Raw genomic sequence first — 55938 nt, 5'->3', positions numbered from 1 at the left:
GGCCGAACTCGCGCAGGTCAGGGGATGAAATTGGCGTACACACCGGGAGCAACGGGCGCCACGATCCCGTCCGGGGCCCACGGCGCACCCTGACCGGGCAGGACGGTGACGCTCCCCGTCACCGACACCACGACGGTCCCGCTGCCGGTGGCATTCGAGCGGACGAGCGCCATCCCCGGTCGTCCCGGAACCGGCGACGCCTGACCCTGCACCGTCGAGAACGGCGGGATGCCGATGACCGTGGGATTCCCCCTGTGAGTACTTATTAACGTCCCGCGGTTAACAAGTACTCACGGCTGGGTGGCGGCGAGACGCACGAAGGCCGCCGCGTCGAGGGTCTCACCGCGGGCGGACGGTGCGATGCCGGCCTCGCGCAGTCGCCGCTCCGCCTCCGCGGGCGAACCGGCCCAACCGCTGAGCGCGGCTCGTAAAGTCTTGCGGCGCTGAGCGAACGCCGCATCGATGACGGCGAACACACGGCGGCGGTGTGCGTCGTCGACGGGCCACGGCGGTTCGGCGTACCGGTCGATGCGCACGAGACCCGACTCGACCTTCGGCACGGGCCAGAACACCGCGCGCCCGACGGCGCCCGCGCGTCGCACGGCGCCGAAGAAATTGGCCTTCACGCTCGGCACACCGTAGATCTTGCTGCCCGGGGACGCCGCCAACCGGTCGGCCACCTCGGCCTGCACCATCACCAGAGCGGTTCGGAGACTGGGAATTTCGGAGAACAGGTGCAGCAGCACCGGCACCGCAACGTTGTACGGCAGATTCGCGACGAGAGCCGTGGGCTCACCGGGGATCTCGGACGGCTTGACCCGCATCGCGTCCGCGCCGACCACGGTCAGCCGGTCCGCGAGTTCCGGAGCCCGGTCGGCGACGGTGACCGGGAGTCGCGCCGCGAGGTTGGGGTCGATCTCGACGGCGATCACCTTGTCGACGACATCGAGCAGCGCCAACGTGAGCGAGCCGAGCCCGGGGCCGACCTCGAGGACCGTGTCCTCGCGTCCCACGCCCGCGGTGGCGACGATGCGGCGCACCGTGTTGGCGTCGTGCACGAAGTTCTGCCCCAGCTGCTTGGTGGGGCGCACGCCGAACTCCTCGGCTAACGCACGCACCTCGGCGGGGCCGAGCAGTGCGGCCTGACCTCGAGCGACGGGGGGTACTTCGGCTTCGGACACCAGCCGAACTTTAACGCACGCCGAGCCTGCCCGAGCACGACGGCCACGCTCCCCAGCCCTGTGTCTTCTGCGTCTGCGACGCGACGGCGATCTGCTCCTCGCGGGTGGCGAGGTCGGCGCGCGGCGCGTACTTGAGGCCGCCTTGGCGCTCCCACGTGTTCTGGTCGAACTGGACGCCGCCGAAGAATCCGTTGCCGGTGTTGATGGCCCAGTTGCCGGTGGCCTCGCACTGCGCGAGCGCGTCCCAGACCGAACCGTTCTCGACTGGCGGCACCTCGGTGCCCGGCTTCGCGCCGACGCGGATCACCTTCGGCTGCGCCGGCGTCGTGACCGTCGCGGACACCTGGTTGCGTCCGACTTCCCTGCCGTTGACGGTGTTGACCGCGAACGTGACGTCCTGGAGGCCGGGCACTCCCGGGTTCTCGAGCACGGTGCGACTCTGGTTCATCGTCGGGTCCTCGATGCGCTGCTCCTCCGGAGCCAGCGGCAACGTCTCGACCTTCGTCTCGGTGCGGTCACGGGTGACGGTCACGGCCATGCCGTCGGTCAGCGGAGTGTCCGCGGCCGGGACGACGGTGTCGGCCTGCTCGAGGGGCGCGCCGTGTGCGGCGAGGAACTCCCCGACCGTCGGTGCGGCCATGCGCACGTCGGTGACCGGCAGCGCGCCGTCGGCGAGCGTGACGACGAGCGGATTGAGCACATCGAGCGCTGCACCGTCGAGCGGAAGTCGCTGCGAACGGGACGCGGAGACGTGCACGTCCTCGCCGAGTTCGAACTGCTTCAGCGCGTCCTCGACGGTGAGCGCGGTGGTCCACACCGTCTTGGGCTGACCGTCCACCGTCAGGGACACTTCACGCGCGCGGCGCAGCACCACGGTGTCCCCGTCGGACAGGCTCGCGTCGCGTTCCGGTGCCACGACGTCGCGGTCGCTGATCGAGTACCCGGCGTCGGACAGGGCGGCGTCGACGTTCGTGGTCATGGTGCTCAGCGAGATCTTCTCGCCGTCCACGTCGAGGGTGACGGTCTTGTGCCGGACCACGGCCATCACTCCGCCTGCGATCAGTGTGGCGAGAAGCAGGGCCACCACGGTGTAAAGCAGCGGCGAGCGAGCCGAGTTGATCTTCGCGAAGGGCGACATCGTGTTCCTTTACTTCAGACCGTCAGCGGAGTCCGAGCTTGCTGGTGCAGGAGGGCCATGCGCCCCAGCCCTGTGCCGCCTGGACCTTCTCGGCGACGGAGATCTGCTGTTCGCGGGATGCGAGGTCGGCGCGGGCGGCGTACTGGCTTCCGCCGAACGCCTCCCAGGTGCTCTGGGTGAACTGCAGTCCGCCGAAGAATCCGTTGCCGGTGTTGATGGCCCAGTTGCCGGTGGCCTCGCAGTGCGCGATCGAGTCCCAGGTGGAGGCGTTGGAGATGGCGAGTTCCTTCACACCGACCTTGACCAGTGCCGGCGCGGGCTCGCGGAGCACCTGAGAGCTGAGCTCCTGGCGTCCGGCCTCGACACCGTTGACGGTCTTCACGGATGCGGTGACGGTGCGCTCGCCGGGAACCCCGGGGTTCTCGACAACGGTCTTGCCCTTGTCGAGCGCGGGATCCTCGACGCGGTTCTCGGGCGGCGCGATGGGCAGCGTCTCGGTGCGGGTCTCGGTGCGGTCGCGGGTCACGTGGATCTCGGCGCCTTCGACGACGGGGGCGTCGGCGGGCGGAACGACGGTGTCGGCCTGCTCGAGCGGGGCGCCGTTCGCCGCGAGGAGCTCACCCACGGTGGGGGCTGCCAGTCGGACGTCCGTGAGCGGTGCGCCGCCGTCGGCGACCTTGACGAGCTTGGCGTTGACGACCTCGAGCGCGGTGCCTTCCAGCGGCAGGCGCTCGGAGCGGGACGCCGAGACGTGGACGTCGTCGGCGAGTTCGAACTGCTTCAGTGCGTCGTCGACGGTGAGGGCGGTGGTCCACACGGTCTTCGGCTGCCCGTCGACCGTGAGGTCGATCTCGCGGGCACGTCGCAGCACCACGGTGTCGCCGTCGGAGAGCGACGCGTCGGCCGCGGGGGCGACCGCGTCACGCTCGCTGACGGTGTATCCGGCGTCGTCGAGCGCGCCGCCGACGTCGGAGGCCATCGTGCCGAGCGAGATGGTCTCGCCGTCGACGTCGAGCGTGACGGTCTTGTGCCGCGCCACTGCCAGCGCACCGCCCACGACGAGCGTCGCGAGCAGTGCCGCGACGACTACGTAGAGAAGGGGCGATTTGGCGTTGTTGATTCTGGCTAAAGGCGACACATGAAATCCCAAGGCTGGCGAAGGTTTGATCACGGTACGGTAACGAATCGGCGATGGTCTGGCAACTTTGCCGCTACGACCTGCGTGCGAGATCACGAAAAGGTTGAGATCGGGGACAGTTTTCACTTCACTGCGAAGGATTACTTCTGGTCCGGACCACGCGCGAAACGCAGTATCTTGCGACATGCACCAAGAAGCCCGGAAGCGACCGGGCACTACTGACTGAGAAAGCTGGGGTTCCGTGCGCAGCAGATCCGATCGACTTCTGAGACTCGTCAGACGTCCGAGAGTGCCCGCGGTGATCGCCGCGCTGACGCTGCTCGTCACACTCGTCGCGCCCGGCCTCGCCGGCGCACAAGAGCCCGCACCGGGCAACAACTACACGATCGCCACCGACATCACGTTCGCCCCGTTCGAGTTCCAGGACGAGAGCGGCAAGCTCGTCGGAATCGACATGGACCTTCTCGCCGCCATCGCCGAGGACCAGGGGTTCACCTACCAGGTCAACCCCGTCGGATTCGACGCCGCACTCCAGGCGGTCACCGGCGGTCAAGCCAACGGCATGATCGCCGGCATGTCGATCACCGACGCCCGCAAGGCGACGTTCGACTTCTCCGATCCGTACTTCGAGTCGGGCGTGCAGATGGGCGTGCTCGAGAGCAACGACTCGATCACCTCGTACGAGGACCTGCGCGGCAAGTCCGTCGCGGTCAAGAACGGCACCGAGGGCGCCACGTACGCGGAGTCGATCAAGGACCAGTACGGATTCACCACCAAGTACTTCGCCGACTCGTCGAGCATGTTCGACGAGGTCCGCACGGGTAACTCGGCGGCAGTGTTCGAGGACTACCCCGTCCTCGCCTACGGCATCAAGCAGGGCAACGGGTTCAAGACCGTCACCGACAAGGTCCCCGGCGCCAGCTACGGGTTCGCCGTCGCGAAGGGCCAGAACGCGCAGCTCCTGCAAGAGTTCAACACCGGGCTCGCCAACCTGAAGGCCAGCGGCCAGTACGACGAGATTCTCGACACCTACCTCAACTCGGACGCATCCGACGACGACAACTCGATCCTGGGCCTGATCAAGAGCACCTACCCGCTGCTGCTCGAGGGCCTGTGGCTCACGATCGTCCTGACCGTGGTCTCGATCGCCATCGCGCTCGTCCTCGGCGCGATCTTCGGGTTGTTCCGGGTGTCGACCAACATCGTCCTGCGCGGCATCGGCACCACCTACGTCGACGTGTTCCGCGGCACCCCGCTGCTGGTGCAGGCGTTCTTCATCTACTTCGGCATCCCGGCGGCGCTGGACTTCCAGATGTCGGCGTTCACGGCGGGCATCATCACGCTGAGCCTCAACGCAGGCGCGTACATGGCCGAGATCGTGCGCGGCGGCATCCTGTCCGTCGACAAGGGCCAGATGGAAGCGTCGCGGAGCCTCGGCATCAGCTACCTGAAGTCGATGCAGAAGGTCGTGATGCCGCAGGCCGTGCGGACGATGATCCCCTCGTACATCAACCAGTTCGTGATCACGCTGAAGGACACGTCGATCCTGTCCGTGATCGGGCTCGCCGAGCTCACTCAGACCGGGCGGATCATCATCGCCCGCAACTTCCAGTCCTTCAACATGTGGCTGATCATCGGCGTGATGTATTTCATCATCATCATGGCGTTGACGAAGCTGTCGAACCGGCTCGAGAAGAGGATCAACAAGTGACCGAGACACCGGTGACAGAGAACAAGGCCGAGACCGCCGACCCGAAGATCCGGGTGAAGGGCCTGAAGAAGTCGTTCGGCGACAACGAGGTCCTCAAGGGCCTCGACGTCGACATCGCGAGCGGTGAAGTGGTCTGCGTGATCGGGCCGTCGGGCTCCGGCAAGAGCACGTTCCTGCGCTGCCTCAACCGGCTCGAGGACATCACGGACGGCAAGGTCGTGGTCGACGGGTTCGACGTGAGCGACAAGAAGATCGACATCGACCGGGTGCGTCAGCACATCGGTATGGTCTTCCAGCACTTCAACCTGTTCCCGCACATGACCGCGATCGAGAACGTGATGCTCGCGCCCGTGCAGACCAAGCGGGCCTCCAAGGACGAGGCGCGGGCGACGGCGGTCCGGCTGCTCGAGCAGGTCGGGTTGGCGGAGAAGGCGGACGCGAAACCGGCGAACCTGTCCGGTGGGCAGAAGCAGCGCGTCGCGATCGCGCGGGCCCTGGCGATGAACCCGGACATCATGCTGTTCGACGAGGCGACCAGCGCTCTGGACCCCGAGATGGTGGGTGAGGTACTGCAGGTTCTGCGCGACCTCGCGAAGGGTGGCATGACGATGGTCGTGGTCACGCACGAGATGGGCTTCGCCCGCGAGGTGTCCGACCGGGTGATCTTCATGGCCGACGGTTATGTGGTGGAGGAGGGAACTCCGGAGCAGATCTTCGGCGACCCGCAGCAGTCCCGCACCCAGGACTTCCTGAACAAGGTCCTCTGACACGTGAGTGGCGAAGCGTGCCGGGGGACGCTTCGCCACTCACATGGGGTCAGACGGTGGCGCGTTCCTTCGAGGCCCACGGCACCTTGTGGCCGAGCAGTCCGTCGACGCCGAACCGGCCCGATCCGACGACGGCGAGCAGCAGCGAGCCGACGCCGAGCGCCAGCACCAGCTCGTAGCCGCCCTCGCTGGCGAAGATTCCCTTGTCGACGTGCACGAGGAAGAAGGCGCCGACCATGTCGAGGAAGAGCAGGATGCCGAAGATCGGGACGGCCGCCCCGACGATGAGTGCGATTCCGCCGATCAGCTCGATCCACGTCGCGAGGAACGCCGAGATGCCGGGAAGCGGAACTCCCATGGCCTCGAAGCCGGCGGTCGTGGCGTCGAGTCCGTTGGTGAAGGCCTTCTGCCAGCCGTGGGCGAGGAAGATGATGCCGATGCCCACGCGGGCGACGAGGATTCCCAGGCTTCGAACTGCGGGGTTGTTCATGGATGTGCCTTTCATCGTGGTGTCCCCGCGCGACCGGGACGACCGTTAGTTGAACAAGCAACGATCCTAAATTGTCTAACTTGAAACTTCAACATAGGGCCTTCGGCCCCGTGCGCGCTCGACGAGTCCAGGGACTCGCTAACCACTCACGGGCCGGAGGCCGTACACGCGCTCGGCGGTCGCGGTGGACGCCTTCGCCAAGTCGTCCGGATCCTCGCCACGGATCTCGGCGAGCGCCCGGACCGTGTACGGGAGGCAGTACGGCTCGTTGGGAGCGCCCCGGAACGGGTGCGGGGTGAGGAACGGCGCATCCGTCTCGACAATCAGCTGATCCGACGGCACCAGCGGGGCCGCTTCCCGCAAGGCCTTCGCGTTCTTGAAGCTGACGGTGCCGGAGAAGCTGAGGACGTAACCGGCGTCGACGCACTCGCGCGCCATCTCGGCGTCCGAGGAGAAGCAGTGGAAGATCACCGTCTCCGGCGCACCCTCCTCGCGCAGCACCTGCAGCAGCGCCTGGTCGGCCTCCCGGTTGTGGATCATCAGCGTCTTGCCGAGCCGCTTCGCGAGGTCGATGTGCCAGCGGAAGCCCTCGGTCTGTTCGGGGACCGTGGCGCAGCCGTCGAGTTTCCCGGGCCAGTAGAAGTCGAGTCCCGTCTCCCCCACCGCGACCACCCGGGGATCGCCGGCCAGTCGCTCGATCTCCGCCCGGGTCGCGTCGTCGAGCACGTTCGCCCGGGTCGGGTGGATGGCCACCGCCGCGTAGACGCGGGGATCCCAGTGCGCCGCGTCGACGGCGAACTGCGCGGCCGCCAGGTCGTCGGCCACCGTGACCACCCGCTCCACCCCGACCGCGGCGGCCCGGTCGACGATCGCCGTGACGCTCGCTGCGTCCGAGGCACCACACGCGTCGAGGTGGGTGTGCGAGTCGACGAGCGGGAACAGCGGCGCAGGGGCTTCCGGGGCGGGACGGTCTTTGCTCATGCGGACATTGTCGACGCCGCCGCCGCACGTGTCACATGCGGTACTTTCTCCCGGACGGGGAGGGAGCCGTGTCCATGACTTCGAGCTCGATGAACGGCCGCGTGATCGCAGTGACCGGTGGTGCGAGGGGAATCGGGCGGGAGATCGCCCGACAGCTGGCGCTGGCCGGCGCCCGGGTCGCGATCGGCGACGTCGACGGCGCCGCCGCCCGAAGGACGGCGGACGAACTCGGCCGGGCGGGCGGGACGGTGGAGGGTCTCGAACTGGACGTCACCGACACCGCGTCGTTCGCGGCATTCCTCACGGCCGTCGAGGATCACTGGGGCCCGATCGACGTACTCGTCAACAACGCGGGCGTGATGTGGGTCGGGAGGTTCGACGAGGAACCCGAGTCCGCGACGGATCGGCAGCTCGCCGTGAACCTGCACGGCGTCATCCGCGGGGTGAGACTGGCGGCGCCGGCCATGCGTGCGCGCGGCCGCGGCCAGATCGTCACGGTGGCGTCGCTGGCGTCGAAGGTCGCACCACCCGGCGAGTCGACGTATGCCGCGACGAAACACGGCGTGCTCGGCTACCTGACCGGTGTCCGCGAGGAGCTCCGCGGGTCGGGCGTGCAGATCTCGGTGATCATGCCCGGTGTCGTCGACACCGAACTCGCGGCCGGCACCGCGACGGGCGCAGCAAAACTGCTGACACCGGCCGACGTCGCGAAGACCGTCGTCGCGGTGATCCACCGCCCCCGGTTCGAGGTCACCATCCCCCGGTACGTCGGTCCGCTGGCGCGCCTCGTCACCGTCTTTCCGCAGTTCGCCCGCGACTTCGCGATCCGCCGGATGGTCCCCGACCAGGTCAGGTCCACGAACAAGTCGGCCCGCGCGGCGTACGAGTCACGCACCGTCATCGACGAGGACGGCGCCGGACCGGCCTAGAACCCGAATCTGCGCGTCACGAAACGGCGGCGCGCAGATAGAGTGGTCGCACCATGAATGCTGCTGATTCCACCGCCTCGCGGCCACCTTTCTATCTGACGACGGCGATCGCGTACCCGAACGGCGTTCCGCACATCGGCCACGCCTACGAGTACATCTCCTCCGACGCCCTCGCACGCTTCAAGCGTCTGGACGGGTTCGACGTCTACTTCATGACGGGAACCGACGAGCACGGCCTGAAGATGCAGCAGACGGCGGCCAAGGAAGGCATCGACGTCCGTGAGCTCGCCGCGCGGAACTCGGACGTGTTCGAGGCCATGGACAAGACGTTGAACATCTCCTTCGACCGGTTCATCCGCACCACGGATGCCGATCACGAAGAAGCCAGCAAGGCGATCTGGCGGAGGATGCTCGACAACGGCGACATCTACCTCGACACGTACTCGGGCTGGTACTCGGTCCGCGACGAGGCGTTCTACACCGAGGCCGAGACCACCCTGCAGGACGACGGTTCACGCCTGTCCACCGAGACGGGCACCCCGGTCGAGTGGACGGAGGAGTCCACGTACTTCTTCAAGCTGTCCGAGTACCAGGACAAGCTGCTCCGGCTGTACGAGGAGAACCCCGACTTCATCGCGCCCGCGACGCGGCGCAACGAGATCGTCAGCTTCGTCAAGGGCGGACTGAAGGACCTGTCGATCTCCCGCACGACGTTCGACTGGGGCGTTCCGGTCCCCGACCATCCCGAGCACGTGATGTACGTGTGGGTGGACGCGCTCACCAACTACCTGACCGGCGCCGGGTACCCCGATACCGACTCCGAGCAGTTCGGCAAGTTCTGGCCGGCGAACCTGCACATCATCGGCAAGGACATCACCCGGTTCCACACCGTCTACTGGCCGGCGTTCCTGATGTCGGCGGGAATCGAACTGCCGAAGCGCGTCTTCGTGCACGGATTCCTCTACAACAAGGGCGAGAAGATGTCGAAGTCGGTCGGCAACGTCGTCGACCCCGTCGCCATGGTGGAGCAGTACGGCCTCGACGCCGTGCGCTTCTTCCTGCTCCGCGAGATCTCCTACGGCCAGGACGGCAGCTACAGCCACGAGGCCATCGTCACCCGGATCAACGCCGACCTGGCGAACGAGCTCGGCAACCTCGCGCAGCGGTCGCTGTCGATGGTCGCGAAGAACTGCGACGCCCAGGTCCCGACCCCCGGCGAGCTGACCGAGGACGACGCGGCGATGCTCGCGCAGGCGGATGCGCTGCTCGAGCGGGTTCGCGCCGAATACGACGTCCAGGCACTGCATCTCGCGCTGGAGGCGATCTGGTCGGTTCTCGGCGAGACCAACCGGTACTTCTCCAAGCAGGAGCCCTGGGTTCTGCGGAAGACGGATCCGGAGCGGATGGCGACGGTGCTGTACGTGACGCTCGAGGTGGTGCGGATCGTCGGCATCCTCGTGCAGCCGGTGATGCCGGACGCCGCAGAGAAGATCCTCGACCTCCTGGGCCAGAAGGCCGATGCGCGGCAGTTCAGCGACCTGTCGACGCGCATCGTGGCGGGCACCCCGTTGCCGGCGCCGTCGGGCGTGTTCCCGCGTTACGTGGAGGACTGATCCGTGCGGGGTTACGTAGAGTTCGCGAGACCTGGCCGTTTGATGTTGTTCAGTGTTCTTTAGTGCCGTGATTGTTATTTAGTGCCGTGATTGTTGAAGGGTTGGGTGGCGGCGAGCGGCGTGAGGTATCGGGCCGCGTTGGTGTGGTTCCACGCGGGGGCGTTGCCGGTCCAGGCTCGGCAGTTGCCGTCGGGCACGATTCTGGCGGGTTCCGGGCGGTCGGCACCGCGTCGGTGGGTTTCTGTGGGTGCGGTGGTGGTGTATTGCCGGTGTCGTCCTCTGACCGGTAGCCGATCTGGAACGGCGGGTGAAGCGTGTGGTGACCGGATGCGGACAGCGTGGTCTGGGGGTGTATGTCGAGGACGTTCACCGCGATCGCTTCCGGCGTGAACGCACCAGAGACTTCGCGTGCTGCTGGCTGATCCGTGGGTGTCGACGATCGCCCGTCGCGGATCGGGACCGCCTCGCCAGGTCCGGTCCGGGTTCGGGTTCGTGTCGGCACCTTGTCGTACCCTGCTCATGTTGACCGACGACGGGGGGGCTTGGTGATGTGGTGCGCGATATGACCAAAGTGTCGACCGCACCTGGGCGGCGTGGTGCACGCCGCGGTCCCGCTGCTGCGGCGGTCCTGGTGTGACGCCGACCGCTGCGCTCGTCAATCCGGTTGCCCCCGTCACTGCCCCGACGGTGGACGAGACTGTCGACCAGGCTGCGGAGTCGTGTCGGTCGGTGATCCGTGCTTTCGTGTATGTCCTCGATCCGACCCCGGAGCAAGCGTCGGTGTTGCGTTCGCACTGTGGGGCGCAGCGTTTCGCCTACAACTGGGCCCTGTCGCGGGTGAAGGCGAACGTCGACCAACGGACTGCGGAACGGTCGTACGAGATCCCTGACTCGGAGTTGACGCCGCCGGTGTCCTGGTCGGCATACAGCCTGCGCAAACACTGGAACACCGTCAAGAACGACATTGCCGTCAACACCGACACCGGGCAGGTGTGGTGGCCGGAGAACTCGAAGGAGGCCTACAGTTCCGGGATCGCGAACTGTGCTGCCGCCCTGTCGAACTGGTCCGATGCCCGCTCCGGAAAACGCAAAGGCACAATGGGATTTCCCCGTTTCAAGGGCAAACGGGCGTTGCTGTCGTGCCGGTTCACAACCGGCAGTTTCGGGTTGGTCACCGACGGCGGGGATCGGCGCCACATCCAATTACCCAGGATCGGGGCGGTCCGGTCCGCGGAATCGACCCGCAAGTTGGCACGAAAGGTGGCGGCGGGGACGGCGCGGATTCGGTCGGCGACCCTGTCGTATCGACGCGGCCGGTGGCAGGTGTCGTTCTCCGTCGAAACCACGCTCCCCACCCGGGCACTCCCACCCACCGGTACCGCCGTCGGTAATCGTGGTGTGGTCGGAGTCGATGTGGGGGTCAAACACCTCGCGGTCCTCTCGACCGGGGAGATGATCGAGAATCCGAAACACGCCCGAAAGCAGGCGAAACAACTTCGTCAGCTTGGGCGCCGCGCATCGCGGCGGGTCGGCCCGGATCGCCGCACCGGCCAACAACCCTCCCGCCGGTGGCTGCGCACCCAGGAACAGATCCGGACAGTACACGCCCGTATCGCGGACAGTCGCCGCGATCACCTGCACAAACTCACCACTCGACTGGTGCGGGACTTCGACACCGTCGTCGTCGAAGACCTCAACATCGCGGGAATGACCCGTTCCGGTGGCGCCTACAAACGCGGGCTGAATCGGGCTCTGAATGATGCGGGGCTCGCCGAGATCCGGCGACAACTAATGTACAAGACCGAGCGGACCGGCACTGGACTGCACGTGGCGGACCGTTGGTATCCGTCGAGTAAGACCTGCTCGAACTGTCAGGCAGTGAAAGCCAAACTGCCCCTGAAGGTTCGGGTGTTCACCTGCGATGCGTGCGGATTCCGCGCGGATCGTGATCACAACGCCGCCCTCAACCTCGCTGCACTCGCAGCGGCTGTTGACGATGGTGCGTCTTCGGCGAGTTGCGGACGAGACGTAAAAGACGCCCGACAGAAACCAGCCATAAGACCCGCCGCCCGGCGGGCAGACGGTATCGCTGCGGGAACACCACACAGAGGTGAACGTGGCCGGGGTAACCCGGACACTCATGCCGAGTGCACTACAACGACACTCAGCATGAACGGTCCGTTGTTGTCGGACCCCGCATGCACACTCTCCCCATGACGCCGAATAGAACATACATTCGATCTCCTCACGGTGGATTCGGGAACGGAGCGCGCGTGTTCGACGACGAAGTGAGCCCCCAGGCCGCCACGGCAGTCCACACCCTGATGGGTGAGTTGTCGGCCGCGTACGAGCGTGGATGGCAGCCCGCCGACGTCGTGCATCTGGCGCGGAGATCGAAGGAGCCGTCCGACGCGGCGTTGGCGGCGGCGCTGGTGCTGCACGAGGCGGAGCGCACGCGCGCCGCGCACCGGGCGCCGCGGGACTGGGTGGAGCAACTCCGCACCATCGGCGAGCAGTACCCGGGCGCCTCGCACCTGGCGGGGCGGGTTCCGGTCGACGGTCCCGACGTTCGGGCGCTGGCGGCCGGACTGTTGTTCGAAGACCCGTACCACTCCGTCTACCAGCTCACCGACCTGTCGCTGACGTGGACGAACCTGCCCGGCTGGACGGTGCTCGCTCCCCCGCCGTCGACGTGGCCAGTCGTGCGGGTCGCCGACCCGGCCGCGGCGGTGCCGGGTGAGACCGAGGCCGACGCGAAGGTGCTCAACAGGATCCGCGGGCTGCTCGCGAAGGCCGAGGCCACCGATTTCGCGGAGGAGGCGGAGATCTTCACCGCGAAGGCGCAGGAGTTGATGACGCGCTACGCGATCAACGCCGCTCTCCTCCACACCCAGAACGGGGTGGGCAATACGGCGGTACACAGTCGCCGCATCCACCTGGAGAATCCGTACGTCAAGGAGAAGGTGCACCTCCTCACCGAGATCGGTGACTCCAACCGGGTACGCACCGTGTGGTTCAGCTCCCTCGCCATCGCAACCGTGGTCGGAACCCCCCTCGACCTCCAACAGGTCGACATGCTGTTCACCTCGCTGCTCGTGCAGGCGACGCGCGCAATGCAATTCGCGGACGCCGACAGTCGCAGTGGTTCACGCACCACGTCGTTCCGGAAGGGTTTCCTCGCGGGCTTCGCCAGCCGCATCGGGCAGCGGTTGCGCGATGCCGACAGCCGGGCCACGGCCGAGGCCGCCGACGAAGCGTCGATCCCGGTCGACGATCTGCTGCCGATTCTGGCCACCAAATCCGAGGCCGTCGACGCCGAGTTCGACCGCCTGTTTCCGCGTACCAAAAAGGCGCGCGGCAGGGCCGTCGACGCCAACGGCTGGTACGCCGGACAGGCCGCCGCCGACGACGCGTCGCTGGCTCCCGGGGAGCGTGCCCTCCGGCGGTAGCGCTCGCAGGCCGACTAGTCCTTCCGGGAGGCCAGCACCGTTTCGTAGAGCTCCCGCTTCGACACGCCGGTGGTGGCGACGAGCGCGCACGCATCCTTGAGCCGGGTGCCGTCCGCGACGAGTCGCTCCACCTCGTCGACGAGGTCGGCGGGATCGGACGCGACGAGGGTGGCTCCCTCCACCACCACCGTGATCTCGCCGCGGACGCCCTCGGCGGCCCACTCGGCAAGTTCGGCGAGGGTGCCGCGGCGGACCTCCTCGTACGTCTTGGTCAGTTCCCGGCAGACGGCGGCGCGGCGGGTTCCGCCGAGCACCTCGACCGCGTCCGCCAGGCAGTCGGCGAGCCGGTGCGGTGCCTCGAAGAACACGCACGCGCGCTGCTCGGCGACCAGGGCCTGCAACCACGTCTTGCGCTGGCCCTGCTTCCGGGGCGGGAAGCCGTCGAAGCAGAACCGTTCGACAGGCAGCCCGGACAGCGCGAGCGCCGTCGTCACCGCCGACGGTCCGGGCAGGCACGTCACCGCCAGGTCCTCGGCCACGCACGCCGACACCAGCCGGTACCCCGGGTCGCTGACGGAGGGCATGCCGGCGTCGGTGACGAGGAGAACGGTCTTGCCGGATGCGACGTCGGCGACGAGTGCGGGCAGCCGGGCCGTCTCGACCTGGTCGTAGAAGCTGACGACCTTGCCGGTGATCGTCACGTCGAGAGCGGAGGCGAGCGCTTTGGTGCGGCGGGTGTCCTCGGCGGCGACGACGTCGGCCGTCCCGAGCGCCGTACGCAGCCTCGGCGAGGCGTCACCCACGTCCCCCATCGGTGTTGCGGCGAGCACTAGGCGACCAGTCATGACCCACAGCCTACGATTGCGGCGTGACGATGCTGACGGACGAGCGACCGACGCCCTCCGCACGACAGCCGTCCATGGTCGGACCGGCGCCGCTCGTGCCGCCCCCCGACTTCGGTCCCGTCGACCGCGCCCGCGGCTGGGTGGTCACTCTGTTCGTCACGGCGATCGCGGCGATCACCCGGTTCACGATGCTCGGTTACCCGACGGACGCGGGCACTCCCGTGTTCGACGAGAAGCATTACGCGCCGCAGGGCTGGCAGGTGCTCACCGGCGGCTGGCTCGAGGACAACCCCGGCTACGGACTGGTGGTGCATCCGCCGATCGGCAAACAGCTGATCGCGATGGGCGAGGCGATCTTCGGCTACAACGGCTGGGGTTGGCGTTTCGCCTCCGCGGTGGCCGGCACGATCATGGTCCTGCTGGTGATCCGCATCGTCCGCCGGCTCACCCGATCCACTCTGATCGGCGGCCTCGCCGGGATCCTGCTGGTTGCGGACGGCGTCACGTTCGTCTCGTCCCGGCTCGGCATGCTCGACATCTTCCTTGCGGTGTTCGCGGTTGCCGCTCTGGGCTGCCTGGTGGTGGACCGCGACCAGGTCCGCGAGCGGATGGCCCGCGTGTACGACGAGGGCCGGATCGGCGACAGCGACTGGGGTCCGCGACTCGGGGTGCGCTGGTGGCGGTTCGGCGCGGGGATCATGCTGGGTCTGGCGTGCGGCACCAAATGGTCGGGCATCTACTTCATCGTGTTCTTCGGACTTCTGAGCGTCGCATTCGACGTGTCGGCCCGGCGCGCCTACGGGGTGCGGCGACCGTGGTTCGGTGCCGGCGTCCGCGACGTGGGCCCGGCGCTGTACGCGCTGGTCGTCGTGCCGCTGTTCGTGTACCTCGCCAGCTACTGGGCGTGGTTCGCCAGCGAAGCGGGTGTGGACCGGCATGCCGTGGGCAACGAGATCGGGACGGGCGGCACCTGGTCGTTCGTGCCGGGCGCGCTCCGGTCGCTGTGGTACTACAGCGGCAACGTCCTGCAGTTCCACGAAGGCCTCACCAATTCGGCGGGCAATCATCACCCGTGGGAGTCGAAGCCGTGGACGTGGCCGATGGGTCTGCGCCCGATGCTGTACTACTTCGCCGAAGGTGATCACGTCACCGGCTGCGGCGCGTCGAGTTGCGTCAAGGCCGTCATGCTCATCGGGACGCCCGCGATGTGGTGGCTGGCACTGCCGATGCTCGCGTGGGCGCTGTGGCAGACCGTGGTGCGGAAGGACTGGCGGTACGCCACCGTCCTCACCGCCTACGGCGCCGCGTTCCTGCCGTGGCTGACCACCCTGGACCGCCAGATGTACTACTTCTATGCGGTGGCGCTGGCGCCGTTCATGGTGATGGGTCTCGCGCTGGTCCTGGGCGACATCCTGGGAAGCGCGAAGGCGTCGCTCGAACGGCGCACCACGGGCCTGCTCGCCGTCTGCCTCTATGTGGGGCTCGTGGTTGCCAACTTCATCTGGTTGTGGCCGATCCTCACGGCCGTCCCGATCACCCCGGACACGTGGCAGCACCAACTGTGGCTCCCCAGCTGGCGCTGACCCCGGAATTATCCCAGCTGGCGCCGACCCCGGAATGAGTCGAGCCGCCCGGGTCCCGTGGGACACCGAGCGGCTCGCAGACTGTTTCTCTAGCGGGACGAGATCCGGTCGCGACGACGTTTGGCCGCCACTCTCCGCATCTCTCTCCGCATTTCCCGGCCGTCGACGATCATCTGGTCGCGGGACAGATCCTTGTAGAGCGAGAAACACAACCCGATCATCACGAGGACGAACGGCGCCGCGGCGATGATCGTCATCGTCTGCAGTCCGTCCAGCGCGGTGTCGCCGCCGGTCCACAGAATGAGCGCGGCGACGCCACCGGTGAGCACACCCCAGAACACGACCACCCAGCGCTGCGGTTCCAGCGAACCGCGCTGCGACAGGGTGCCCATCACCATCGATGCGGCGTCGGCGCCGGAGACGAAGAAGATACCGACGAGGATCATCACCAGGACGGTCGTGATGCCGGTGAGCGGCAGGTGGTCGAGCATGCCGAACAGCTGACCCTCCTGGGTGTCCTGTCCGGCGAGGTCGATTCCGTCACGCTGCTCGCTGATCCCGGCACCACCGAAGATCGCGAACCACACGAGGCTCACGGCGCTCGGCACCACGATCACGCCGACCACGAACTGGCGGATGGTCCGGCCGCGGCTGATGCGTGCCAGGAACATGCCGACGAACGGGGTCCAGGAGATCCACCACGCCCAGTAGAAGATGGTCCACGAGGACAACCATTCGCCTGTCGCCGGATCGGACGACGCTCCCGTGCGGGCCGACATCTGCGCAAGCTGCGCGGCGTAGGCGCCGATCGTCGTGGGCAGCAGGTTGAGGATCAGGACCGTCGGTCCCACGACGAACACGAACAGGGCCAAGATGACGGCGAGCACCATGTTGGTGTTGGAGAGCCACTGGATGCCCTTGGCGACACCCGACACGGCGGACGCCACGAACGCGAGGGTCAGCAGGGCGACGATGGCGACCAGCAGGAACGTGCTGACCTCCGACATCCACCCGACGACCTGGAAACCGGACCCGATCTGCAGTGCGCCGAGGCCCAGCGAAGCGGCGGTGCCGAACAGCGTCGCGAAGATCGCGAGGACGTCGATGAACTTCCCGATCGGCCCCTCCGCGCGGCGGCCGAGCAGCGGGATGAAGGCGGAGCTGAACAGCTGCTTGCGACCCTTGCGATACGAGCCGTACGCGATCGACAGTCCGACAACCGCGTACATCGCCCAGGGGTGCAGGCTCCAGTGGAACATGGTGGTGGCCATCGCAGTTCCGATGCCCCCGCTTGAACCCGGAGGGGGTGTCACGTAGTGCGCGAGCGGTTCGGCGACACCGAAGAACATCAGTCCGATGCCCATGCCGGCGCTGAACATCATCGCGATCCAGCTGACCGTCCGGAACTCGGGCTTCTCGCCGTCCTTGCCGAGCGGGATGTGACCGAACTTGCTGAACGCGAGCCACAGTGAGAAGAGGACGAATCCGGACGCCGACAGGACGAACAACCAGCCCATGTCGGTGACCAGCCAGCCGAGTGCCTTGCCGGTCGTGGAGTCGAGATTGTCGGGGGCCACGAGCCCCCAGACGACGATTGCCGAGACCGCGGCGGCAGCGGCGGAGAACACGACGCGGTCGGTGCGAACACCGACCCGTTTGAGCCCTCCGCCGACGCTCGCGTCGGCGGTCTCGGAACCTTGATCAGGCAGATCAGTATTCATTGCCATGAACAACTACGTTGGTCATTTTTGATGGTAAAAGCAAGCTAGCCCATCGCTTCACACCGAATCGAGACCCAGCCTACGGCATCGTTACGCTGCGGTTTTTCCCCATCCCGAGCCTCTTCCGAGAAGCCCGTCGATGCTGAGGCGTCCGGCACCGATCACGGCGAGAAGCAGCGACCCGACGCCGAGTGCGACGACGAGTTCGTACCCGCCGTTCGCGACGAAGACGCCCTTGTCCGCGTGCACCAGAATCAGCGCTCCGAGCATGTCGAGGAACAGCAGAATTCCGGCGATCGGTGTGGCCACCCCCACGATGAGAGCAAATCCACCCGCGAGTTCGATTGTGGCGGCCGCAACAGCCGAAATGTCGGGAAGCGGGACGCCCATGTCGGCGAACGACGCCTGTGTGGCCTTCACTCCGTAGTCGAAGAACTTCTGCCAGCCGTGCGCGACGAAGACGACGCCGAGTCCGATCCGGGCAATCAGTAATGCGAGGTCGCGGAAGAGTGCGGAAGCCATACCGAGTGTCTACCTTTCTGGGGTCACACCTTCTGGATGCGGCGCCGTCCTCATTCGGCGCCGCGGAGAGCGGACTGCACGAAGCCGAGGATCTCCTCGTCGGACACCCCCAGCTTCCGCAGTTCCTGCACATACCGTGTTGCGGCCTTCTCGGCGCCGGCGCGAATGGGGTCACCGCCGCTCGCGATGAACGTGCCCTGCTTGCCCCGGGTTTCGATGACACCCTGCTCGCCGAGTTCCCGGTACGCCTTGGCCACCGTGTTCGGGGCCAGACCCACCTCGACGGCGAGCGCGCGGACCGTGGGAATCTTCGTTCCCGCGATCAGTTGCCCACTGCGCACCTGCTCGATGATCTGCAATCGCAACTGATCGAACGGGGCGGTCGACGAATCCGGATCGATGTCGATGTCCACGGCCGGCGCCACCTCCGTTGTTCCACGCGTTGTATCAGACCGTAGTTGCGCGGTTGCGGCGCCGCAATGCTTACACCGCGGCGACGGCCTCCTCGATCGGTGTCGGGCCGGATGTCAGCATCAGCGTCTTCTTCGCAGTGTTCGGATGGTCGAGGAGCGCCGCGACCACTGCGGCGACGTCGGCGCGCGGGACGGTGCCGCGCTCGAGGGGAGGCGCAGTGAGCGTGACGTGACCCGTCGGGTCGTCGTCGAGCAGACCGCCCGGACGCAGAATCGTCCAGTCGAGGTGGGTGCGGGCGCGCAGGTCTTCCTCGGCGGCCGTCTTCGCGACGAGGTAGGCCGCGAACACCTCGTCAGTGCCCTCGGGGATCGGCTCCCCCGCCCCGAACGAACTGATCTGGACGAATCGCCGCGTTCCCGCCTTCTCGGCGGCGTCCGCGAGGAGAACCGCGGCCCCGCGATCGACGGTGTCCTTGCGGGCGATGCCGCTGCCCGGGCCTGCGCCCGCGGCGAAGACCGCGGCGTCCGCACCGACGAGCGTCTTCGCGACGTCGTCCGCGTTCGCCCTCTCCAGATCGATCACCACCGGTTCGGCGCCGAGCGCCGCCACCTCGTGCTCGTGATCGGGGTTGCGGATCAGCGCGACCGCGCGGTCACCGCGCGCGGTGAGAATCTTGATGAGGTGACGGGCGATCTTCCCGTGCCCACCCGCGATGACGATGCGCCGCGGAGTCGCGTCCCTGTGCTCGGCCATGATCGATCTCCCTCTTTCGTCGACTATTCACGAGTTACTACCCTGGTTCAGCGCTCCCTGCGGGCAGGTTTGTTCCCCGGTGCAGAATGTCGGGTATGGCGAACACCGCGACCATCTACCACAACCAGCGATGCAACACGTCCCGCACCGTCCTCGGACTGATCCGGGACGCGGGCATCGAACCGACCGTCGTGAAGTACCTCGAGACCCCGCCCTCACGGGACGGGTTGCGCAAACTACTCGACGACGCCGGGCTGAAGCCGAGTGAGGCGGTCCGCAAGAAGGAGACCGTCTTCAAGGAACTCGGGCTCGCCGAGGCGTCGGAGGACCAACTGCTGGAGGCGATGGTGGACAACCCCATCCTCATCGAGCGGCCCATCGTCGTGACGGACAAGGGCACCGTCCTCGCCCGCCCGGCCGAGAAGGTCCGCGAGGTCCTCTAGGCGCTGCGCGCTCGTGCGCCTTTCTGGTAGTAGGAGCAACCAAAAAGGCGCACGGGCGCGCAGCGCCTACAGCGGGTCACGGGCCACCGGACAGGACATGCAGCGGGGCCCGCCGCGGCCGGAGCCGAGTTCGGAACCGGCGATCCGCAGTACCTCGATGCCCGACGCCTCGAGCCGGGCGTTGGTCTCGACGTTCCGTTCGTACGCGACGACGACGCCGGGTGCGAGTGCGAGCGTGTTGTTTCCGTCGTCCCATTGCTCGCGTTCGGCGGTGACGTTGTCGAGTCCGGTGTCGATGACGCGCAGCTTGCCGATGCCCATGGCCTCGGCGGCGGCGGTCAGGAACGGATCGGCTCCGCGGATCGACACACCCTTGTCCTCGCGGTGAATGGTGAACGCCGACAGCGTGTCCTGAATGATCGGGTACATCACGACGGCGTCGTGATCGACCATCGTGCACACGGTGTCGAGGTGCATCGACGCCCGGGCCTGCGCGATGGGCACCACCAGCACGGTGTGTGCCAATTCGTCCTCGAAGACGCTGCGCGCCAACGCCTCGGCGCCTGCCGGTGTGGTGCGCTCCCCCACCCCGACGGCGACGACTCCCGGTGCGAGGAGCAGGACGTCGCCGCCTTCGACGGGAGCCGTGTGGGATTCGTAGGCGCGCCGGGCGCCGCGGAAACGCGGGTGATGGGCGTAGATGATGTCGGTGAGGGACGTTTCGCGGACGCGGGCGGGCAGGGCGAGGGACGTGATCGCCACGCGGGGTCCGATCCAGAACGACGAGTCCCGGGTGAACAGCAGGTTGGGCAGCGGGTCGATGACGAAGTCGCCGCCGTGGTGCATGCGCCGGACCAGCGACGCCGTGTTGGCGGCGACGGGGAGTTCGTCGAAGGTCATGCCCGCGGTGAGGATGGTGGACAGGTCGGGGGCCGGGACACCGCGGAGGTGTGCGGCCAGTTCCTGCGCCAGGGTGTGCCCGAGTTTGCGTGGGTCGACGGCCGCGCCGATGCCCTGTATACGGGCGGCGCCGCTGGCGCCGAGCGTCTCGGTGAGCAGGTCGGACAGCAGCAGGACCTCGACGCCGCGGCTGCGCAGGAGGTCCGCGAACGCGTCGTGTTCTTCCTGCGCGCGGTCGACCCAGGGCAGTCCGTCGAAGAGCAGTTGGTCGTTGTTGCGGGGCGTGAGCCGCTTCAGTTCGTCTCCGGGACGGTGCAGGAGGACGGCACGCAGCTGCCCGACTTCGGAGTTGGCCCCCAGCGGTGCAGAACCGGACGCGTTCATGATTAGACGGTAATGCCGGCGGGCCCGGCAGGCACGCTCAAACACTCCGTCGCCGACCGTGTCCCTCGGCGCCGCAGGCGAGTACCGTGAAACGGCGGAGGTATCTCATGGACGAGAACGCGACTCTCTCGCCGGCGCACTCGGATGCGGCGGCGAGTTCGTCTGCGAACACGCCGCCCTTTCCGTCCGTGCCCTCCGCCCTGGCGCCGTTCGCCGGTCTGTGGCGCGGCGAGGGCGAGGGCGCGTACCCGACGATCGACAACTTCGCATACACCGAGGAGATCGAATTCGCCCCCACCGGTAAACCGTTCCTGGCGTACCGGTCTCGGACGAAGGAGGTGGGCAGCGGTCGGCCGTTGCACTCGGAGTCCGGGTTCCTGCGGCTCGTCGCCGAGGACGAGGCGGAACTGCTCGTGGCCCAGCCGACCGGATTCACCGAGATCCACCGTGGTCAGGTCCGGGAGGGGACCATCGAGTTGTCGATGGTGGTGCTGAGCGCGTCCCCGGACGCGAAACCGGTGCACAGCATCCGGCGACAGTTGTCGGTGCGCGGCGGCGACCTCACGTACGACCTGTGGATGGCGCACGACCTGACTCCGCTCACGCATCACCTGCACGGACATCTCCGCCGCGACTGACCTCGAGTATTGTTCAGGTAACCGTGTGAAAGGTTGCCTGTCGTGGAGATGCCCGAGTGGAGAGCCAAGGAACTGACGCCGGGGCAGCTGTCGGAGCGCAGTGGCGTGGCGGTGTCGGCGTTGCACTTCTACGAGCGCGAGGGGCTGATCACCAGCAGGCGGACGTCCGGCAATCAGCGTCGATATCGCAGGGACACGCTGCGGCGGGTCGCGTTCATCCGCATCGCCCAGCGGGTCGGGATTCCGCTGGCCGAGATCCGGGGCGCCCTTGCGACCCTTCCCGAGGGCAGGACGCCGAACCGGAAGGATTGGGAGAAGCTCTCGACGCGGTGGCATGCGGATCTGGATCAGCGGATCGAGCAGCTGATCCGGCTCCGCGACAACCTGACCGGCTGCATCGGCTGCGGGTGCCTCTCGCTCGGGAGCTGCGCGATCGTCAACAGCCACGACCGGCTGGGCACGGCGGGGCCGGGGGCCCGCACGCTGGACGTCGAACTCGACGGCCCGGCGTCCGGGGTGTGAGCGTCAGCTGTCGCCGAGCCACTTCTCGATCGCGTCGCGGTCCTGCCCGACCATGTCGCCGACCAGCTTCCTGACGAGGGACTCGATCTGTCCGCCGACGAGCGGGATCTTGACCTGAACCGATCCGGCGACGTCCAGGACGGTGACGTCGCCGGACGCGCGGAGCACTGACGTGCACTCGATCTTCACCGGGATCCCGGTGGAGCTGCCACTGATCCGGCCGTCGGCGTGGTCGCCGTCGAGGGCACCCCATTCGTCGGCGCGCTCGACCTTCAGTTCGCCCGAGACGACTTTGCGGACCAGCCCGGGGAGGGAGGACGCGCCGATGCTGTCGCGCATCGTCGCCGTCAGGGTGCCGGGGCCGCGGCTGTCGTCGAGGGTGAGTTTCTCCGGCGCCTCGTCGAACCGGTGCTGCCAGAACGCCCGATCCGTCACGGTCGCGTGCACCCGGTCGATGGGGTACGCGATCTGTTCGGAGTAGTCGAAGCTTTTCGCCATGACGGCAGCCTACGACAACTCGGTGAGTGGTGACGGAGTCCAGAGACTCGTCAGCCACGCACGGGCGCGGAGCGCCTCATCGGCAGGTGGTCGATGCCGGCTTCGAGGTAGTTCTCGCCGGTTCTGCGAAAACCGTAACGGCCGTACCAGTTTTCGAGGTAGGCCTGGGCGGAGATCTCGACGGGGCCCGGGAATGCCTCGAACACGGCTTCGAGCAGCTGACCCGCGAGTCCACGCCCGCGGGCGTGGGTAGCGGTGGCGACGCGTCCGAGGTGCAGTGTCGGTTCGTCGGCCAGCACACGCAGTGTCGCGAGAACCTCGCCGTCCTCCTCCGCCCAGAACTGGGTGGTGGTCGGTTCGAGGTCGCGTCCGTCGAGTTCGGGTTCCGACACGATGCCCTGCTCGAAGACGAACACGTCGGTCCGCAGGACCATGATCCGGTAGAGGGTGGCCGGGTCGATCCTGTCGAGCGTCGCGTGGTGGAGAGTCGGCACGTCCTCACCTTAGACAGAAAGTCCGGTGCGCAATCCGCCAGAACCAGGGACGCGATCTGCGGGGCGGGTCCACACTGGAAAAGCAGCAGCTGAGGGCAACTCGAGCAACCGAATGAGGGTGGGCATGGCCGACGGCGAACCTCTGATACCGCCGAGTGCCGTCGACGTGGATTTCTCCGACGTCGCCTGGGGAGCGGACCGCACGATGTCCGACTTCGAGACCGGGATGTGGCGGATGGAGGAGGTGCAGCCGAAGCTGCGCTCACCGATCGTCGCGGTCGACGTCCTCGACAAACCGCCGGACTGGGACCGGCTGGTGCGCGCCCACGAATGGGCGTCGCACATGGTGCCGCGGATCCGGATGCGGGTGGTGGAGCCGACGCTGCGGCTGGGCAATCCGATGTGGTCGGTCGACCCCGAGTTCGACCTCGACTATCACCTGTCGCGGGTGCGACTGCCGGAGCCGGCGACGTTCGACCACGCGCTCCGGATGTGCAGGCACATGGCGACCGAGCCGTTCGACCGCGCCCGGCCGCCGTGGAGCGCGATGCTCATCGAGGGACTCGACGACGGCCGCGCCGTCTACGTGGTGAAGACGCACCACAGCATCACGGACGGGCTCGGCGGCATCCAGTTGATGACGCTGCTGCACAGCAGGCGCCCCGAACCGTCGCCGGACAAACCGGATCGGCCCGCGCCGTTGCCGGAGCAGATGTCGGGCGGCGGCGCCCTGTTCGAGCAGGCACTCGACACCGTGCGCAGCGCCCCCGGCCGTCTCGGCGGCCTGATCCGCGGAGCGGTGCGGACGGCGATGACCGTCGTCGGCGACCCGGTGGGCAGTGTCACGGAGGTCGCCGGGTACGCGAACTCGATCCGGAGGGTGGTGACCCCTCCCCCGACCACGGGTTCGGACCTGCTGCGCGACCGCGGACTCGGACGCTGGTTCGGGGTGCTCGAGGTGGGTGTCGACGAACTGCGTTCCGCGGCTCACGTCTCCGGTGGGTCGCTGAACGACGCGTACGTGGCGGCCCTGCTGGGCGGCTTCCGCCGCTACCACGAATCGTTCGGCCGCGACCTCGAGACGATTCCGGTGGGCATGCCGGTGAGCATGCGTTCGGCGTCGGATCCGACGGGCGGCAACCGGTTCGCCGCGGCCCGATTCGCCGGACCGGTCGGTGAACGCGACCCGGTCGCGCGGATCAAGAAGGTGCGCGCGATCATCCTGGGGCTGCGCCAGGAACCCGCACTCGGACTGCTGGATTCGGCCGCCCCCCTTCTGGTCCGGCTTCCGACGGTGGTGCTGGCGAACTGGTACCTCTCACAGTCGACGGGTCTCGATCTGCAGGCCAGCAACGTCGCCGGGGTCCCCGTGCCCGTGTATCTGGCGGGTGCCCGGATCGAGCGGATGTTCCCGTTCGGCCCGGCCCCCGGCTGTGCGGTCATGGCCACCCTCGTCTCCCACGTCGGCACGTGTTGCATCGGCGTCAATCTCGACACCGCCGCCGTCACCGAGCCGGCGCGGTTCATGCAGTGCCTGCAGGAGAGTCTCGACGAGATCGTCGAACTGGGCCGCGGGTGAAAGGAAAGGCTGGCGCGATGGACGAGCACACGACACGGCCACGGGTCTACCTCATCGAGACGATGAGCGACATGGAGGACGACGTTCTCCGCACGTGGCTGGAGCGGCAGGCGAACGACTCCGGTCAGCCGCCTCCGACGGTCCGCGTCACCGACCAGGCCCTCGCCGATCTCGTGCGCCGGAAGGATGATCCGCTGCTCACCCCGCTCCGGGTGGTGTGGCTGCCGAAGGAGACCCATCCGGACGGCGCGCAACGATTCCGGGAGACGCTGTCGCTGCGGGATCCGCTGCACCCCGGCCAGAACATGCAGCGCCGGGTGATGCGCGACGACCCGGCCCGGTGCCAGGTCCTGGAAGGCGACCCGGCCCCGCTCAGCGACCTCGAACGCCGGCTCGCGGAGAACGGCGGCGGGTCGCTTCCGGACTTCATTCGCCGCCAGGCCGCGCTGACCCTCGAGCGGGCCGAGCGCACCCTGCTGGGCACGCAGTACAAGGTGTCGAGGTTCGTCGTCGACGAGATCACCGACGCCAGCCGATACCACGACGGCACCCGGGAGCTGTCCGCGAAGTTGAACGTCCCCGTCGCCGAGGTGGATCGCCGGGCCCGTGGGGCACTGGACGAGATGGTCGCCGCGCAGAGCAGGCGCGCCATCGCGCTGTGGGACCAGTTGGGCCGCTACTTCTCCCGCGCCTACCGTCTCGACGTCGACACCACCCGGCTCGACGAACTGCGGGAGTTGAACAAGGAGCATTCCCTGGTGTTCCTGCCGAGCCACCGCTCGTACCTCGATCCGCTGGTGCTGCGGCCGGCGCTGCTGGCGAACGACCTTCCGCTCAATCACGTGATGGGCGGTCTGAACATCAACTTCTGGCCGATCGGACCGATCGGCAAGCGCAGCGGCACCGTGTTCATCCGCCGGAAGATCGAGGGCGACGAGATCTACAAGTGGACGCTCCGCGAGTACATGCGCTATCTCCTCACGAAACGGTTCAACCTCGAGTGGTACATCGAGGGCGGGCGCAGCCGCACCGGGAAGTTGCGGCCGCCGCGGTTCGGTCTGCTCAACTACCTCGCGAAGGCCTTCCAGGACAGTGGCATGTCCGACGTGTACCTCGTCCCGGTGTCACTGACCTACGACCAGCTGTACGAGGTCGGAGCGATGGCGGCGGAGGCGCACGGCCAGGCGAAGAGCAAGGAGAGTCTGCGGTGGCTCTTCGGATACGTTCGGGCACAGGGTCAACGGCACGGTGTCGCGCACGTCAACGTCGGCAGGCCGATGTCACTGGCGGACTACCTCGGCCAGGAGGACGACCTGCGGCTGGCGGTGCAGAAGACGGCGTTCGAGGTGTGTCACCGCATCAACGAGGTCACGCCCGTCACGGCGTCGTCGCTCGTCATGCTCGCGTTCCTCGGCATCGAGGACCGGGCGCTCACCGTCGCCGAGGTCGGTGCCATTCTCGGACCACTGGTGGACTACATCACGGCGCGCGCGTTGCCGACCGCGGGCGATGTGGACCTGACCGATCCGCAGGTGATCCGCAAGGCCGTGCGGACCCATCTCGATTCCGGGGTGCTGCGGAGTTTCGATCAGGGCAGCGAACGGGTGTTCTACCTCGGACGGGATCAGCATCTCGTGGCAGCGTTCTACCGCAACAACACCATTCATTTCCTAGTGATGCGGGCGATCGCGGAAATGGTGCTGCGGGCGGCGGTCGACCAGAAGTTCACCGACCCGCTGAACGACGGATGGGATCTGGCGCTGCGCATTCGCGATCTCCTCAAGTTCGAATTCTTCTTCAGCGAGAAAGACAGCTTCCGGAAGGAACTGCGGGCCGAACTGGATCTGATCGACCCGGCGTGGGAGTCGAACCTGGGCGATCCGCAGCATGCAGCGAACCTGTTGTCCGGGATGCGGATTCATCTGGCGCACCGGGTTCTGCAACCGTTCCTGGAGGCGTACGCCGTGGTCGCGGGCCAGTTACTCCGGACTCCGGTGGACCGGAAGTTCGACGAGAAGGCCTTCATGACGTCGTGCCTCGCGCTCGCCGAGCAGCGGCGTCTCCGGCAGCAGATCGGGAGCAGCGAGTCGATTTCGGCCGAACTGTTCACGACCGCGCTCAAGCTGGCGCGAAACCGTGGCCTGGTCGAACCGAATGCCGAGAACATGGCGGCCCGGCGGGTCGAGTTCGACGCCGAACTCCAGACCCTGATCGATCAGGTGCTGCGCATCCGAGCGATCGCGCACGAGAATCTCGGTCAGATGGGTGGTAGGTGAGTAGATGAGCGATCTCCGCAGTCTCCACGACGACATCGCGGCCGCCGTTCCCGGCCCGGGCACCCTCGCCGCGTTCGACCTGGATGGCACCTTGATCAGCGGGTACTCCGCGAGCGTCGTCTATCGGGATCGCCTGCGTCGCTTCGACATCAGCGTGGCCGAGCTTCTGCGCACCACTGGCGCCGCGGTGGAGACCCGCTTCCGGGGTGCCGATATCGGCAACCTGATGCGCATCGGAGTGCAGAGCCTGGCCGGGCGCATGGAGGACGAGATGCAGGAGTGGGGGCAGCGGCTGTTCCGCCAGGAGATCGCGAGGATGATCTTCTCGGAGGTCCGCGGACTGCTCGCCGCGCACCGGCACGCCGGTCACCGGGTGGTGATGGCCACCTCCGCCACCCCCTATCAGGCACTGTCGGTGGCCGCGGACCTCGACATCGACGCCGAGGACGTGCTGTGCACCCGGCCCGCGGTTCTGGACGGAATGCTCACCGGGAAGCTCGAATCGCCGCCGCTGTGGGGTCCGGCCAAGGCCGAGGCGCTGCGCGAGTACGCCGACAAGCACGGAGCGGATCTGGGTGACAGCTTCGCGTACTCCAACGGCGCAGAAGATGTTCCGATGCTGAAGTCGGTGGGGCATCCCGTGGCGCTGAACCCCGACCGCAAACTGGCGGCGACCGCGCGGCAGAACGGGTGGCCGTCGGTGAATCTGCGACCTCCGGAGAGCGGCGCCGACCCGATGTCCATCGCCCGCACCACCACCGCGATCGGCGCTCTGATGGGGGCGGCCGCGTTCGGTGTCTCCGCCGGCCTGCTCACCCAGAACCGGCAGACGGGCGCCAACCTGGTCGGCAGCTTCGGCCCGGATCTCGCGCTCGCGATCTGTGGGATCAACGTGCGTATCAAGGGCAAGGAGAACGCCTGGTCGGCCAGGCCCGCGGTCTTCATGTTCAATCACCAGAGTTCGCTCGACATGCTGGTGATCGGCAGCGTCATCCGGCGCGACGTCACCGGCGTCGCGAAGAAGGAGGCCGCGCGCGATCCCCGGTTCATTCCCGTGGGGGCGCTGCTCGACGTCGCGTACATCGACAGGGCGGACAGCACGAAGGCGAGGGCTGCCCTCCGCCCGGCCGTGGAGAAACTGCAGTCCGGCATCTCCATCGCGATCGCCCCCGAGGGCACCCGATCGCCGACTCCGCGTCTCGGCAAGTTCAAGAAGGGCGGATTCCATCTGGCGATGCAGGCGGGAGTGCCGATCGTACCGATCGTCATCCACAACGCGGGCGAACGGATGTGGCGGAACTCGCTCGTCGCGCACCCCGGCACCGTCGATGTCGACGTCCTCGCACCTGTGCCGACCGAGGGCTGGAACCTCGCGGATCTCGACCGGCACGTCGACGAAGTGCGCACCCTGTTCGAGGACTGCCTGCACGCCGGGCATCGCTGAAAGCTCTTCGAACAACGTTCCCGAAGGATGTAGAGAACCTCGATCGAAGCTCACCAACGCAGTGGCCCGGTTCAGCGCTCGCGACGGGGTGTCGCAACCGAGTAGTCGACTACGCGCGACGGGTCGCCGGCCGTACGGGACAGTCGGGGTGAACCGGTGATGCGTCGAAGGGAGCAGGACGATGAGCGAGCGTGACGGCGTCAAGCCTCCCGATCGAACGGACGTGCGGCGCCACGAGTTTCGGCTCAGTATGCTCGTGGCCTCGATGGCCGTTGTCGGCACCCTGATCGGCTCCGTGTGCGGAGGGGTGTTCACCTTGCTGAACACCTCGAATCAGGTGGAGGCGACGGTGAACCAATCCTCGAACGAGTTTCTGCGGACGCAGCGGCAGCAGATCTACTCGGAGCTCCTGACCGCGGCCAACGAGGTGAGCATCACGTCGGGTTCCGTCTCGGTGGCATTCGACCACTTCGACGGACCCTACCTCCTGACCGTGCTCGCCGAAGTCCTCCGCCCGCTGCCGCAACAGAACGTCGTCCTCGGCTCGAAGTTCACGGCGGTGGAGCTGATCGGATCCGAACCGGTGGTGGAATCGGCACGGCGCATGGTGGTCGAATACCTGGCAGGATCCGAGACGGTCGGCTGGCTGAGCACCGACTTCGCGACGGATGACGCCGTGTCTGCGGACGCCCTGTCCACCCGCCAACAACAGTTCGCCGACCACTTCCAGGCCGGGATGAGCGCCCAGGAAGATTTCCTCGCCGCGGTGCGAGGCGAACTCGGCATCCCCGAGCACGGGGACCTACCGTAACCACCGGACCGGAGCAGCACGACGGGGCCGCGTCGAATCGGCTCGCCAGGACCGCGGCGGATGGGCACGATGGGGAGATGCCCGCGACCGGTCCCACATCCACACAGCAGGCCTCGGAGGCACCCGCCGAGCCTTCGCTGCTCCCCCGCATCTGGGCGCTCCTGCATCCCTACCGCGGGTGGCTGGTGCTCGTCGCGGCCGCCATCGTCGTGTCCTCACTGCTGGGCATCGTGAATCCCTTCCTCACGAAGGCGGTGTTCGACCGCGCACTGTTTCCCACCGACGGCAGCGGTGTCCATCTGACACTGCTGCTGTGGCTGGTCGTGGCCATGATCGCGGTGACGCTCACGGGTTCGCTGATCGGCGTCGGCCAGAGCTACCTCACCACCAAGGTCGGCAACCTGTCGATGGCGGATCTGCGGGAGCGTCTGTTCGCCCACCTCGAAAAGATGGAACTGGCGTTCTTCACGTCGACCAAGACCGGCTCGATCCAATCGCGTCTGGCCAACGACGTCGGTGGGGTGCGGTCGGTCCTCACGTCCACGGCGTCGAGCATCCTGTCGAACGTCGTGACCGTGACCGCGTCCCTCATCGCGATGCTGCTGCTGTCGTGGCAGCTGACGCTTCTTGCGGTCGCACTGCTCCCCGGCTTCGTCTACCTGCAGCGACGGGTCGGCGCCCGGCGACGTGTTCTGGCGCGCAAGACGCAGGAGTCGTTGTCGGACATGACCGCGATCACCGAGGAGTCGCTGAGCGTCTCGGGTGTTCTGCTGACGAAGGTGTTCAACCAGGCCGACACCGAACTCGACCGGTATCGGATCGAGAACGCGCGGCAGACCGAACTGCAGGTGCGGCAGGCCATGACGGGTCAGGGCTTCTTCGCCGTCGTCAGCTCGTTCATGGCGATCACTCCCGCACTCGTCTACCTGCTGGCGGGGTATCTCGTCAGCGGCGGTTCCGCGGCGCTCTCGGCGGGCACACTCGTCGCGTTCTCGACCCTGCAGGCCAGGTTGCTGCAACCGTTGGTCTCGCTGATGCGGGTCACCCTCGACGTCCAGACGTCGATGGCGTTGTTCCGCCGCATCTTCGAGTACCTCGACCTGCAACCCGAGATCGTGAACCGCCCGGACGCCGTCGAGTTGCCCGCGGACTCCCCCGGACGGGTGGAGTTGGACGCCGTGTACTTCGCGTATCCCGCGCCCGTCCGGCTTGCCACCGCCGACCCCGACCCGGTGGCACTGCGCAGCCTGGGGCGCGGCGGTGGGGGCGGCGGCATGCGCGGCGTCACGACCGTCGCTCCTCGCTTCCCGGCCGCGGTGGCGCCCGACACCGAACCGGCGGAACGTCGCAGCCGGCGCTGGGCGGTGGCGGGCACGTCCCTGGAGATCGAGCCGGGTCAGCTCGCCGCCTTCGTCGGGCCGTCCGGCGCAGGCAAGACCACGCTCTGTTATCTCGTCCCGCGCCTGTACGAGGTGGACAGTGGCGCCGTCCGCGTCGACGGCTACGACGTGCGCGACCTGACCATGAGCTCGCTCGCCGAGGCGGTCGGAATGGTTACCCAGGACCCGTATCTGTTCCACGCCTCGATCGCCGACAACCTTCGATACGCCAAACCGGACGCGACCGATGCCGAACTGCAGGCCGCCGCGGCGGCCGCCAACATTCACGACCGCATCCTCGGATTCGACGACGGATACGACACCCTGGTGGGCGAACGTGGATTCCGCCTGTCCGGTGGCGAGAAGCAGCGATTGGCCATCGCGCGGGTGCTGCTGAAGAACCCCCGCGTCTTGATCCTCGACGAGGCGACGTCCGCACTCGACACGGTTTCCGAGAGACTCGTCCAGCGGGCACTCGGTGAGGTGATGCGCGGACGCACCACCCTCGCGATCGCCCACCGGCTGTCCACCATTCAGCACGCCGACGTGATCTTCGTGATCGACGAGGGAACGCTGATCGAACGCGGAACGCACACCGAACTCCTTGCACGGCAAGGGTTGTACGCGCGGCTCCACGCCGAGCAGTTCGGCGGCGGGCAGGTCGAGTGCCGGTGCACCGACGGCGTCCGATTCACCGACGGGACGGTGCTGGCCCCGAGCGCCCCCGGTCGGGGCGGAGAGTTCTAGCTCCTACAGGAACTTGCTGAACTGGTCGTTGGCCCTCTGCATCACGAAGTCGTACGGCGGCGAGAACTTGCGGGCCCACCAGTAGCCGAACCGGATGTCCGGCGACGTGTACACCAGGTACCGGTCCTTCTTGATGCCGGCGATGATGCAGGACGCGACCTTCTCGGGCGTGACGGCCCGCTTCTCGAAGCGGTGGATGGCCTTCTGGATGCGCGGGTCGTCGCGATCGACCCCGGCGATCTCGACCGTGCCCACCAGCGGCGTCTTGACCGCGCCGGGAACCACGAGGCTCACGCCGATGCCGTGCCGTTTGAGATCGAACCGCAGAACCTCGGACACGCCGCGAAGCCCGAATTTGCTTGCGCTGTAGGCCGCATGCCACGGCAACGCCAGCAGACCGGCGGCGGAAGAGACGTTGACCAGGTGACCGCCGCGTCCCGCCCGCACCATCGGGGGCAGGAAACTCTCGATGATGTGGATCGGGCCCATCAGATTGACGTCCACCATGGACTTCCAATGGCGGTGTTCGAGATTCTCGACCGTCCCCCACGCGGAGATGCCGGCGACGTTCATGACGACGTCGAGGCTGCCGAACTGATCGTGGACATCGGCGGCGAATGCGGCGACGGCGTCGTAGTCGGACACGTCGAGGGCACGCGAGAAACTGACGGTGCCCCCGCGGCTGCCGACTTGTTCGACCGTCTGTGCCAGGCCGACCTCGTTGATGTCGGTGAGGAAGAGTTCGGCGCCTTCCGCCGCGGCCGCCAGGGCGGTCGCCTGCCCGATCCCGCTACCTGCACCCGTGATCAGGCACTTCTTGCCGTCCAGCGTCTTGATCGCCATAGCCGTGCGCGCCCCCGTCGTCACCGATCCGTGTCGGCTGGAAGTCTACGCACGCAATCTGATTGCGCGCACGCAACTGCAGGGGTGCCTTTCCCGAGGAAAAACGCGAACCGGCCCTCCCCGGGCCGGTCCGTGACGGTTCACAACCGCTGGGTCATTTCTTCCTGATAGGTACGAATCGTCCTCTCGATTCCGTTGGCGTCGTCGTCGTTTCCTCGGTGCCGGGCGTCGTCGGCGCGCTCGCGCAGAACTCGAATCGCCTTCCGAAGCTCGGCGTCACTCATTCTGTGTTCCATATCACAATCATCCCCGACGGCTTCAGATTTGGCCAGACTCGGGGGGCGCCCCGGAGCGGCAAAACCCCGACTGAGCTGGACACTCGTCCAACCAGGCGGAGCGGACTCGGGAAGGGCGCGCGGCGGCCGTGACGCGGATCGGGGGCGCGCGGCCTGGCGCCCGTGCGGATGCCACTACTTCACAGTAGTGTTCACGAGGCCCCGCGGGCCGCGAGCGACCTCGCCACGTTGCGATGCGCAACGCAACACAATGGCGCTGAACTGGGACTATAGGCGCCACGGCCTCACGGCGCACACCCCCGCGACGTTGCCAGCTAACTCTCAGTGATTGAAAGAGCAACCACGCAATCGGCTCGGCAACCGCAACCGGCCCGGCGCGCTCCCTTCAGCCCACGTCCGCGCCTCTCTTGAACTTTCAACGGTAGAACGTGCGTGACAAGCACAGAGGGCGCCCGAAATGTCGGCGATCAGCGAGCGACGAACAGGCGATCGTTGAAACATATATGAGATAAGCACGGAGTCGGCGGACGACGTTTTGCCTCTATGTCTGTGAGTTATCAATCGGTTATCATCATGGTACGGTGTCGTTCACACGACTGACGCCCGCACGAGAGAGGACCCGGCGGCTCACAATGGCAGATTTTGCTGCGCGGTTGAACAAGCTCTTCGACACGGTCCACCCTCCGGGACGTAAACCGCATACCAACGCCGAGGTCGCGGCGGCACTCATCGCAGACGGACATCAGATCTCGAAGCCCTACATCTCCCAGCTCCGGTCGGGACAACGCACCAACCCCTCCGACGAGACGGTCGCGGCATTTGCCCGCTTCTTCAAGGTGAAGCCCGACTACTTCTTCAACGACATCTACGCCGCGAAGATCGACCACGATCTCGAGCTTCTCTCGCAACTCCAGGGATACGGACTACGCAAGCTCTCCAGCCGCGCGTTCGACCTCTCCGAAGAGTCGCAGAATCTGCTCACCACGATGGCCGAGAAACTCCGCGCCAGCGAGGGGTTGCCGGAGGTCCCACCGGACGCGTCCCGCTGACCACCGGAGTCGTTGGGCGGCAACGAGTTCGCCGCAGGTCGCACCCGACGTCCGGGTAGAAGTCACCGGGCGCACCCGACGACACCGCCGGAATGCCCTGCCCGGTGTGCTCACGTGGCGCATGATGGAGCAATGGTTGACAGACCGCAGCTCGGTCCCACGATCTTCGTCCTCTTCGGTGCCACCGGGGACCTGTCCAAACGCATGGTCCTCCCCGCGTTCTTCCAGCTCGCTCGATCAGGGCTCCTGAACTCCGAGTGGATGCTGATCGGCACCGGCCGGGGCAACGTATCCGACGATCAGTTCCGCGACCACGTGCGCGACGTCGTGAACCAGTTCGGAGTGCCGCACGATGACACCGACTGGGAGACGTTCGCCCGGCGGCTGAGATTCGCCGGCGGCGGTTTCACCCCGGACAACCCGGGAACGCTCCCCGCGGCCGTTCGGCAGGCGCGGGAAGATCTCGACGCGGCAGACGCACAGTTGGTGCACTACCTGGCCCTGCCACCCAGCACGTTCGCCGAGACCACCCGCGCGCTCGGCGCTCACGACCTGGCCCGTGGGGCACGTGTCGTGTACGAGAAGCCGTTCGGGACGTCCCAGGAGGCGTTCACCGAACTCGACGAAGCCGTGCACCATGTCCTCGACGAGAAGCAGATCTATCGAATCGATCATTTCCTCGGCAAGGAGAGCACCCAGAATCTGCACATCCTGCGCTTCGCCAACGGGCTGATCGAGGGCGTCTGGAACCGGGAACACGTCGAGCAGGTGCAGATCGACGTGCCCGAGACGCTCGACATCGACGACCGCGCCCGGTTCTACGACGCCACCGGAGCTGTCCTGGACATGCTGGTGACACACCTGTTCCAGGTCGCCGCCGAGATCGCGATGGAGCCCCCGGAAACGTTGGGCGCCGACGATCTCCAATCCGCCCGCGAATCCGTGATCGGGGCGTTCCGTCCCCTCGACACGGCCGACGTGGTGCTCGGCCAGTACGAGGGGTACCGCGACGTCGACGGTGTCGCGGACGATTCGACGACGGAGACGTTCGTCGCCGCACGGCTGTGGGTCGACACGGACCGCTGGCGTGGGGTGCCGTTCCTCCTCCGGACCGGAAAGATGCTGGGTGTCAGCCGGCAACGGGTCAGCCTCGTCTTCCGAAGTCCCCGTGGCCCGCTCACGGACATTCCGCCGGACGGTGCCGTCCTGACGTTCGATCTGTCCGGGGACGGCGAGATCGACATCTCCATGGTGGTCAAGGAACCCGGACCCGACGACAGCCTGACGGTGGGCCACCTGGGTCTGCCCCTCGACACGGTGCCGCTCGCCCACGCCCTCGCACCGTATTCGCGGCTCATCCTCGACGTCCTGCACGGCGACCGGTCACTGTTCACGCGCCCCGACGGCTTGGCGCACGTCTGGACCGTCGCCGACGCACTGCTGCGTGACCCTCCCCCGGCCAAGCCGTATCCCGCGGGATCCATGGGACCGCCGGAGGCCGAAGACCTCGCCTCGCCCTGCGGGTGGCTCGTCACCGGTTCGCCGGACTGACCGGCGGCTGAAGACTATTCCGCAGCCGATTCGACGGTGTCCGCCTTCGCAGGCACCGGGGCCGAGTTCCGGAAGTCGGCGTACGCGTCCGCCAGATCGAGCACCCATCGGCGCGGCGACATACCCTGGGGCGGCGCGATCCACTCGGTGTCGAGGACGTCCGAGGCGACCGGGTCGTCGATCCAGCGGGCGAGAATCCGGGCGCGTTCGGCGGCCGATTCCGGAAGCTCCTGTTCCTCCGTGTCGAGCATGCCCGCGCCCGCCTGTAGGTACAGCGCATCCATGACGTGTGCGACGGCGTCGGAGGCGCGGAGGACGGTCGTGCTCCCCTTGCCGTCGCCCTCGACCACTTCGGGGAACCGTGAAACGAGCACCGAATGCAGTGTGTCCGTGCGGCGCAGGTCCTGCCGGGCGCGGAACCAGGTTTCGACGAGCACCCAGACGGTGCCGACCGAGACGATCACGGCCGCGACGGTGTACGCCGGCGAGGAGCCGACGGCCCACGTCTCGCCCGACACTTCACGCACCAGTCCGACGGCCGCCGCAGCCAGGACGATCGCCGATCCGACCACGATCAGTGAGATTCCGCGGCCGAGCGGTGTCCACGCGACGTGCCGGACCCCGGTCACGACCACCGCGGTCAGCGCGATCACGATGAACACCAGCGCAGGAACGGGATATCCACCGGCAAGCCCGATTCCGAGCACGATGGCCACGGTGTAGACGACCACGGCGACGGCACGCAGCGCAGGACGTGGGAGTATCGGCCACACGGAGATCGCGCCGACCGCGCTCGCGGCGGCGAACAGCGTCCACGCCAGTTCGAGGATGATCTCCGACAGCCCCACAGCCGGGGCCACGGTGTCGAGGCGCCCGGCGACATCCGGTACGGCCAACGTGGACGCGAGGGCCGCGCTGGAGACGGCCACCACCATCGCGACGCGCAGCGGCGTCGGCTGACGCGCGGCGACCCGGCCGATCCGGGCACCCGCGGCAGTCCAGACGACGAGCGCAACCAGCCAGCCCATCAGCCGATCGCCTCGTCGTAGCGGAGCACGGACACGGGAGTTCCGCGGCCCTGCATCGTGTTCAACCGGATGAGCAGCATCGACGCGAACGTTTCGGCTTCCCACTCGGCCACCTCGTCGGACGGCTGCTCGTCTCCCCGCCGTCGCGACCGCTGGCTGAGCATGTAGGCGATCAGATCGTCACCGGCTTCGAGCGTCGCGGCGACGATCTCGGCTCCTTCGTGTCGAAACACGATGTGACCCAGCTCATGCGCAAGCGTGCGGTCGAGGTCGGGCAGTCCCGGCGCCAGCACGATCACGTCCCGGTCCGGGTACGCGCGCCTCTGGCCGCACACACCGGGCGCCATCGGCTTCGTGAAATCGAGTTCGATGGGACGCTGCCGTTCGCGGGCCACCGCGTCCACCACGTGCCGGAGTGACACGGCTTCGGCCCGGGCCGCCGCGTCACACACCGCATCCACGGCTGCCGCGACCCGACGATGAGATCTGTTCGCCCCCACGACTACATCCCTCCACTCGAAGCGGGCGGGAAGAATTCCGCCCGCGCGGCCGCGATGCGCGCCTGTTGTGCGCGAGCACCCTTGAAGGTCAGCGCACCCGCCCCGCCGGCGCAGCACAACAACACGCCGACCCCACCGAGAACGGTGATCGCAGGCAACGGCTCACTGTGGACCACAGGAACCATTCCCGGCGGCGCGGCGGCCGGATCGTCCTGGGCCGGTGCCCCCGCAGCGGGCGACGGTCCGTCGCCGCTCGGGGTCTCCCCGGCAGGCCGATCCTGAGGTGCGGAATCCGCGGGACCACTCACCCCCGGGGCTGCCGCGGCGGCTCCGGAACCGGAACCTCCGGCCGGCGCTCCCCCGGACGCCGGGGGTGCGGCAGGACCCTCGGAGCCCGGGGCGGCTTCAGCAGCATCGGACCCCGAGTCGTTTCCGGAGTCGTCGTCCCCCGACGTGTCCGGGCGCGCGATGTTCGGTTCGCCCACCGGCGGCAACGTGATCGGACGGGGCGGAGCGACCACGACCCGTGATGTCGAAGGTGTCGGCGTCTCCGTCGGTTCGGCGGTCTCGGACGGTTGCGTGGTCTCGGACGGTTCCGTGGTCTCGCTGGGCTTCCCGGTCTCGCTCGGTTCCCGTGTCTCGCTGGGCTCTCCGCCGCAGCCGCGACGACTCTCGCACGGCGGATGAGGATGCCGAGGCGTTCCTCCGCCGGGAGACTCCGAGGAACCGTCGTCGCAACGACTACTGGCGCAGTCGTGGTACTGGGGGTCGGCGGAGGCGTCGGACGGGAACACCGAGACGGTGACCCAGCCGAGCCCGGACAAGAAGGCCAGCGCCAGTCCGACCATGGTCAGCCTTCGAACAACACGACGCGCGCTCACTGTGCACCCCCCTCGTATTCACGACACGACACCACGTCGACGGCGACGTCGCCGCTGTCATGGTATCGAGCGAATCGAGCGGAGGTGCTGGTGGTGCCGGTGTCGGGGAACCGGCACCACCAGCGGTGCCCGAGCCAGGTGGGACTCGAGCAGCTTCCGAGAACCCCTACGGGTTCGGCGTTGTGGCCTGGAGGTGCTGATCGGTCAGCGGAAGGTCGGCGTCTCCGACGCGGCCCTCGCGACGTCGGTTGGTCGGCCGGAGTTCACAGGACGTTCACCAGCAACATCGTCGCGGTGATGGTCGCGACCACCGTCGCCGGCTCCAGAAACTTCGAGATCTTGTCCATTGCCTGCATGTATTTCCACCCCGTGCGATCGACCCCTTGATGACCTACGGACAGTACACAGCATGCAGTTACCTTTTGGCAAATCCAAGAGTCGATCATTCGCGCGGCGCCCCGCTCTTGCACCCCTGACGGCGGCGCTCACCTGGGCCGGAATGCAGAAGAGGCACCCTCTCCGGATGGAGTGAGTGCCTCTTCTGTGGTGGAGCTGAGGGGAATCGAACCCCTGACCTCTTCGATGCGAACGAAGCGCGCTACCAACTGCGCCACAGCCCCGTGCGGATCCTGCGATCCGCTCGGCAAACTCTAGCAGGCCACCCGCGGCGGGAGCGAATCGCCTACACCGACGTGGCTTTCGGCCCGATTCGCCCGGCTACTCACCGGCAGCCCGGCGCATCGTGGCCTGCTGCATCGGCGCGTCGTCGAAGTGTTCGAGATGGTCGAATTCGGGGTCCTCGTCGTCTACTTCGAGGACGACGGCGCCCGGACGCCGCAATCGGGCCGGGATGAGACGGAGTTCCTCGTCGCTGCGGGACTCGACACCCAACCGCGACCGGTTGAGACGCGCGGTCCGCCGGCGACGGATCTCCTGCTCGATCTGAACCTGCCGGCGCAGATACGCCAAATAGCCGAACAGGCCCACCACACCGGCCGCGAACGCCCACCACATCAGTGGGGAGATGATCAGCCCGAGGGCCGCCGACATGATCGTGGCGAACACCAGGCCGAGAACCGACCGCTGACGAAATGCATACCGGGCCTCGCGCGCGATCGCGTCGGCCTCCGGATCGAAGCCGCCACGCCCCCGGCGCACCGGTACGTACTCACCGACCGGTGCCCGCTCACCGTCGAACTCGTCTTCCTCTGCGTGAGTGTCCACAAGGTCCTCCGCGTCGTAGCCGTAGTGGTCCGGTTCCGGTTGCCAGTACGGGTCGCTGCGGTGTCCAGCCGCGGGTCCACGCTGCACGGGACGTTCGTCACCGCGGTGCAGCACGCGCGTCGCGAGTGCTGCGTCACTGGTTTGTCGAATCCGGGGGCGGTTGTTCACCAGCATCGGGACCAGGACGAAGAGCCACACGACGACGAGCCCGATCCAGAGAAACGAGTTCGGCATACGGCGACCTCCTCCCAATCGTCTACCAGCATGGATACCGCTGTTGACCCACCCAGGCTAACCGCATGAACACGCACATCTTCGCAGACGCGCCGATCTCACCATACTCAGGTGTCACATGCGTAACGCGAAAATGTGGTGCTCGACATGCCCCGAAAGGGCAGAGGGAACGATCCGGCAAAGACTCGCCGAAAGCGGAGCCCCGGTCAGGAAGCTTTGATACCGTGAGATAACTGCCGCATAGCTGGACGTTTGTCCATGTCCGCTTCGGCGGTCAGCCCCAAGTGGCTTTGCCACTCCGCACGAGCGAATCCGCCACCGTGCCGGGCACGTCCTCGACGGTCATGCCGACCAGAATGTGGTCGCGCCACTGCCCGTCGACGTCCAGGTAGCGCTTGAGGAGACCCTCCTCGCGGAAGCCGACGTTGCGCAGCACCGCCTGGCTCGCCAGGTTCTCCGGACGCACGGTGGCCTCCACGCGGTGCAACCCCACGGGTCCGAAGGCATGATCGAGCCCCAGCGCGAGCGCGCCGGTGGCCACCCCGAGCCCGTTGACGTCGCTGGCCACCCAGTACCCGATCCAGGCGGAGCGCAGTGCCCCCCGCACCACGTTGCCGATCGTGATCTGGCCGCAGAAATTGCCGTCGAGTTCGATGGCCATCGGCAGCATGCGGCCCTTCCTGGCCTCCGAACGCAAACTGCTGCACAGTCCGGGCCATCCCGAAATATGGTGGCGCGCTTCCCAGGGCGCCTCCCCGGTCGGTTCCCACGGTTCGAGGTGCGCGCGGTCGCGGGTGCGCAGACGGCTCCACGCCGACGCGTCACGCAGCCTGATGGCGCGCACGGTGACGACGCCACCCTTCACGCGCAGGGGCCCGAGATGCGGCGGCCAACCCGGATGCTGTGTCATCCCGTCTCACACTGTCGCGGTGCCATCAGCCCCGCTGCGCCAGGAAGGCCACGTCCACCTGGTCACCGGTCCGGACCTCGGTGATCTCGGGGTCGATGAGGACCAGGCAGTTGGCCTCGGCCAACGTCGCAAGCAGGTGCGAGGACGCGCCCGGCGCCCCACCGAGAGCTTGGACGAGGTACTCCCCCGTGGCCTCGTCGCGCATGAGTTGACCGCGGAGAAAACCCTTGCGGTGCTCGATGGACGTGATCGGTGCGACGGTGCGGGCGGTGACGACGCGTCGCATCGGCTGCCTGCGCCCCAGCGCGATGCGGATCAGTGGGCGCACCATCACCTCGAACACCACGAGGGCGCTCACAGGGTTGGACGGGAGCAGGAACGTCGGGACCTCGTCCCGGCCCAGCTGACCGAAACCCTGGACCGATCCCGGATGCATCGCGACCCGGTCCACCTCGAGGTTGCCGAGGTCGGCGAGTGCGTCCCGCACGTCCTCGGAGGCGCCGCCACCGACGGCACCCGCGATGACGACGATCTCGGAACGGATCAGCTGACCCTCCACCACCTCGCGCAGGCGACGGGCGTCGGCGTTCGCGATACCGACCCGGTTGACGTCGGCGCCTGCGTCGCGGGCGGCGGCGGCCAGCGCGTAGGAGTTGACGTCGTAGACCTGGCCGGGACCGGGGGTCCGGTCGACGTCGACGAGTTCGCCGCCGACCGAGATGACGGACAGCCGGGGACGGGGGTGCACGAGCACCTTGTCGCGCCCCACCGCCGCCAGCAACCCCACCTGCGCGGCTCCGATGATGGTGCCTGCCCGGACCGCGACGTCGCCGGGCTGCACGTCGTCGCCGGCCCGGCGCACGTAGTCGCCGGAGCGGACCGGTTTGTAGATCTTGACGCGGGCCCGGCCGCCGTCCGTGCGGTCGAGCGGAAGGACGGCGTCGGCGAGCGTCGGGAGCGGTGCACCCGTGTCGACCTTGACGGCCTGACGCGGCTGCAGCCGGATCGGCTGCCGCGAACCGGCCGTGACCTCACCGACCACGGGTAGCGACAGTTCGACGGGCGCACCGTCGTCGTCCCGGATGTCGGTTCCGGCGGCCTGGACGTCGACGCTACGGACGGCATAGCCGTCGATCGCGGCCTGGTCGAAACCGGGAAGCGGACGCTCGGTGACCACCTCTTCGGCACACAGCAGCCCCTGGGCTTCGGAGATCGCCACACGTACCGGCCGCGGCGCCACTGCGGCCGCGGTCACGATCGTCTGTTGCTCCTCGACCGACCGCAAGTTCTTGCCTCCCGAGCTTCTAGGAATCCGTCCGCTTCAATCGGTCGATCAGCCATTCGCGCAACGATGGGCCGTACTCGTCCATGTCCAACGCAAAGTCAACCGCAGCACGGAGGTAGCCGCCGGGATTTCCGAGATCGTGTCTCGTGCCTCGGTGCACGACGACGTGAACGGGATGGCCTTCCTTGATGAGGAGGGCGATGGCGTCGGTGAGCTGGAGCTCCCCGCCGGCGCCGGGTTCGATCCGCCGCAGCGCATCGAAGATCGCGCGGTCGAGGAGGTAGCGACCTGCGGCGGCGAACGTGGACGGCGCATCCTCGATGGCCGGTTTCTCGACCATGCCGATGACCTTGAGGACGTCGGGGTTGGTGGCGTCGGGAACGGTCTCGACCTCGAAGACGCCGTACGAGCTCACCTGATCCTTGGGGACGTCGATAGCGCAGAGGACGGTGCCCCCGCGCTTGCGGCGAACCCGCGACATCGTCTCGAGCACTCCGCGCGGCATCACCAGGTCGTCCGGGAGGAGCACGGCGATGGCGTCCTCGTCGTCGTCGAGGACCGACTCCGCGCAGCCGACCGCGTGGCCCAGGCCGAGAGGCTCGTCCTGGACGACGGACTCCACCTCGAGCAGGCCGGGAGCCTTCCGCACCTTCTCGAGCAGGTGATATTTGCCGCTGGCCTCGAGCTTGCTCTCGAGAACGAGATCCTCGACGAAGTGGGCGACCACTCCGTCCTTGCCCGGCGACGTCACGATCACGAGCCGGCCGGCACCGGAATCGGCGGCCTCTCCGGCCACGAGTTCGATACCCGGGGTATCCACGACCGGGAGCAGCTCTTTCGGCACGGTCTTGGTCGCGGGGAGGAATCGCGTACCCATTCCCGCTGCGGGCACGACAGCCGTGCGAAAGGCGCTGGCGGTGTGCGGTGCGGCGTCTGTCATGCCCACACCATAACTGTGCGGACCTACTCGACAGTCACCAAGATCCTGTCAGTAACCTCCCGGAACCCGTCGGGGGCGCTCGCCGGTCGGCTCTAAGGTTGGGGCATGCACGCACGAACGAAGGACGAGTGGCGGCAACTGGTGCTCTCCGGGCGGCGCGCTCTGACCCCCGAACTCCGCACCGCCGAGGACCGGGCGCTTGTCGCACTCGTCACACAGGGAATCGCCGGCGGATCCACCGTCTGCGCCTACGTTCCCACCGCGCTCGAGCCGGGATCACTGGACTTTCTCGATGCCCTCCGGCAGGTCGCCGGACGCGTCCTCGTGCCCGTCACCCGCGATCCGGGCCCGCTCCACTGGTCCGAGTTCACGGGCGCGGACGGTCTCGCCGACGCGAGTTACGGCCTGCGCGAGCCGACCGGCCCGGTGTGGGAGCCCGACGAGATCCGTTCGGCCGGGACCATTTTCGTGCCCGCCCTCGCCGTCGACCGGAGGGGCGTGCGACTCGGCCGCGGTGCGGGCTTCTACGACCGGACTCTCGGGCTCGCCGCCGCCGACGCGCGACTGATCACGGTGGTCCGCGACGAGGAACTGGTGTCCGAGCTGCCCGAGGATCCCCATGACGTACGTATGGGTTGGGCACTCACCCCCGGATCGGGCCTCGTCCCGCTCGGCGACCACTGAGAACGTATCCGGCCCGGAATAGTTCTCTGATTAGCGTTGTTGGCACTGTCGACTGTAGAGTGCTAAAACCTGCGGTTTGACTACACAGTGCGGAGGAACCCCGGTGCCCACTTATTCATATGCGTGCACGGCATGCGACAACCGTTTCGACATCGTCCAGTCGTTCAGTGATGACTCCCTGACCGTCTGCCCCGCATGCTCGGGCAAGCTTCGCAAACTGTTCAACTCCGTCGGCATCGTCTTCAAGGGCAGTGGTTTCTACCGCACCGACAGCCGCGGCACGTCCGGCGCGGCCAGCGAGCCGGCCAAGACCGACTCTGCTCCCGCCGCGAAGTCGGAAAGTTCGTCGACGGCCTCGTCCAGCTCGTCGAGCACCGCGACCGCCGCACCGGCCAAGGCTGCTGCCAGCTAGTTCTCGCGTTTCCGCGAGTTATCCACAACTTCTCGTCCATCCACAGGCGGGCCCTTTCGGCATACCCACGGGCCCGCCGGTCTCCTAGCGTCGAACCATGTCGTTCGACCCTGTCCCGACCGGTCGCCGCCGGTCGAACCGAGCACACCGAAGCCTGAGCCCGTCGTGGGCCGACCGGCTGTCGGATCTCGCCCACCCCGGTTGGGCCCGCACCCTCGTCGCCAGACGCGTCCTGGCCGCCGCGCTGGTCTGCCTCGCATTGGCCCTCCTCGCCCGTGGGGACCCCGATTCCGCCCGCTCCGCGGTCGTGGTGGCCGCCCGGGATCTACAACCGGGCATCGTTCTCACGGACGCCGACGTGGAACTGGTGGAACTCGAGGCCGGGACCCTGCCCGACGGTGCCGTCACCGCACTGGCGGACGTCGACGGGCGCACCCTCGCCGGACCGACCCGCGCCGGAGAAGCCCTCACCGACGTCCGGGTACTGGGACCCCGTCTCGCCGCAGCCGCAGCCGGCATGGACGACGCCCGGATCGTCCCCGTCCGGCTCGCCGACCCCGCTGTCACGGAACTTCTGCGTGAGGGCGATCGCGTCGACGTGCTCACGGTCGATCCCGACACACCAGCGAATCCGGACCGGCGCTCCGGCGCCACCGTGCTGGCGTCCCGCGCCGTCGTGGTGTTGGTGACACCGTCCGAGAACGGACGTGACCAGCGCGAACGCGTGGTGATGCTGGCCCTGCCTGCATCCGAGGCCGTGACGGTGGCCGCGGCATCCCTCACGAGCGCGATCACCGTGACCTTTCAGTGATCCGTCACGGGGAGCCGCGCTGATCTAGGCTTTTCTCCGACTAGTGCTGGATGACTTGCCACCCACTCGAGGAGACGTCGACATGCTCAAGGGATTCAAGGACTTCCTGCTCCGGGGGAATGTCCTCGACCTCGCCGTCGCGGTCGTAGTCGGAGCCGCGTTCACCGCCATCGTCACAGCGTTCACCAACAACGTGATCAATCCGTTGATCGCCGTTGCGGGCGGCGCCAACGATCTGGGCTGGGGTTACCAGATCCTCTCCGACAACCCGGCCACCTTCATCAACATCGGCGCCGTCATCACGGCCGTGATCAACTTCGTGATCATCGCCGCGGTCGTGTACTTCATTCTCATCGTCCCGGCCAACGCCGCGAAGAAGCGGTTCATCACCGAGCCCGCAGACAAGAAGGCCAGCGAGGCCGACCTGCTGATCCAGATCCGCGACATCCTCGAATCGAGCCTCGAAACCAACGGCGCGACAGCGAGTCCCGACGGAGCGCACGCGATGACCGCGGACAAGGCCGCGAACCTCGAGCAGACCCGCGAATAGCTTCCGACGACTCCGGGCCCGTGCAGCAGCTGCGTGCACGGGCCCGGAGTCATGGGTGGAACGAATTATCAGCCGAGGCTGAAGGGCTGTCCCCACAGGGTGACGGTGCCGTCGACCGAGTCGGTCGAAACGGTGACCTTGGCGTAGGAGCGAGCCTGCGCGTAGCCGGCGCAACCGGAGACACCGAACGTCTCGTCCGAGTACGTGATGCCGCCGCTCTTGCCGGTGAACTTGAAGCTGCTCTTGTGAGCCTCGGCGCCGTACTCGTCGGTGTATTCGATATCGAGGATCGGCACGTTAGTGGCCTGGCCCGGAGCGATGGAGATTCCACCGCCGACCTTGGTGCCGGTCTGGCTGACTGCGTTCTCGACGGTACCGGCCTGGATGTCGTCCCAGCCTGCGCTGGCCGAGGCACCACCGCTCGCGCTGCCGCCGAAGTCGAGCTGGCAGGCAACGATGTAGCCGGCGTCGATGGTGCCGCCCTTGGCCGTGCCACCGTCGATGGAGACATCGATCGTGCCCGACGCCCACACGTTGCGATGCAGCGGGGTCGAACCCATCGACGGGCTGATGTTCGCCGAGTTGCCGGTCTGACGGACGGTCACCACGGTGCCGTCGAGCAGCGTCTGGGTGATGTTTCCGTCCTGCAACGGAACGAAGGTGTCGGCGTTGGCCGCACCGGTGGAGAGAAGGCCGATCGCGACGGTGGCCGCGGCGACCACGCCGGCAGCCTTGGCGCCGTGGCGCAGGGTCTTGCTGTTCATTGTTCCCCTCTAGGGTTTCTTACAGTGGGCATGCCCGTGGCCGCCCACAGGACTCGAAAAGGTTGGTTGTTCGGTCGCGGCGATCAGCCGATGCTGAACGGCTGCCCGTAGAGGGTCGACTTGACGTAGTGGTTCCCCGGAATTTCGAGGACGGTGTACGCGCGAGCCTGCGCGTAGCCACCGCAGCCCTGGACCTCGATCTGCTGATCGCGGTACTGGATCGCCGAGACACCCGGCTTCAGGTCCGTCTTCGACTTGATCTTGGCGAACTTGACCTCACCCGGTGCGATCGGCAGGCTCAGCGCACCGCTCGCGCTCGGTCCGTCGAGCGACATGCTGCCGCTGATACCGGCCTCGAGGCCGGTGATGTCGAGCTGGCAACCCACGATGTAACCGGTGGTCAGCGTCGCGCCTTCCTCCGGGATCTCGCCGCCGAGCTCGGCGAAGGCATCGCCCGACACCCACGCAACGCGGCCCGCGCCGTTGGCGGCCAGCGACGGCGAAACCAGTGCGCTCTCCGCGTTGCGGGCGATCTTGGCCGTGACGCTTCCCGCGTTGACGACCTTTTCGCCACCCGGCAGCGGCACGAAGGTGTCGGCATTCGCAGCACCGGTGGACATCAGGCCGAGGACTACGGCCGCGGCGGCACCGAGGCCGGCAACGCGGGCCCCACGGCGCAGGCCTGACTTACGGATCTCGCTCATTCTTTCCCCTCATCAGGTACCACCTACCCGGCGTTCGGTTAGGCAGTCTTTACCTCTTGACGGGATAAAGTTAGCTGAAACAACGTCCAAATGTTATAGCTACGTGTCCGAATTTGCCTCCGCCCCAGCCTCCGTGTCCTAACTGTGACATGCATAACAGCGCATAGAGCGAGGTTGGGGGCGTACGGAAGTGCCGTACGCCCCCAACCTCGAGGTATTACATTGTTCAATTTTTTTTCGGCGACATGCGTCAGCCGAGGCTGAAGGGCTGTCCCCACAGGGTGACGGTGCCGTCGACCGAGTCGGTCGAAACGGTGACCTTCGCGTAGGAGCGAGCCTGCGCGTAGCCGGCGCAACCGGAGACACCGAACGTCTCGTCCGAGTACGTGAAGCCACCGCTCTTGCCGGTGAACTTGAAGCTGCTCTTGTGAGCCTCGGCGCCGTAGTCGTCGGTGTACTCGACGTCGAGGATCGGCACGTTCTTCGCCTCGCCGGGAGCGATGGAGAGTCCGCCGCCAACCGACGTGTCGCCCGTGCTGATCGGGTTACCGACGGTACCGGCCTGGATGTCGTCCCACGACGCACCACCGGCGGAACCACCACTGGCCTCGCCGCCGAAGTCGAGCTGGCAGGCAACGATGTAGCCGGCGTCGATGGTGCCGCCCTTGGCCGTGCCACCGTCGATGGAGACATCGATCGTGCCCGACGCCCACACGTTGCGGTGCAGCGGGGTCGAACCCATCGACGGGCTGATGTTCGCCGAGTTGCCGGTCTGACGGACGGTCACCACGGTGCCGTCGAGCAGCGTCTGGGTGATGTTTCCGTCCTGCAACGGAACGAAGGTATCGGCGTTGGCCGCACCGGTGGAGAGAAGGCCGATCGCGACGGTGGCCGCGGCGACCACGCCGGCAGCCTTGGCGCCGTGGCGCAGGGTCTTGCTGTTCATTGTTCCCCTCTAGGGTGAATGTCGCTTACGCGAGAAGTCGTGAAGTGGGATCTGCTTACGAGCAATCAGCCGATGCTGAACGGCTGCCCGTAGAGGGTCGACTTGACGTAGTGGTTCCCCGGAATTTCGAGGACGGTGTACGCACGAGCCTGCGCGTAGCCACCGCAACCCTGAACCTCGATCTGCTGATCGCGGTACTGGATCGCCGAGACGCCCGGCTTCAGGTCTTCCTTGGTCCGGATCTTCGCGAACTTGACCTCACCCGGTGCGATCGGCAGGCTCAGCGCACCGCTCGCGCTCGGTCCGTCGAGCGACATGCTGCCGCTGATTCCGGCCTCGAGACCGGTGATGTCGAGCTGGCAACCCACGATGTAACCGGTGGTCAGCGTCGCGCCTTCCTCCGGGATCTCGCCGCCGAGCTCAGCGAACGCGTCGCCCGAAACCCACGCCGTGCGGCCCGCGCCGTTGGCGGCCAGCGACGGCGAAACCAGAGCGCTCTCCGCGTTGCGGGCGATCTTGGCCGTGACGCTTCCCGCGTTGACGACCTTTTCGCCACCCGGCAGCGGCACGAAGGTGTCGGCGTTGGCCGCACCCGTGGACATCAGGCCGAGGACTACAGCCGCAGCGGCACCAAGGCCGGCAATGCGGGCTCCACGGCGCAGGCCGGTCTTTCGGTTCTCGCTCATTCGTTCCCCTCATCAGGATTCTGCTGGTTCCCAGTCACGACCTTCGAGACTGAGGAGTGGTCCATGTCGGGCCCAGCGCAGTATCCAGAGCTGTGGTGTCCGCAGAGTGAACTACGGATGATCACAGCTCGATAACCGCGCTGAAGACGAAATCACTGACGAAGCGTCAGAGTTCCGACTGGGCAACGGCACATCGACCCTGCCCTCCATCTCCAGTACTGACTCGCCGAGGACAGTAACCGGCAGGTGGTTGCCTAAGCAATTAATTCCATCGGAAACAGAATCGTGATGTATGCCACACCCGAAAACGTGTCCAATGTGTGGGATTTGCGCGAGAATTCCGACCACTCGCCACCGTCCTGACCAGCAGGTTCACTGGCTGTTCACGTTAAGTTCGGTAACGTTTACATTCGGTTCACAAGCTCGAAGGATGTCTGTTCTGACCGAAATGTGACGCCTGAAAGAACGCTGAAGGCGGCCCCGCGCCGGGGAAATACGGCCCGGGCCATAGCACAAAAACTCACGACGATCGCAGACCACGACAGCAGATCACGATTTGCTTAAGGTGAGGGTTTCAAAGATAACTAGCCGTGATGCGGGGGGCGCTGGCGGCGCAGCCATTCGTCGCCGGCAGCGGCGGCGGGCCCTTCCCCGGGTTCGCGTTCGTCCGCGGTGGTGTCGGGGAAGACGTCCCCGAAGATGCGTTCGAGCCGGGCCCTGTCGATCGGGGCCCGGCTCGGAACTGCCTGCTCGTCGGTCTCGCTGGGCGAGTCCGGCTCGTCGGAACGAGAAATCGTCTCAGCCTTCCAGACCGGACAATTCGGAAATCACGTGCGCCGCGAGCGGCGTCAGCGTGGCCATGCCGTCCCGGACCGCGGCGCGGGAGGACGCGAGGTTTACCACGAGTGTGCTGCCGGACACGCCGGCGAGCCCGCGGGAGAGGCCCGCGTCGAGCGAACCGGCGGCGAGACCCGAAGACCGGAGGGCCTCCGAGATTCCCGGAATCTCACGGTCGAGGACCTCGGCGGTGACGTCGGGTGCGACGTCGCGCGGCGACACGCCGGTGCCGCCGACGGAGACGACGAGGTCGACGCCGCCGATGACGGCGGTGTTGAGTGCGTTACGGATCTCCACCTCGTCGGCCGCCACCGCCACGATGGCGTCGACGATGAAGCCGGCCTCGTTCAGCAGTTCTGTCACTAGAGGCCCGATGGAGTCCTTGCCGTCACCGTGAGCGGTGCGGTCGTCGACGATTACCACCAGCGCGCGGCCGGCCAGCGAGGCTTCGATGTCCATGGTCCCTACCGTAGTGGCCCCGTTCAGAACGGACTCGACCTGCCCGAGAATCCCCGTGTTCATCAGCGGCCACCCTGTTCGGCGGTTCCGAGCGTGACGTCGACGGTCTTGGTATTGGATCCGTTCCCGTCGGTGTAGGTGATGGACACATTGTCTCCCGGTGCGTGTGAACGGATGGCGGCGATGAGTGCGTCGCCACTGGTGATGACACGGTCGTCGACCTTCGTGATGACCGACCCCTTCGGAATTCCCGCCTTCTCCGCCGGGCTGCCCGCCGTGACCTCGACGACGGTGGCACCGTTGGCGGCATCCTGTGACGGGACCTGGATTCCGATGACGGCCTGGGTGGCCTTGCCTGTCTTGACCAGCTCGTCCGCGATGCGCCGGGCCTGGTCGACCGGAATCGCGAAGCCGAGTCCGATGGATCCGCTCTGCTCACCCGCACCGGAACCGCCGATGCTCGCGATGGCGGTGTTGATGCCGATCAGCTGGCCGTCCATGTTGACGAGGGCGCCGCCGGAGTTGCCCGGGTTGATCGCCGCGTCCGTCTGGAGGGCGTCGATGACGGTGTTCTGGTTGCCGGACTCACCGCTGGTGGACACCGGACGATTGAGCGCCGAGATGATGCCCTCGGTGACGGTGCCGGCCAGGCCGAGGGGCGACCCGATCGCGACGACCTGCTGCCCGACCTGCACGTTGCCGGACGTTCCCAGCTCGATCGGAGTGAGGTCGGTCTTGCCGTCCACCTTGATGACCGCGAGATCGGACACCGGGTCGGCGCCGACCAGCTTGGCGTCCGCCGTGCTGCCATCCGAGAAGGCGACCGTCAGCTTGCCGCCCTTGGCGGCCGCGCCTGCCACGTGATTGTTGGTGAGGATCATGCCGTCGGACGAGATGACGATGCCGGATCCTTCTCCACCGGAACCGCCGGCCGTCGCGACCTCGATCTGGACGACGCTCGGGACCACCTTGTTCGCGACCGCCTGCACCGAACCCGCCGGTGCGTTCGCGGCCGGGGTCGCGGTGTTGTTCTTGGGGGCGTCGAGGGAGTTGGTCACCGCGGCGCCGCTGCCGTTCCGTTCGGTTGCCAGGGAGCCCACGACGCCACCGATGCCGCCGCTCACGAGAGCGAGCGCCACAGCGCCCACCACGATGGCGGTGCGGGCGGGACGCTTGGTCGCCGTCGATCCCTCCCCTGCCTGTCCGGGGCCCTGAAGGCCGGGGAACGGGCCCTGAGGCGCCCCCTGCTGCCCGGCCGCGTGCTGGGCACCCGGGTGGCCCGGAGCGCCGTGCTGAGGCTGCCCGAACTGCTGTGTGGGCTGGTGCGGGGCACCGTACGGATTGCCCTGGGGGTACCCGGCGCCGTAGGCCTGCTGACCCATCGGACCGCCCGCGGGGTGCTGCGGAGTGGCCGGAAACTGCTCGGTCGGGTGGTGACCCGGCGTCGCCTGCGGGTGGGCAGGCTGATCGGGGCGCGCGCCCGGGTCGCCACCGGCACTGTCGCGGCTGTTGCCGTCGTGACTGTTTCGATCTTCGGTCATCGCATCACTTCCATCTCCTGCGACCGCCCGCAAAGGGGCGGTCGCACCGTCTCTGTGTACGAGAGTGCCCGGTGGGACTGAGAAGGTCCTGAGACCGGCCTTGGAGTTAGCCGAGACCCTGAGACTATTCCGCTTCGGGTTCGCCGGGAAGGACGATCCGGATGAGCGCACCACCCCGTTCGGAGACGTCGACGGCGATCGTGCCGCCATGCTTGACCACCACCTGCCTGACGATCGCCAGACCCAGCCCGGAGCCGGGCATCGAGCGCGACGCCGTCGACCGGTAGAAGCGGTCGAACACCAGCTCCCGATCCTCCTCCGGAATGCCCGGGCCTGCGTCGTCGACCGTCAGCTCGAGAAGTCCGTCGCCTGCCGCCTTCATCGCCACGCGCACCTGCTCACCGGTGGGACTCCACTTGGCCGCGTTGTCGAGCACGTTGAGCACCGCCCGGGACAGTCCCGCGTGGTCGCCGTAGACGAACCAGGGAACGGTGACGGCGGTGAAGTCGATCTCGTTGCGCCGGCGGCGTGCCCGCTCGAGGCTGCGATCCACCACTTCGCTGAGATCGACTCTCTCGAAGACGGTTTCCGGTGCGTCCTCGCGGGCGAGATCCACGAGATCGCCCACCAGCTGCGAGAGTTCCTCGATCTGCGCCACCACATCGGTGCGCAGTTCGGCCATGTCCTCGTCCGGAATATGCGGCGCGCCAGGACGACTCGACGCGATCAGCAACTCCATGTTGGTGCGCAGCGACGTGAGCGGCGTCCGCAGTTCGTGTCCGGCGTCGGCGACGAGCCTGCTCTGCCGCTCCCGCGATTCCGCGAGCGCCCTCAGCATCGTGTTGAAACTCTCGGTGAGCCGGGCGAGTTCGTCGTTGCCCGTCACCGGCATGGGGGTCAGGTCGTCGGTCCGGGCCACCCGTTCCGTGGCAGCGGTGAGCCGGGCGATCGGACGCAGACCGGTGCGCCCCACCGTCGTTCCGGCGGCGGCCGCGAGGACCACTCCACACCCGCCGACGATGAACAGCACCCAGGCGAGCCGGTCGAGCACGGCGCCCGTCGGCGCCAGGCGCTGCGCGATCACCAGCGTGCTGCCGTCCTGGGTGCGCTCGGCCAGCACCCGCTGATTGTCCGCCGTCCGCAACGACGTGTCGCGCTCGCCGCGGGCCACGGCCAGTTCGGGTTCCCCGATGGGGACACTCGACCCCGGGGGTGTGTACGTGTCGAGGTCCGGGAAGATCAGCGCCACACTGATGTCCGTCGTGTACAGCGTCGCGCCCGCGATGTAGCGCGGATCGAACGTCACGAGATTGCTGTCGATCAGCGCCGACGCGCGGGTGCGCAACTGGTTGTCGACATCCGCGTACAGAGCCCGCGACACCACGGCGTACGCCGCAATCGCCATCACGGCCACCGCAATGGCCACCACGGACGCGGCGAGCAGCGTCACCCGCCACCGCAACGACACCGACCGCGTCAACGGCATCGGAGGCCGCATCTCGGGCGGTAACGGGATCGGGCCTGTGGGGTGCCGGGAAATGTGGTGCGAGTCGTGCTTCGCCCCCGACTTGTCGGCGGTCTTGTGGAACGGAACTGCCATCACGGAGGAGTCTCCCGCAGCACGTAGCCGACTCCGCGGACGGTGTGCAACAGGCGGGTCTCACCGTCCGCCTCCGTCTTGCGACGCAGATACCCGACGTAGACCTCCAGCGCGTTGCCGGACGTCGGGAAGTCGTAACCCCACACCTCCTCGAGGATGCGGCCGCGGGTCAGCACCCGGCGCGGGTTGGCCATCAGCATCTCGAGGAGCGAGAACTCGGTGCGGGTGAGGCTGATGGACCGCTCGCCGCGCGTCACCTCGCGGGTGACGGGGTCGAGCGTGAGGTCCTCGAACGTCATCTTCTCCGAGTCGATGCCCGGCTCCGGCGCGGCGCGGCGCAGCAGTGCGCGCAGCCGGGCCAGCAACTCTTCGAGAGCGAAGGGTTTGGGCAGGTAGTCGTCGGCTCCGGCATCCAAGCCCGACACCCGCTCCGACACGGAGTCGCGCGCCGTGAGGACGAGAATCGGCAGGTCGTCGCCGGTGCTCCGCAGCCGTCGGCACACCTCGAGACCGTCCAGGCGCGGCATCATCACATCGAGCACGAGCGCGTCGGGGCGCGCGTTCGCCACCTTCTCGAGAGCATCGATACCGTCGACGGCCAGTTCCACCGAGTATCCGTTGAAGCTGAGAGACCGCCGTAAGGACTCCCTCACGGCGCGATCGTCGTCGACCACCAAAATGCGCATACCCGACAGTTTGGCCCGATCAACTGAGATATGTCTGAGAAGGGATCATCGAAGTGCCCTGGCGGCGGTCACTCGAGGACCCGCGGACCCGGCAGACCCCAGTTCCGCCACAGCGCCAGCACCCGCAGCGCCGACGCGAACACCGTGCCTACCACCAGCGCGACGTCGGTGCCCGAACCCCACTCGCTCACCACGACCACCAACGCCGACCCGAGCAGCGCCGGCACCGCGTAGAAGTCCCGCTGCAGCAGCAACGGGACCTCGTTCACCAGCACGTCGCGCAAGATCCCGCCGCCGATCGCCGCCGTCCCGCCGATGAGACACGATGCGAGCGGACTCGCCCCGTGGTCGAGCGCGATCACCGCGCCCGTGCTCGCGAACAGGCCCATGCCCAGAGCGTCGAGCACCAGGATCTCCCGGCGGAGTCGCCCGACAGTCGAATGCAGGAAGAACACCAGCAACGACATGCCGAACGACGTGCCGAGGTTCGGCCAGCTACCCAGCGACGTCGGCGGATGGATGCCCAGCAGGACGTCGCGGACGATGCCGCCACCGAGAGCGGTGAAGACACCGACCACGCACACACCGAAGATGTCGAGGCGCTTCGTCACCCCCACCAGGGCGCCCGAGGCCGCGAACACCGCGATGCCCACCAGTTCCAGGATGTACAGCAGCACCCGCCAAGGTTCGCACGAGGAGCGTCACTTCCCGGCCGGGTCCACCAATCCCAGCTTCACGGCCTTCACCAGCCGGCGCGGCACGCGATGCGTCGCACCGTCCACCGTCACCTCGACGAGGTCGGGCGCCTGGGCCTTCCACCCGTGAGTACTTATTAACCGCAGGTGGTTAATAAGTACTCACGGGCGCGGGCGCACTCCGTAGCGGCGTTCGAACTTCTCGACGCGGCCCGCGGTGTCCATCACGCGCTGCGCGCCGGTCCAGAACGGGTGCGACTCGCTGGTCACGTCCACGACCACCAGCGGATAGGTGTTGCCGTCCGACCACAGGGCGGTGCGGTCGCTGGTCACCGTCGACCGCGTGAGGAACGTGGTTCCGGTGCTCGCGTCCTGGAAGACCACGGGGTGGTAGTCGGGGTGGATGTTCGCCTTCATTCGTGTCCCTCTCTCGATTCGGGTTCTGCGTAGGGTGATTCGCTGCTCTCGCAGGGGTCTTCGTGGAATTGCCCGAACGGGTCGGGCCACGCCTGCCAGGCCGCCTCGTCCGCGAGTTCGTCGTCGGTGACGAGCGCCCACTGCAGCGTGCGGTCGATCTCGGTGGGGTCGGCGGCGTGCACCAGCACCACCATCGACGTGTGCCGGTCGCCGAAGCGCTCGTCCCAGCACAGCGCGGCCATCGCGCGGCGCGCGGTCCCGACCTGTTCCTGTTCGTCCGGGGTCATCGCGGCCAGCCAGCGGTCGGCACTGGCCACCCGCAGTCCCCCACCGGCCGACTCGAGCCACAGCGCCTCGTCCGGCTGGGTCGCGACCCACACGCGGCCGCGAGACGTGACGACTCCGTCGAGGAGCACGTCGACGGCCTCGTGCAGCCGTTCCGGGTGGAACGGCCGGGTGGCGGTGAACTCGACGAGCATGACGCCGCAGTCGTGGGACAGCGGCGGCTGCCGGCGCAGCAGTGGTGAGTGGGCGTGGGACAGCTCACCGCGCCGCGCGCCGGCCGGGACGTCGAGGAGCAGGCGCTCGACGTCGGGCGCGTCCCCGTCCCAGACGATCGGGGCGTCCGGTGCGAGCCGGGCCAGGACGGCGTGGAGCCGGGCCTGCTGCCAGCCGTCGCCTGCATTGCCCGACACCACCAGGGCGTCGGCGAAGTCCACCTGCCCGACTGCGACCTGCGCGACGGTGCGGTCGTCGTCCAGTGCGTCGTCGCCGGTGGCGTCGGCCAGCCACGATCCGGCATCGAGGCAGGTGATAACGCCGTCGACGCGCACGTCCCGCGAGGCCGGACCGTCGATCTGCCCGATCACGCCGGACACCGCCACGTGCTCGACCGCCCAGCACACGGCCTCGGGTTCGAGCCGGCGGTCGAGGTGCAGCACGATGCGCTGCACCGAACTGCGGGTGTGCAGGCGGCGGAGCAGCGGGAGAAGGTCCTCGCGCAGCGTGCAGGAGATGCAGCCGTGCGCCAGTTCGAGGATGCCGAGGCGCTCGCGCGGCGCCCCCGACTCCAGCGTGGTGACGGTCCGGCGCACGACGCCTTCGTGGACGAGGTCGAGGTCGTGATGCACGACGACGGTGCCTTCGCGGAGCAGCGACCGCGCCGCGTCCTCGGTGGGGCCGTTCCACCCGGAAACCAGGATCAGCGGCGTCCGGCCGTCGAGTATCTCACTCACGGAGCACCCTTTCGATAACGATTGTCATTACGTGGACAGAACGCTACATTGGAAACTCGTCGTTGTCGAAAATGATTGTCATCACCCTCTCGGGGCGGTTTCACGAGAGGACAGAGAGGAACGCCCATGTCGGCGCACTGCCAGGTGACCGGACGCCAGCCAGGATTCGGCAAGTCCGTGTCGCACTCCCACAAGCGCACCAACCGGCGCTGGGATCCGAACATCCAGAAGAAGACATATGCCCTGCCCAGTGAGGGCAGGCGAGTCACCCTCACGCTCTCCGCCAAGGGCATCAAGACCATCGACCGGGACGGCATCGAGGCCGTCGTCGCCCGGATCCGCGCCCGCGGGGGAAAGATCTGATGGCCGCCCGCAACGAGATCCGCCCGATCGTGAAGCTGAAGTCGACGGCAGGCACCGGGTACACGTACGTGACCCGCAAGAACCGTCGCAACGACCCCGATCGTCTCGTGACGAAGAAGTACGACCCGGTCGTGCGGAAGCACGTCGATTTCCGAGAAGAGAAGTAGAAGACACCCCACATGGCGAAGAAGTCGAAGATCGCGAAGAACGAGCAACGCAAGATCGTCGTGGCACGCTGGGCCGAGCGCCGCGCAGAGCTGAAGGAGACCATCCGCCGTCCGTCGAGCAGCGAAGACGAGCGCGCGGAGGCCCGGGCGGCACTGCAGCGTCTGCCCCGCGACGCGAGTCCGGTACGATTGCGCAATCGAGACGCTGCGGATGGACGTCCGCGCGGCCACCTGAGGAAGTTCGGGCTCTCTCGCGTGCGTGTTCGCGAGATGGCGCACCGCGGGGAGCT

At 67.4% G+C, this 55938-nt stretch carries 58 protein-coding genes, 1 tRNA gene and 1 pseudogene; 24 read left to right on the top strand and 36 right to left on the bottom strand.

Annotation, left to right across the window (positions count from 1 at the left end):
- Positions 1 to 17: 17 nt before the first annotated feature.
- The 4 genes from QM693_RS28800 to QM693_RS28785 form a co-directional block, all read right to left on the bottom strand.
- On the bottom strand, positions 18 to 173 hold the full coding sequence (locus tag QM693_RS28800) for a hypothetical protein (protein ID WP_283354018.1): 156 nt from the start codon (positions 171 to 173) through the stop codon (positions 18 to 20).
- Between the two features lie 117 nt (positions 174 to 290).
- On the bottom strand, positions 291 to 1181 hold the full coding sequence (rsmA, locus tag QM693_RS28795) for a 16S rRNA (adenine(1518)-N(6)/adenine(1519)-N(6))-dimethyltransferase RsmA (protein ID WP_283354017.1): 891 nt from the start codon (positions 1179 to 1181) through the stop codon (positions 291 to 293).
- 10 nt (positions 1182 to 1191) lie between these two features.
- Positions 1192 to 2319 (bottom strand): resuscitation-promoting factor, encoded by a 1128-nt coding sequence (locus tag QM693_RS28790; protein WP_283354016.1) that lies wholly within the window; start codon positions 2317 to 2319, stop codon positions 1192 to 1194.
- Between the two features lie 22 nt (positions 2320 to 2341).
- Entirely contained in the window at positions 2342 to 3457 is a 1116-nt protein-coding gene (locus QM693_RS28785) for a resuscitation-promoting factor (protein ID WP_280781379.1), read from the bottom strand.
- Positions 3458 to 3698: 241 nt separating this feature from the next.
- Between QM693_RS28785 and QM693_RS28780 the strand changes: the two genes are divergently transcribed.
- Entirely contained in the window at positions 3699 to 5168 is a 1470-nt protein-coding gene (locus QM693_RS28780) for an amino acid ABC transporter substrate-binding protein/permease (protein WP_373418917.1), read from the top strand.
- Positions 5165 to 5935 carry an amino acid ABC transporter ATP-binding protein gene (locus QM693_RS28775; RefSeq protein ID WP_202714949.1) on the top strand — a complete coding sequence of 257 codons (771 nt, stop codon included), beginning with the start codon at positions 5165 to 5167 and terminating at the stop codon, positions 5933 to 5935. The genes QM693_RS28780 and QM693_RS28775 overlap by 4 nt, the downstream gene beginning before the upstream one ends.
- A 49-nt stretch (positions 5936 to 5984) precedes the next feature.
- On the opposite strand, the gene QM693_RS28770 is transcribed toward QM693_RS28775, so the two are convergent.
- Complete coding sequence (locus QM693_RS28770; RefSeq protein WP_280781608.1) at positions 5985 to 6425, bottom strand: DoxX family protein; 441 nt, start codon at positions 6423 to 6425, stop codon at positions 5985 to 5987.
- 138 nt (positions 6426 to 6563) lie between these two features.
- Entirely contained in the window at positions 6564 to 7406 is an 843-nt protein-coding gene (locus QM693_RS28765) for a TatD family hydrolase (protein ID WP_005255429.1), read from the bottom strand.
- Between the two features lie 35 nt (positions 7407 to 7441).
- On the opposite strand from QM693_RS28765, the gene QM693_RS28760 reads away from it, so the two are divergent.
- From QM693_RS28760 to QM693_RS28745, 4 genes are all read left to right on the top strand, one after another.
- Complete coding sequence (locus QM693_RS28760) at positions 7442 to 8335, top strand: SDR family oxidoreductase (RefSeq protein WP_283331502.1); 894 nt, start codon at positions 7442 to 7444, stop codon at positions 8333 to 8335.
- 53 nt (positions 8336 to 8388) lie between these two features.
- Complete coding sequence (metG, locus tag QM693_RS28755) at positions 8389 to 9948, top strand: methionine--tRNA ligase (RefSeq protein ID WP_280781376.1); 1560 nt, start codon at positions 8389 to 8391, stop codon at positions 9946 to 9948.
- A gap of 633 nt (positions 9949 to 10581) precedes the next feature.
- Complete coding sequence (gene tnpB, locus QM693_RS28750) at positions 10582 to 12165, top strand: IS607 family element RNA-guided endonuclease TnpB (RefSeq protein ID WP_283354015.1); 1584 nt, start codon at positions 10582 to 10584, stop codon at positions 12163 to 12165.
- A complete protein-coding gene (locus QM693_RS28745; RefSeq protein ID WP_491932397.1) occupies positions 12162 to 13397 on the top strand; it encodes a DUF2786 domain-containing protein in 1236 nt (411 codons plus the stop codon). Before tnpB ends, QM693_RS28745 begins: the two co-directional genes overlap by 4 nt.
- 14 nt (positions 13398 to 13411) lie before the next feature.
- Here the strand turns inward: QM693_RS28745 and rsmI are convergent, their stop codons facing one another.
- Positions 13412 to 14242: a 16S rRNA (cytidine(1402)-2'-O)-methyltransferase gene (gene rsmI / locus QM693_RS28740; protein WP_280781374.1), complete on the bottom strand. Its 831-nt coding sequence runs from the start codon at positions 14240 to 14242 to the stop codon at positions 13412 to 13414.
- A 74-nt stretch (positions 14243 to 14316) separates the two neighbouring features.
- Here rsmI and QM693_RS28735 point away from each other — a divergent pair, with 74 nt between their 5' ends.
- Positions 14317 to 15825 carry a dolichyl-phosphate-mannose--protein mannosyltransferase gene (locus QM693_RS28735; RefSeq protein WP_283354028.1) on the top strand — a complete coding sequence of 503 codons (1509 nt, stop codon included), beginning with the start codon at positions 14317 to 14319 and terminating at the stop codon, positions 15823 to 15825.
- Between the two features lie 89 nt (positions 15826 to 15914).
- On the opposite strand, the gene QM693_RS28730 is transcribed toward QM693_RS28735, so the two are convergent.
- The 4 genes from QM693_RS28730 to QM693_RS28715 all read right to left on the bottom strand — a co-directional run bounded on the left by QM693_RS28730 (position 15915) and on the right by QM693_RS28715 (position 19235).
- Positions 15915 to 17546 (bottom strand): BCCT family transporter, encoded by a 1632-nt coding sequence (locus QM693_RS28730; RefSeq protein WP_411194575.1) that lies wholly within the window; start codon positions 17544 to 17546, stop codon positions 15915 to 15917.
- Between the two features lie 90 nt (positions 17547 to 17636).
- On the bottom strand, positions 17637 to 18068 hold the full coding sequence (locus QM693_RS28725) for a DoxX family protein (RefSeq protein ID WP_011597793.1): 432 nt from the start codon (positions 18066 to 18068) through the stop codon (positions 17637 to 17639).
- A 50-nt stretch (positions 18069 to 18118) separates the two neighbouring features.
- Positions 18119 to 18493: a GntR family transcriptional regulator gene (locus QM693_RS28720; RefSeq protein WP_105413322.1), complete on the bottom strand. Its 375-nt coding sequence runs from the start codon at positions 18491 to 18493 to the stop codon at positions 18119 to 18121.
- Positions 18494 to 18551: 58 nt separating this feature from the next.
- Entirely contained in the window at positions 18552 to 19235 is a 684-nt protein-coding gene (locus tag QM693_RS28715) for an NAD(P)H-binding protein (protein WP_283331505.1), read from the bottom strand.
- A gap of 95 nt (positions 19236 to 19330) precedes the next feature.
- Between QM693_RS28715 and arsC the strand changes: the two genes are divergently transcribed.
- Positions 19331 to 19678: an arsenate reductase (glutaredoxin) gene (gene arsC / locus QM693_RS28710; protein ID WP_502942682.1), complete on the top strand. Its 348-nt coding sequence runs from the start codon at positions 19331 to 19333 to the stop codon at positions 19676 to 19678.
- Positions 19679 to 19744: 66 nt separating this feature from the next.
- Here the strand turns inward: arsC and arcA are convergent, their stop codons facing one another.
- Positions 19745 to 20962 carry an arginine deiminase gene (gene arcA, locus QM693_RS28705; protein ID WP_280785082.1) on the bottom strand — a complete coding sequence of 406 codons (1218 nt, stop codon included), beginning with the start codon at positions 20960 to 20962 and terminating at the stop codon, positions 19745 to 19747.
- A 107-nt stretch (positions 20963 to 21069) separates the two neighbouring features.
- Between arcA and QM693_RS28700 the strand changes: the two genes are divergently transcribed.
- Complete coding sequence (locus tag QM693_RS28700; protein ID WP_280785083.1) at positions 21070 to 21600, top strand: nitrobindin family protein; 531 nt, start codon at positions 21070 to 21072, stop codon at positions 21598 to 21600.
- Between the two features lie 42 nt (positions 21601 to 21642).
- Entirely contained in the window at positions 21643 to 22122 is a 480-nt protein-coding gene (soxR, locus tag QM693_RS28695) for a redox-sensitive transcriptional activator SoxR (protein ID WP_283354013.1), read from the top strand.
- A 3-nt stretch (positions 22123 to 22125) separates the two neighbouring features.
- On the opposite strand, the gene QM693_RS28690 is transcribed toward soxR, so the two are convergent.
- The gene (locus tag QM693_RS28690; protein WP_283331507.1) at positions 22126 to 22620 is read right to left on the bottom strand and encodes a DUF2505 domain-containing protein; all 495 of its coding nucleotides are present in this window, start codon (positions 22618 to 22620) and stop codon (positions 22126 to 22128) included.
- A gap of 50 nt (positions 22621 to 22670) precedes the next feature.
- Positions 22671 to 23114 carry a GNAT family N-acetyltransferase gene (locus tag QM693_RS28685; RefSeq protein WP_280785085.1) on the bottom strand — a complete coding sequence of 148 codons (444 nt, stop codon included), beginning with the start codon at positions 23112 to 23114 and terminating at the stop codon, positions 22671 to 22673.
- A gap of 124 nt (positions 23115 to 23238) precedes the next feature.
- Between QM693_RS28685 and QM693_RS28680 the strand changes: the two genes are divergently transcribed.
- The 5 genes from QM693_RS28680 (at position 23239) to QM693_RS28660 (ending at position 31350) form a co-directional block, all read left to right on the top strand.
- Positions 23239 to 24693, top strand: coding sequence for a wax ester/triacylglycerol synthase domain-containing protein (locus tag QM693_RS28680; protein ID WP_005255408.1), 1455 nt, complete (start codon positions 23239 to 23241; stop codon positions 24691 to 24693).
- Positions 24694 to 24710: 17 nt separating this feature from the next.
- A complete protein-coding gene (locus QM693_RS28675; RefSeq protein WP_005255406.1) occupies positions 24711 to 26969 on the top strand; it encodes a glycerol-3-phosphate 1-O-acyltransferase in 2259 nt (752 codons plus the stop codon).
- A gap of 4 nt (positions 26970 to 26973) precedes the next feature.
- Entirely contained in the window at positions 26974 to 28413 is a 1440-nt protein-coding gene (locus QM693_RS28670) for an HAD-IB family hydrolase (RefSeq protein ID WP_280785088.1), read from the top strand.
- Positions 28414 to 28594: 181 nt separating this feature from the next.
- Entirely contained in the window at positions 28595 to 29224 is a 630-nt protein-coding gene (locus tag QM693_RS28665) for a hypothetical protein (RefSeq protein WP_283354012.1), read from the top strand.
- A 77-nt stretch (positions 29225 to 29301) separates the two neighbouring features.
- A complete protein-coding gene (locus tag QM693_RS28660) occupies positions 29302 to 31350 on the top strand; it encodes an ABC transporter ATP-binding protein (RefSeq protein ID WP_283354011.1) in 2049 nt (682 codons plus the stop codon).
- Between the two features lie 3 nt (positions 31351 to 31353).
- Here QM693_RS28660 and QM693_RS28655 read toward each other — a convergent pair whose 3' ends face one another.
- On the bottom strand, positions 31354 to 32193 hold the full coding sequence (locus QM693_RS28655) for an SDR family oxidoreductase (RefSeq protein WP_005255390.1): 840 nt from the start codon (positions 32191 to 32193) through the stop codon (positions 31354 to 31356).
- 140 nt (positions 32194 to 32333) lie between these two features.
- Positions 32334 to 32477 (bottom strand): hypothetical protein, encoded by a 144-nt coding sequence (locus QM693_RS28650; protein ID WP_005561362.1) that lies wholly within the window; start codon positions 32475 to 32477, stop codon positions 32334 to 32336.
- 644 nt (positions 32478 to 33121) lie between these two features.
- Here QM693_RS28650 and QM693_RS28645 point away from each other — a divergent pair.
- Together QM693_RS28645 and QM693_RS28640 are read left to right on the top strand one after the other, a co-directional pair.
- A complete protein-coding gene (locus QM693_RS28645; RefSeq protein ID WP_005238699.1) occupies positions 33122 to 33538 on the top strand; it encodes a helix-turn-helix domain-containing protein in 417 nt (138 codons plus the stop codon).
- Positions 33539 to 33670: 132 nt separating this feature from the next.
- The gene (locus tag QM693_RS28640; protein WP_283354010.1) at positions 33671 to 35089 is read left to right on the top strand and encodes a glucose-6-phosphate dehydrogenase; all 1419 of its coding nucleotides are present in this window, start codon (positions 33671 to 33673) and stop codon (positions 35087 to 35089) included.
- Positions 35090 to 35103: 14 nt separating this feature from the next.
- Here QM693_RS28640 and QM693_RS28635 read toward each other — a convergent pair whose 3' ends face one another.
- From QM693_RS28635 to QM693_RS28600, 8 genes are all read right to left on the bottom strand, one after another.
- Positions 35104 to 36117, bottom strand: coding sequence for a hypothetical protein (locus QM693_RS28635; RefSeq protein ID WP_283331511.1), 1014 nt, complete (start codon positions 36115 to 36117; stop codon positions 35104 to 35106).
- Positions 36117 to 36617, bottom strand: coding sequence for an ImmA/IrrE family metallo-endopeptidase (locus QM693_RS28630; RefSeq protein ID WP_011597782.1), 501 nt, complete (start codon positions 36615 to 36617; stop codon positions 36117 to 36119). The genes QM693_RS28635 and QM693_RS28630 overlap by 1 nt, the downstream gene beginning before the upstream one ends.
- A 2-nt stretch (positions 36618 to 36619) precedes the next feature.
- Positions 36620 to 37465 carry a cell surface protein gene (locus QM693_RS28625; RefSeq protein ID WP_283354009.1) on the bottom strand — a complete coding sequence of 282 codons (846 nt, stop codon included), beginning with the start codon at positions 37463 to 37465 and terminating at the stop codon, positions 36620 to 36622.
- Between the two features lie 577 nt (positions 37466 to 38042).
- A tRNA-Ala gene (locus QM693_RS28620) sits at positions 38043 to 38118 on the bottom strand.
- Positions 38119 to 38215: 97 nt separating this feature from the next.
- Positions 38216 to 38956, bottom strand: a complete 741-nt coding sequence (sepX, locus tag QM693_RS28615; RefSeq protein ID WP_280785094.1) for a divisome protein SepX/GlpR — start codon at positions 38954 to 38956, stop codon at positions 38216 to 38218.
- Between the two features lie 274 nt (positions 38957 to 39230).
- On the bottom strand, positions 39231 to 39866 hold the full coding sequence (locus QM693_RS28610) for a GNAT family N-acetyltransferase (RefSeq protein WP_011597779.1): 636 nt from the start codon (positions 39864 to 39866) through the stop codon (positions 39231 to 39233).
- Between the two features lie 25 nt (positions 39867 to 39891).
- Positions 39892 to 41151: a molybdotransferase-like divisome protein Glp gene (glp, locus tag QM693_RS28605; RefSeq protein ID WP_005238688.1), complete on the bottom strand. Its 1260-nt coding sequence runs from the start codon at positions 41149 to 41151 to the stop codon at positions 39892 to 39894.
- Positions 41152 to 41170: 19 nt separating this feature from the next.
- A complete protein-coding gene (locus tag QM693_RS28600) occupies positions 41171 to 42091 on the bottom strand; it encodes a UTP--glucose-1-phosphate uridylyltransferase (protein ID WP_009478891.1) in 921 nt (306 codons plus the stop codon).
- Between the two features lie 105 nt (positions 42092 to 42196).
- Between QM693_RS28600 and QM693_RS28595 the strand changes: the two genes are divergently transcribed.
- The 4 genes from QM693_RS28595 to mscL all read left to right on the top strand — a co-directional run bounded on the left by QM693_RS28595 (position 42197) and on the right by mscL (position 44548).
- Positions 42197 to 42775: a 5-formyltetrahydrofolate cyclo-ligase gene (locus QM693_RS28595; protein WP_280785096.1), complete on the top strand. Its 579-nt coding sequence runs from the start codon at positions 42197 to 42199 to the stop codon at positions 42773 to 42775.
- A gap of 103 nt (positions 42776 to 42878) precedes the next feature.
- Positions 42879 to 43187 carry an FmdB family zinc ribbon protein gene (locus QM693_RS28590; RefSeq protein ID WP_005238679.1) on the top strand — a complete coding sequence of 103 codons (309 nt, stop codon included), beginning with the start codon at positions 42879 to 42881 and terminating at the stop codon, positions 43185 to 43187.
- A gap of 97 nt (positions 43188 to 43284) precedes the next feature.
- Complete coding sequence (locus QM693_RS28585; protein ID WP_283354008.1) at positions 43285 to 43998, top strand: SAF domain-containing protein; 714 nt, start codon at positions 43285 to 43287, stop codon at positions 43996 to 43998.
- Positions 43999 to 44080: 82 nt separating this feature from the next.
- A complete protein-coding gene (mscL, locus tag QM693_RS28580; protein WP_009478887.1) occupies positions 44081 to 44548 on the top strand; it encodes a large conductance mechanosensitive channel protein MscL in 468 nt (155 codons plus the stop codon).
- A gap of 68 nt (positions 44549 to 44616) precedes the next feature.
- Here mscL and QM693_RS28575 read toward each other — a convergent pair whose 3' ends face one another.
- The 12 genes and pseudogenes from QM693_RS28575 to mrf form a co-directional block, all read right to left on the bottom strand.
- Positions 44617 to 45312: an MspA family porin gene (locus QM693_RS28575; protein WP_283354007.1), complete on the bottom strand. Its 696-nt coding sequence runs from the start codon at positions 45310 to 45312 to the stop codon at positions 44617 to 44619.
- 83 nt (positions 45313 to 45395) lie between these two features.
- Entirely contained in the window at positions 45396 to 46016 is a 621-nt protein-coding gene (locus QM693_RS28570; RefSeq protein ID WP_283354006.1) for an MspA family porin, read from the bottom strand.
- A gap of 250 nt (positions 46017 to 46266) precedes the next feature.
- Positions 46267 to 46962 carry an MspA family porin gene (locus QM693_RS28565; protein ID WP_283354005.1) on the bottom strand — a complete coding sequence of 232 codons (696 nt, stop codon included), beginning with the start codon at positions 46960 to 46962 and terminating at the stop codon, positions 46267 to 46269.
- 65 nt (positions 46963 to 47027) lie between these two features.
- Positions 47028 to 47648, bottom strand: a complete 621-nt coding sequence (locus QM693_RS28560) for an MspA family porin (RefSeq protein ID WP_005238665.1) — start codon at positions 47646 to 47648, stop codon at positions 47028 to 47030.
- A gap of 798 nt (positions 47649 to 48446) precedes the next feature.
- Positions 48447 to 49007, bottom strand: coding sequence for a MogA/MoaB family molybdenum cofactor biosynthesis protein (locus tag QM693_RS28550; RefSeq protein ID WP_005567398.1), 561 nt, complete (start codon positions 49005 to 49007; stop codon positions 48447 to 48449).
- On the bottom strand, positions 49007 to 50485 hold the full coding sequence (locus QM693_RS28545; RefSeq protein ID WP_283354004.1) for a S1C family serine protease: 1479 nt from the start codon (positions 50483 to 50485) through the stop codon (positions 49007 to 49009). Before QM693_RS28545 ends, QM693_RS28550 begins: the two co-directional genes overlap by 1 nt.
- A gap of 124 nt (positions 50486 to 50609) precedes the next feature.
- Complete coding sequence (locus QM693_RS28540; protein ID WP_283331516.1) at positions 50610 to 52085, bottom strand: HAMP domain-containing sensor histidine kinase; 1476 nt, start codon at positions 52083 to 52085, stop codon at positions 50610 to 50612.
- A complete protein-coding gene (locus QM693_RS28535) occupies positions 52085 to 52771 on the bottom strand; it encodes a response regulator transcription factor (protein ID WP_005238656.1) in 687 nt (228 codons plus the stop codon). The genes QM693_RS28540 and QM693_RS28535 overlap by 1 nt, the downstream gene beginning before the upstream one ends.
- A 68-nt stretch (positions 52772 to 52839) precedes the next feature.
- Positions 52840 to 53448: a trimeric intracellular cation channel family protein gene (locus tag QM693_RS28530; protein ID WP_005238652.1), complete on the bottom strand. Its 609-nt coding sequence runs from the start codon at positions 53446 to 53448 to the stop codon at positions 52840 to 52842.
- Between the two features lie 24 nt (positions 53449 to 53472).
- Positions 53473 to 53589: pseudogene (locus tag QM693_RS28525) on the bottom strand (50S ribosomal protein L32); the annotation flags it as partial.
- A 39-nt stretch (positions 53590 to 53628) separates the two neighbouring features.
- The gene (locus QM693_RS28520) at positions 53629 to 53883 is read right to left on the bottom strand and encodes a type B 50S ribosomal protein L31 (protein WP_105413349.1); all 255 of its coding nucleotides are present in this window, start codon (positions 53881 to 53883) and stop codon (positions 53629 to 53631) included.
- Positions 53880 to 55118 carry a ribosome hibernation factor-recruiting GTPase MRF gene (mrf, locus tag QM693_RS28515; RefSeq protein ID WP_283354003.1) on the bottom strand — a complete coding sequence of 413 codons (1239 nt, stop codon included), beginning with the start codon at positions 55116 to 55118 and terminating at the stop codon, positions 53880 to 53882. The genes QM693_RS28520 and mrf overlap by 4 nt, the downstream gene beginning before the upstream one ends.
- A gap of 126 nt (positions 55119 to 55244) precedes the next feature.
- On the opposite strand from mrf, the gene rpmB reads away from it, so the two are divergent.
- The 3 genes from rpmB to rpsN form a co-directional block, all read left to right on the top strand.
- Complete coding sequence (gene rpmB, locus QM693_RS28510; RefSeq protein WP_105413351.1) at positions 55245 to 55481, top strand: 50S ribosomal protein L28; 237 nt, start codon at positions 55245 to 55247, stop codon at positions 55479 to 55481.
- Positions 55481 to 55648, top strand: coding sequence for a 50S ribosomal protein L33 (rpmG, locus tag QM693_RS28505; RefSeq protein ID WP_283354002.1), 168 nt, complete (start codon positions 55481 to 55483; stop codon positions 55646 to 55648). The genes rpmB and rpmG overlap by 1 nt, the downstream gene beginning before the upstream one ends.
- 12 nt (positions 55649 to 55660) lie before the next feature.
- Positions 55661 to 55938, top strand: a 278-nt coding sequence (rpsN, locus tag QM693_RS28500; RefSeq protein WP_283354001.1) for a 30S ribosomal protein S14, incomplete at its 3' end; no start/stop codon positions are given.

The sequence above is a fragment of the Rhodococcus sp. IEGM 1305 genome, assembly GCF_030058635.1.
In the GTDB taxonomy this organism is placed as follows: domain Bacteria; phylum Actinomycetota; class Actinomycetes; order Mycobacteriales; family Mycobacteriaceae; genus Rhodococcus_F; species Rhodococcus_F opacus_D.
The sequence above is the reverse complement of the archived record's forward strand: the minus strand, read 5'-3'. Positions and strand labels throughout refer to the sequence as shown.

Excerpts from the sequence above, each read along its gene's own strand:
- mscL (WP_009478887.1), top strand. The coding sequence starts at position 44,081 with ATGCTCAAGGGATTCAAGGACTTCCTGCTCCGGGGGAATGTCCTCGAC.
- QM693_RS28640 (WP_283354010.1), top strand. The coding sequence starts at position 33,671 with ATGGTTGACAGACCGCAGCTCGGTCCCACGATCTTCGTCCTCTTCGGT.
- QM693_RS28800 (WP_283354018.1), bottom strand. The coding sequence starts at position 173 with ATGGCGCTCGTCCGCTCGAATGCCACCGGCAGCGGGACCGTCGTGGTG.
- QM693_RS28660 (WP_283354011.1), top strand. The coding sequence starts at position 29,302 with ATGCCCGCGACCGGTCCCACATCCACACAGCAGGCCTCGGAGGCACCC.
- sepX (WP_280785094.1), bottom strand. The coding sequence starts at position 38,956 with ATGCCGAACTCGTTTCTCTGGATCGGGCTCGTCGTCGTGTGGCTCTTC.
- QM693_RS28765 (WP_005255429.1), bottom strand. The coding sequence starts at position 7,406 with ATGAGCAAAGACCGTCCCGCCCCGGAAGCCCCTGCGCCGCTGTTCCCG.
- QM693_RS28745 (WP_491932397.1), top strand. The coding sequence starts at position 12,162 with ATGACGCCGAATAGAACATACATTCGATCTCCTCACGGTGGATTCGGG.
- QM693_RS28550 (WP_005567398.1), bottom strand. The coding sequence starts at position 49,007 with ATGAACACGGGGATTCTCGGGCAGGTCGAGTCCGTTCTGAACGGGGCC.
- QM693_RS28760 (WP_283331502.1), top strand. The coding sequence starts at position 7,442 with ATGCGGTACTTTCTCCCGGACGGGGAGGGAGCCGTGTCCATGACTTCG.
- QM693_RS28595 (WP_280785096.1), top strand. The coding sequence starts at position 42,197 with ATGCACGCACGAACGAAGGACGAGTGGCGGCAACTGGTGCTCTCCGGG.
- QM693_RS28570 (WP_283354006.1), bottom strand. The coding sequence starts at position 46,016 with ATGAGCGAGATCCGTAAGTCAGGCCTGCGCCGTGGGGCCCGCGTTGCC.
- QM693_RS28585 (WP_283354008.1), top strand. The coding sequence starts at position 43,285 with ATGTCGTTCGACCCTGTCCCGACCGGTCGCCGCCGGTCGAACCGAGCA.
- QM693_RS28635 (WP_283331511.1), bottom strand. The coding sequence starts at position 36,117 with ATGGGCTGGCTGGTTGCGCTCGTCGTCTGGACTGCCGCGGGTGCCCGG.
- QM693_RS28600 (WP_009478891.1), bottom strand. The coding sequence starts at position 42,091 with ATGACAGACGCCGCACCGCACACCGCCAGCGCCTTTCGCACGGCTGTC.
- QM693_RS28535 (WP_005238656.1), bottom strand. The coding sequence starts at position 52,771 with ATGCGCATTTTGGTGGTCGACGACGATCGCGCCGTGAGGGAGTCCTTA.
- QM693_RS28690 (WP_283331507.1), bottom strand. The coding sequence starts at position 22,620 with ATGGCGAAAAGCTTCGACTACTCCGAACAGATCGCGTACCCCATCGAC.
- QM693_RS28575 (WP_283354007.1), bottom strand. The coding sequence starts at position 45,312 with ATGAACAGCAAGACCCTGCGCCACGGCGCCAAGGCTGCCGGCGTGGTC.
- rsmI (WP_280781374.1), bottom strand. The coding sequence starts at position 14,242 with ATGACTGGTCGCCTAGTGCTCGCCGCAACACCGATGGGGGACGTGGGT.
- arsC (WP_502942682.1), top strand. The coding sequence starts at position 19,331 with ATGGCGAACACCGCGACCATCTACCACAACCAGCGATGCAACACGTCC.
- QM693_RS28665 (WP_283354012.1), top strand. The coding sequence starts at position 28,595 with ATGAGCGAGCGTGACGGCGTCAAGCCTCCCGATCGAACGGACGTGCGG.
- QM693_RS28790 (WP_283354016.1), bottom strand. The coding sequence starts at position 2,319 with ATGTCGCCCTTCGCGAAGATCAACTCGGCTCGCTCGCCGCTGCTTTAC.
- rpmB (WP_105413351.1), top strand. The coding sequence starts at position 55,245 with ATGTCGGCGCACTGCCAGGTGACCGGACGCCAGCCAGGATTCGGCAAG.
- QM693_RS28715 (WP_283331505.1), bottom strand. The coding sequence starts at position 19,235 with ATGGCCGAGCACAGGGACGCGACTCCGCGGCGCATCGTCATCGCGGGT.
- arcA (WP_280785082.1), bottom strand. The coding sequence starts at position 20,962 with ATGAACGCGTCCGGTTCTGCACCGCTGGGGGCCAACTCCGAAGTCGGG.
- QM693_RS28650 (WP_005561362.1), bottom strand. The coding sequence starts at position 32,477 with ATGAGTGACGCCGAGCTTCGGAAGGCGATTCGAGTTCTGCGCGAGCGC.
- QM693_RS28735 (WP_283354028.1), top strand. The coding sequence starts at position 14,317 with ATGGTCGGACCGGCGCCGCTCGTGCCGCCCCCCGACTTCGGTCCCGTC.
- QM693_RS28520 (WP_105413349.1), bottom strand. The coding sequence starts at position 53,883 with ATGAAGGCGAACATCCACCCCGACTACCACCCCGTGGTCTTCCAGGAC.
- QM693_RS28560 (WP_005238665.1), bottom strand. The coding sequence starts at position 47,648 with ATGAGCGAGAACCGAAAGACCGGCCTGCGCCGTGGAGCCCGCATTGCC.
- QM693_RS28655 (WP_005255390.1), bottom strand. The coding sequence starts at position 32,193 with ATGGCGATCAAGACGCTGGACGGCAAGAAGTGCCTGATCACGGGTGCA.
- QM693_RS28565 (WP_283354005.1), bottom strand. The coding sequence starts at position 46,962 with ATGAACAGCAAGACCCTGCGCCACGGCGCCAAGGCTGCCGGCGTGGTC.
- QM693_RS28645 (WP_005238699.1), top strand. The coding sequence starts at position 33,122 with ATGGCAGATTTTGCTGCGCGGTTGAACAAGCTCTTCGACACGGTCCAC.
- QM693_RS28770 (WP_280781608.1), bottom strand. The coding sequence starts at position 6,425 with ATGAACAACCCCGCAGTTCGAAGCCTGGGAATCCTCGTCGCCCGCGTG.
- metG (WP_280781376.1), top strand. The coding sequence starts at position 8,389 with ATGAATGCTGCTGATTCCACCGCCTCGCGGCCACCTTTCTATCTGACG.
- QM693_RS28625 (WP_283354009.1), bottom strand. The coding sequence starts at position 37,465 with ATGGTCGGACTGGCGCTGGCCTTCTTGTCCGGGCTCGGCTGGGTCACC.
- QM693_RS28670 (WP_280785088.1), top strand. The coding sequence starts at position 26,974 with ATGAGCGATCTCCGCAGTCTCCACGACGACATCGCGGCCGCCGTTCCC.
- QM693_RS28545 (WP_283354004.1), bottom strand. The coding sequence starts at position 50,485 with ATGACCGAAGATCGAAACAGTCACGACGGCAACAGCCGCGACAGTGCC.
- QM693_RS28610 (WP_011597779.1), bottom strand. The coding sequence starts at position 39,866 with ATGACACAGCATCCGGGTTGGCCGCCGCATCTCGGGCCCCTGCGCGTG.
- QM693_RS28680 (WP_005255408.1), top strand. The coding sequence starts at position 23,239 with ATGGCCGACGGCGAACCTCTGATACCGCCGAGTGCCGTCGACGTGGAT.
- QM693_RS28675 (WP_005255406.1), top strand. The coding sequence starts at position 24,711 with ATGGACGAGCACACGACACGGCCACGGGTCTACCTCATCGAGACGATG.
- QM693_RS28725 (WP_011597793.1), bottom strand. The coding sequence starts at position 18,068 with ATGGCTTCCGCACTCTTCCGCGACCTCGCATTACTGATTGCCCGGATC.
- QM693_RS28730 (WP_411194575.1), bottom strand. The coding sequence starts at position 17,546 with ATGAATACTGATCTGCCTGATCAAGGTTCCGAGACCGCCGACGCGAGC.
- QM693_RS28700 (WP_280785083.1), top strand. The coding sequence starts at position 21,070 with ATGGACGAGAACGCGACTCTCTCGCCGGCGCACTCGGATGCGGCGGCG.
- rpmG (WP_283354002.1), top strand. The coding sequence starts at position 55,481 with ATGGCCGCCCGCAACGAGATCCGCCCGATCGTGAAGCTGAAGTCGACG.
- QM693_RS28540 (WP_283331516.1), bottom strand. The coding sequence starts at position 52,085 with ATGGCAGTTCCGTTCCACAAGACCGCCGACAAGTCGGGGGCGAAGCAC.